The organism is Nostoc sp. ChiQUE01b (genome assembly GCF_034531255.1).
GTDB lineage: Bacteria > Cyanobacteriota > Cyanobacteriia > Cyanobacteriales > Nostocaceae > Nostoc.
Genome location: NZ_JAVRBM010000037.1, coordinates 1 through 57,671, shown reverse-complemented (window position 1 = coordinate 57,671; position 57,671 = coordinate 1). Strand labels below are relative to the sequence as shown.

The following is a 57,671-nucleotide window of genomic DNA, read 5'->3' as shown; positions in this document are numbered from 1 at the left end:
GCCATAGCGGACATCTCCGGCTGCGAAGATTCCGGGAATGTTGGTTTCTAATAAGAAAGGAGAGCGTTCCAAAGGCCAACCACGAGGAGATTTGCCATTATGCACTAAGTCCGGCCCTGTGATGATAAACCCCTGAGCATCGCGTTGAATAACGCCATCGAGCCAATCAGTTTTGGGGCTAGCACCAATGAAAATAAACAGCGATCGCGCCGACACGGTTTCGGTTTGTCCAGTGTTGGCATGGGCAATCACAATTGCTTCTAAATATTCTTCTCCTTTGACTTCCACGACGCTGCAACCTGTACAAACTTGGATATTTTGTGTAGCGGCAATTTGGTCAATCAAGTATTGGGACATACTTGATGCTAGTGACTCTCCCCGCACCAACATAATCACTTTGCTGGCATACTTACAAAAGTGCATTGCTGCTTGTCCAGCAGAGTTTGCCCCGCCTACCAAGTAAACCTCTTCGTTGGTGCAGGCGATCGCCTCAGTCATGGCAGCACCGTAATAAATTCCTGCTCCTGTGAGCTTCTCTGCTCCTGGAACCTTTAGCCAACGGTAGGAAACGCCGGTGGCAACTAAAAGTGCATGGCAACTAATCTCGCTACCATCTGCCAATTGCAGAATCCGATAAGGATCTTCTAGTCGAACCCCAGTTACGACTTGAGGAGTGAGAATTTCTACCCCAAATCGCCGCGCCTGGGTGACTCCCCGCCTTGCCAAATCACTGCCACTCAAGCCAACAGGAAACCCCAAATAGTTCTCAATCCGTGAACTCGTACCGGCTTGTCCTCCTGGCGCTTCACGCTCAATTAAGACAGTACTCAATCCCTCAGAAGCACCATAGACGGCGGCTGCCAGTCCGGCAGGGCCAGCACCCACGATCGCCAAGTCATAGAAGGGGCGCTCTGCCTGAGTTTGCAGTCCAATTTTGGCGGCAATCTCTAAATTAGATGGTTGAATTAACTGGGAACCATTGGGAAACAGCACCAATGGCAATTGCTGTCTGCCATCAGCTTGTGAGTATTCCACTAATTTTGCGGCATCCGGCTCCAGTTCAATATCTAGCCACTTGTATGGAATCTGGTTACGTGCTAAGAAGTCTTTCACCTGATGTGAAAAAGGCGACCAGCGATTACCAATGACTCGAATGCCTTCAAAGCGTGGGCGGAATCCCGCTAGCCAGTCATCTAGCAAATCATTTAAAACCGGATATAGTCTCTCTTCTGGTGGATTCCAAGGCTTGAGTAAGTAATAATCAAGTTTGGCACTATTAATCGATTTAATCGCAGCATCCGTATCTGCATAAGCCGTCAACAAGGCACGTTTCGCATCGGGAAAGATGTCTTTTGCCTGTTCAAGGAACTCTACGCCTCCCATTTGGGGCATACGTTGATCCACTAGAAATAAAGCAATTGCTTCATTCCGCAATTTAAGTTGCTGCACCACATCCAGAGCCGTGATACCTGAATCTGCTCGGACAATGCGGAAGCGATCGCCATACTGATGACGCAAGTCTCGTGACACCGCTTGCAACACTTCTGGATCGTCATCGACGGTTAAAATTGCTGGTTTCGCCATAACTACTGTTACTTAACAATTGCAGTGTCTAGCCGTTGTCTTCAAAAATCTGTCGTCAAAATATCTACTGTTTAACCAGTTGCTTTAAACGAAAGTATGCCTCTTCTGGTGTCAGCGGTTCCGATTGACTTTCATTGGGTATATAAAATATCCAAGTATCAGGAAAGTAATGTACCACTAAGCTGGGAATCAAACCCAAGCTTACTGCTTGCTTTCCGAGTTTTTCAGTTTGTTCCTCTAAACTTAGTTGGTCATGAAATGGGTGTTTAACCATACTTTTGCATTTCTCTGTACTTTATTTGACTCTGGAAGAAGGTTCAAAACCAGTATTGCACAAATCACCTTTCGGTAATTCACGATTCACCATGTTCCAGAGTGAGCTTGAGAATATTTTGATAGTAGATCTAATTGACACTAGTAAACTCAACGAGGTTGTCACCAACCCCGTTGGTCTTCAAAACCGTGCTTAATAGTTTCCCATTACACGGCTCCTCAATGAATCGGCACATTGTCATGTGTACTTCACAACTGAACCATCTTCAGGTGAGCATCCTGATTTTTTTTGCTGTGCAGCGCCGTGGGAGTTGGCTGGTTATTTGGTGTCAAACTTAATAATGTGGCAACTGCGGGCGGTGAGAATATATTTGTGGTGCTACTAATGAGTGTGGCATTTGTAGGAGTAGCGATCGCTTGTTGGACAAGTTTACCTCAAGTGGTGGCGATCGCAGAAGCAAGAGCTGCTGCCGAACACCTATTTACTGTCGCCCAGGATGGTATTTTAGTTGTAGACCTTTTAGCAAATGCGATCGATGCTTTAGAAGAGTCATTAGTCATTAGTCATTTGTCATTTGCAACCGACAAAAGACAAATTCGCATTCACACTCAACTCACTAACCAAAAGCAAGTAGTTATTCGCATTGACGACAATGGTTTGGGTATTCCAGAAGATTTACAAAAACGTTTATTTGAACCATTCTTTACTACTAAACTAATTGGTAAAGGTACTGGATTAGGTTTATCTATTAGTTACCAGATTATCACTCAAAAACATCGGGGAAAATTACAATGTATTTCTGCTCCTGGCCAGGGGACAGAATTTGTAATTGTAATTCCCTTAAACCAGCAAGCTATCTAATTGTTAATATCATCTTACGTGGTTAAATCTTTTAATCGAAGTAAAATGACTAACTTTGGTCAAAAGGGGAAAAAGTCGCTGCTCAAAATTAGTAATGGTGATATATAGGACTATGATTTGATTTTTGAAAAAACTCCGTACAACTCGAAAAGCCTTCAGCCCTATTCCCTACTCCCTACTCCCCAGCTACATAGATAATTTCAGAAATCAAATATGATTCCTATAGCATATACTAATCGACTGCGAAGATTGCCACTAGAAGATCAACTAATTTTTGCATTTACTACTCTTGCTATTTATTTTGGATGCAATGCTTCTATAAATAATTCAAAAATTTAATCATTTCATACAATGAATGATAAGTATATACAGTCTGGCTGTTTGTGATTTTCCACAAAACTTGTTTAGAGTTTGATATTACTTCTACTGAGATTGGTAAGTTATTTTGAATTTGATTAACTTTGAACCCTGCACGTTTTAAAGCACGAATAGTCCATACAGTTGCAATATCCTCACCTATCAAATTAATTTCTCCTTTGTGGGATGTATGGAGATGAAATTCCCCAGAAGCAACATCAAACTCTACACCTTCACTCTCAAAAGTATCAGCAAATGCACCACTCAACACTAAATCTTCTGGTGCGCCAACGTGTAAAATACCATTAGTTGATAATAGCCAAACTTTATCCGCGAGGCGCAAAGCTAAATCTAAATCGTGGGTGGAAAGGAGAATTGCTTGATTGGTTTCCCGCAGTAACTGGCGCAACAACTGCATAATTTCCACCCGTCGCGGTAAATCGAGAAATGCTGTTGGCTCATCAAGTAACATAACAATAGGCGACTGAGCCAAAGCACGCGCAATCATGATTTTTTGCCGTTCACCATCACTTAATTCGCTAACTTGGCGTTGTCCTAAGTGTACTGCTCCTACAGATTTTATTGCCCAATTGACTATTGCTTCATCTTGGAGTGTCAAATTTCCCCACCAGTCAGTGTAAGGATATCGTCCCAGAGTTACCAAGGTGTAGGCTGATAGCATTCCTACATCAACTTTCTCGGTAAGTACCAAACTCAGACGTTTGGCTAATTCTTGTGGTGCTAACTTGTAAATATTTTCTCCCAAGAGTCGCACTTCACCATCGATTGGGGGTTGCATTCCGGCGAGCGATCGCAGTAATGTAGATTTACCCGCACCATTGGGGCCGAGTAAGCAAACCAGTTCCCCAGCTAAGAGAGATACAGAAATATCCGATGCTACACGCCGTACAATTTTTCGGGATGTCTTGTAACCAATAGTCAGATTGTGAGTTGTTAAAATCGCATCATTCATGACGGAAAAGATTTTTGGGAATTACGCCGCAGAATTACCCAAGTCACAACAGGAGTTCCAATTAAAGCAGTAACAGCATTTAAAGGTAAAACCATTTGACTTACCGCAAGTTGGGAAAACAAATCTGCCAACAATGCTAGGATTGCACCCATTATTGTTACACTAGGGATTAATATTCGATGGTCGGAAGTATTGAACAGACTACGACACAGATGGGGAATTGCTACACCTAAAAATGCGATGGGGCCACAAAAAGCGGTAATTGCTCCAGCTAATATAGATGCACTGGTAATAATTGAAAATCTGGTTTTCTGCACAGTTAAACCTAAACTACGTGCATAAGATTCACCAAGTAAAAGTGCATTCAAAGATTTTGATTGTAGCACTGCTAAGAATAAACTCAAAAGTATTACAGGAATTAAAACAACTAACTGTTTCCAAGTCACCCCAGCAAAGCTACCAAAAGTCCACATAATATAACTTTGAATGCGTTCTTTTGAGCTAAACTGCAACAAAATACTAACAATTGCACTAGTAGCATAACCAAACAATAAACCTAAAATTAGTAACGTCATCGTATCTTGCACTCGGCGAGAAACAACTAACATCATCCCTAAAACTGATGCTGCGCCGAGACTTGCTGCTATGACTAAACCAAAATCACTAATTATTCCCAAATCTGCTAATAGTGTTGGTGTTGTAGTACTTGCTGTCAGCACAACTAACGCTACACCTAAACTTGCACCAGAGCTAATTCCCAATACAAAAGGCCCCGCTAAGGGATTTTTAAATAGGGTTTGCATTTGTAACCCACTCACACCTAAAGCCGCACCTGCTAAAGTTGCAGTTAAAGCTTTAGGTAAGCGAAATTTGAGAATAATATGAGTCCATGTCACTTTCTCTGGTTCTTGTCCGAGCAAAATTTTTATTACTTCATTAAGAGGAATATCAACTGAACCTAAAGCCAAGTCTAATAAAAAAGCCAAGATTAAACTTATAAGTATAATTAAGAAAAGAATGGTTTTGAAAACCTGAGCTTTTTGGGTTATTAGGGCAATTTTAAATTTATATTTTTTGCTTAACATTATTAATTAAGTTTGTGGTAATAAAATAGTTTATGGTTAGGTAATATTTCTGGATGTAGTATTTTAATCAAGTCAGATAAAACCATACCTGGGTTACTAATTCCGCTTTCCCAGTAATCATTACTTCCACTTTTATTGAGACGGGCATTATTATTGTAAAGATTGCCTGTTTTCACAGCCTTAAAATCAGCATAGTGATTATCTTCTGCAACTAAATACTTTAATTTATTCCAAGATTGACTAAAATTCAACCAGTAGTCAGCATTGGCTGCACGTTCCAAAACAACTTCAAAAGATAAAGGTAAACTACCAGAGGATTTATCATTACTCCAGAGATAGTTTGCTCCTGCGTCAGCAAGATATTTAGCTACATAACTTTTGCCTCCAGGCATATACCAAGTACCTTTAAAATTGAACCCAACAAATACAGTTGGACGATTTTTTACAGATTTAGCTTTTTGAGCTATTTGCTCATATTTATTGGCAATTTCACTAAATATTTTTTCTGCTTGCTCGTCTTTATTAAAAAACAGAGCAGTAAATTTTAACCATTCGCTTCTTCCCAATGGCGTGTCTTCCATATATTCAGAATTTATCCCCACTTTCAAACCCGCCTCTGTGAGTTTAGTATAACTATCAGTTTGGGAATTTCCAGTACCAAAAGTTGTTACCAAGTCAGGATTTAATTCTAGTACTTTCTCTATATCCACATTTGAATTATCACCTACTTGTGCTAACTTTCCGGCTTTGATTCTCTCGACTACATCAGGAGTATTGACTTGTTTGCTATTACTAATACCAATCAGTTTATCAACTACACCTAATTTCGCTAGGTGGGGTAAATGAGTAGTAGATAGAGAAACTATAGAATTAATGGGAACTGTGATTAATTGTGCTTGATTAAATCCTTTTGGTGTAGGAGTTCCACATTTAACTAAAACATATTGAAACTTTGTGTTGGCATTCTGCCAAGGATTTTTTATAGTGACGATTTTGTAGTGTTTATAATACTCTAGTGTTAAACCAGTTGCATGAGTAATCTTAATTTTATTAGGAAAATAATCAGTATTGGGGTCATATTTTTGAATACAGCCGTTATTATTGGTATTTGTAGAGGTATCAATTACTGTACTATGGCAAGCAATTACCAAAGTTGCAATAAGAAAAAACTGGCACAAAAAAATAATTTTAGAATGAGGCAATTTGACAAAATTCATATTATCTAATTTTTGTCTATCGGTGGGTAGTAGTGTTCGATAACTTTATTACTTTTCAACAAATGTTGATTTGTAGTTTTAATGAAGGCTTCTTGCCCCCTAAAATAATAGATATAGTTATGCTTAAAAGCTAATGAATATCAATATTGATATACCTGATGAGATGCACGTTTATGTCGAGGCACAATTGATGACAGGTACTTACAACAGCATCGGCGAGTATTTTCTAGACTTGGTGCAGCAAGACAAAAAACGTAAGGCGCAAGCGAAGTTAGAAATGCTTTTACTTGAAGGTATTAACTCGGATACTCAGGAAGTAACACCAGAATATTGGCAAAATTTGCGTTCTGCGGTTTTAGATTAAAATAGTACAGACAAAGATTTTTAACCGCAGTTATAATTTAAACAGACTCTGGTGGATAGCAATATTCAATAACTTTATTACCTTTTACCAAATGTTCATTGACAATAATTTCAGCTACATTTGGTTGAACACGAGTGTACCAAGTTCTATCATCAGAATAAAATACAACTGGCCCTTGTTGGCAAACTTCCAAACAGCCAGATGTTCTCACTTCTATGTCTAAACCTGCATTTTCAACTGCTGATTTTAAAGCATCAAATGTGGGTTGCCATTTGCGTGAAGGAAGACAGCGAGTAGAAGTGCAGACTGAGATATAAGAATGTTTGAGGGGGTTTTTAGTAAACGGTATAGGCTGGTTTCCCAATACATAAATATCTCGTAGTTCCTCATAAAAAGCTAACTTTGATAAATTCGGCTTACCTTCTGGTAATAAATTCTCACCTTCTACATACGGATTTGGCAAGAAAATAGTCATGAGGTTTTCATCTGCACCATTCCAAAAATCTATTCCCCAACTTCTAGGGATACCTTCTGCATTAAACCGTCGATAAAATGCAGCACGATTTACTTGACGTTGCTGCCTTAATTCTAAAGGAGTCTTACAATGGGGGCCACCTAAATTCGCCTCAATACATAGGTGCAAATGCCAGCCTTCTGTAACTACTGTGAGATATCCATCATAGAGGATACAAATTTTAGGTGGAGCATTAAATTCTAATTCTAATACACCTCCTTGAACAATATGCCCTACCCCTACCTGCTGCCAATTTTGCTGAAATAGAGTGTAAAGTAGCGACGACAAAACATCGGTACTAGAATCAAAATGTTCATATTCAATAGACCCCTCAGTAGATAAAGCCTCAATCACAACCTTATTTACTGGAGTTACCCAACAATTAAATTCAGTCATTCAAAACTCCTCTCTGCGTAAAAAAACTCTTGACTTCAAAACGTAGAACTCAACCCAACTTGAAAAACTCTCCCCCCATCAGGATAACCAGGAAATAATTGGTATCTCTGGTTAAAGATATTATCTAGACTGCCTGTTAATATTAAGTTATCACTGAGAGAAACCCGCATTTTGAAATCAAAAGTAGTATAACCAGACAAAGATTCTGTATTAGTATTGTTTATGGGATATGCACCCAAAGAATGCATCAGTATTCCAGCATATAAACCTTGAGAAGTTTCATAAGAAAGTCCTGCATTTAAACTATCTGCACCTGCGAATCGTAATTCTTTATCAACTTCAACAGAATTTGTACTTTTCAAAATCCGGGGATCATTTGCTGTATAATTAACAAAGGCGTAGATATTCTTCGCTAACTGCAAATTTAAAACTGCTTCGATTCCCGTAGTACGAATCTTACCAATATTTTCATAAGTAGCTACCGGAACAGCAAAGTTATAGGCGATTAAATCTGATATTGTGTTGTTAAAATAGGTCAAGCGCAATAAACCAAAATCGCCTAATTTTTGGTCAATTCCAATATCATAACTATCACCTTTCTCTGGACGGAGATTAGGATTCCCAACGTAACTACCACCATTGGCATATAAGCTGAAAAGATTCGGCGCACGGAAATTTTTGATATAATTAGCTCTGAGAGTGGTAGTATCTGTAAGTGCAAATTTTACTCCTATACTTGGTGATGTGAAAGAGCCATTTGTCAAGCTGCTAAAATCCTGGCGTAAACCTAAGTTGGCAGTCAAACTAGGGGTAAAGCTAATTTCATATCTAGCAAATACTGCCCCTTGACTAATACTATCGTCGTAAGTGACTGTTTTTGTATTAGCAGAAAAGTTGAATGTACTGTTAGTAGCTGATACATTGCGGTAATCAAAGCCATAAACTAGGGCTTGATTATTAGCAAATTTCCAACTGTGTTGTGTTTGCAATCCATAAGAAGTTTGCCCGTTATCATATCGTGCTTGGGATGAGTTGCGACTATCATAGCGAGTGTTAAAGAAATCTGCGTAAACTCTGGCTGTTAGCAGTGAATCATCCCCACCTCCTAATTTTGAGTTCCAGGTTAAATCAGTGAGTACTTGGTCTGTGTATTTGCGATCGCTATCCGTCAACGAGTTAAAATAGCCTTGACCATATAATGGTTCAGGAATGGGGACTCCTCCTGGTACTCCTTGGTCTTTACCTAAATATAGAGTTGAGAGGGTTAGAGTATCGCGCTTTCCTAAATTCGCCTCCAGCTTGACATTAAAGTTATTGTAGAGAACATCATTATTTTCCCTAGTTCCCTTGAAATTCGCTTCTGGGATAGAAAAAGGATAGTTATTTTCGGCTTCGGTACGGTTGTAACCTACAACCCAACCAATATTGCCGACTTTCCCACTATTACTGATAGTCTGTTGATTTAGTCCATACGCGCCAACGGTGACTCCTGCTTGTGTCGTCACTTTTTCTGTAGGACGACGAGTGATAATATTAATCACTCCCCCAATTGCATCGGAACCATAAAGGGTAGAACCACCACCTGGTAATACTTCGACTCTTTCAACGATATTGGTGGTAAATTCTGAAAGGTCAAAACCACCAGAACCCAAATCGTTAATTGGTCTACCATCAAGCAAAATCAAGACTTGTGCAGAGTTAGAACCTCGGATAAATTGACCACTTAAGGCGCTCACTTCTGTGCCAACTGTACCATCAGGTAAGATACCTGTCAGAAATTTTAGTGCTTCTCTGACAGTTCTAGCACCCTGCGCTTCCATCTCTTCACCCGTAATTACGTAAACCGGACGGGTGGAATCTTTCACTGTCCCCTCGCGGCGAAAGGGTGAGTAAACGGGTTCATTCAATAACTTGTCGATGACTGTTAATTCAATATCTGGTTCTTCCGTGGATGCTGGAGTCTTCTCAGGTGTTATTTGTGCAACTGGTTGTAAGTCTGTTGCAGAACCTTCATACTTTGGAAACTCAGATATTTGTGGAACTTGATTAGCGATTGCTACGCATTCTCCAGATACCATTGCATAAATTGTGGTAAAAACGAAGATTTTTGAGAAAAATTCACAATAAGTAACTATACGGGAAGTGGACATGAAACTCCTCGTTTTCAGTAAATGCAAGTATTTATTTGTGCTATGAGTTTTTAAGATTTAGGCTTCAACTAGCTTGCTGAAATGCATTGCTATACCTAAATCATGGTGGATACTATTTGGATAGCAAAAAAGATTTTATGGTATTCCTTATGGATACCCAAATTCTTATAGAACAACCCAAAATTGAATGTTGTTACTAACAGCGAAGCGAATTAGTAAAACTTGCAAAGGGTACTGTGTTAAAACAGTATCTATACCCATGAAATTTATTAATCAAATGTATCATCTGTGCCTCGCAGATAAATATTTTGTGTCTAGAGTGAGTCGGCGGGCATTCTGACTAAGAGACACGTTCTATTCGTCTCATTACAGCTGCGGGACAGCGCCGGATTTACACCGAACTTTCCCCCTTGCGCCTGATGGCTGCTCCCCATCAGAACCGACAGTTATGTGTCACATTACCATAGTTATTGTGTATATGTAAATTCAGTCGATAACAATTTTGATTCTCTATATCACTTACTGGATATGGAATTATACTTGTGCTACAGATAACACGCATAAAGTAAATCTCCTAACTGCTAGTAAAGGGGACTTTGGGGACATTGTAGATTTAATTTCGTCAGGTGTATTACATTCCTAACGTACTTTTGTGGAGGCTATAAAACAGAAGTTTTGCATTTGCTTTAATCTACATTCCTTGAGGTAACTGAGTTAATTTTGGTTGGTCTAAGTATGTATATACCAACTGAGAAACTTGACGAACAAAATCCCTACCTCTAGTGTTATATCCAGCAGGAATAATGAGATTTTATTAATGATTTTTTACACTAACTCCAAAACATTCATTAATTACAAACACATGAAAATTTGGTAAATAGATAAAATCTTTTTACCCACTATTGGGATAAGTAATTTTGAAGTTTTTAAGACTGGGATTTTTGAGTCTTGAATTGTGCTATTAAAGCTCTATACATCTCAATTTGCAGAAAGCTAATTTTTGATTTTGGATGAGTCTCATTTTGTTTTTGCTCCTATTGAGAGGGTGTGCTGAGGTTGGAATTCTGTCCATTCTTTGCATACAGTTTGGTAACATTGGGGTGGTGTGATTGGTAATTTAGTTAAATAGAAAAACCCAGCTTGATGACCGTACTCCAACAAAAATACAACATCTTCTAGGGGATTATACTTATCTACAGCTTCGAGAATATGAGCATTCATGAAGTGTTTTTGTAACAGTACGGTATCAGGTGCTGCTAACCAAGCATTTAAGAAAGCTGCAAGATTTTTACGCGGGATAAAATGCGCTTTAAATGTTTCGCCAGCCATACTTAAATGCGGAGAATTGGTACTGCAAATTACGACACCACGTTCTCCCCCTAAATAACCGATCCAAGCGTTGTAACCAATTGCTAATATATTGGTGGCGATAAAAGCTTGTTGCCAATCTTGGGTGTTTATTTCTGGGGTCATTTCGATTAAACTCCTTTTGATAACTGCCAGAGTTGAATTTCATAACATAAATAGCTCTCAAAAATTGCACGTGCTGCTAATCCCTCGACAACTAACTTTTCTAGCCAGCGCTTAAATGCCCAACGACCGAGTGAGTATAATGGAGGGACAGCGATCGCCACAACATCAGCAATATATTTAACTGTAGTCAGCCCAAAAGTACGGAAGTTATCAACACACAAGTCAATCGTTGGTGCAACTTGAGTGGAGATGTCCTCAGTCTTTATTAACTTGAATCCAGACTGTGACAACGCCGCTTGGAGTTCGCTGGCGACATGACAATTAGAAAAAATACCTTCTTGGTATTCGGCATCGAAACGCATCATGTCTGCAAGCAGCAGATAGCCACCACTATCCAGTAAACGAGCCGCACCTTGAGCTAAATCGAGAGCAGCAATATATTGGCTGCTTTCACTGAACAGAATTAAGTCATAGGAGTATGATTTGTGAAAATCTTCAAATCTCGTTAAGTAAAAAGGTACTTGACCGTTGGTATTTTGAATAAATCTCTCTTGCTGGAGTGCGTCGGGTGCTAATCCCTCAACACTGAAACCGCGTGAGCATAAATATGTCGCATTACCACCAATCCCGCAGCCTACGTCTAGCACAGTTTTTATACCTTCTGGGATAAAACTCAAAAGTTTCGCTGTATATGCAGCTTGCGCCACACGCAGGCGAGTTAGAGTTAATTCTTCACCCACAGTAGGTAGTGGTTCCCAATACCCGTAATGGAGATAGTCGGAATTTGTAAGTCCCATGTAATAATCTATCGCTGCGTTTTGGTAGCGAGTTGCTTTGGAAATCTTGCTTGATTTTGGCTTGAGCATTGAGGAATAAAGTAAGTATTAGGGCATTAGGCTTGGTTTAAATTCTGACCATCGCTTGCAAACTTGTTCGTAGCAATCGGGTGGAGTAATTTTTAGTTGGTGTAAAAAATTAACCTCAATCTGAGGTTCAGCCTTTAGCACCAGAAGAATATCTTGATGAGGATTGTATGTTGCGATCGCTGGGAAAATTGATGAAATCATGGATGAACAGATTGATTGTGATATAAATCCGCCATCCTGAAACGAACGCAAGTAAAACCTAATCAGATCACAGGGGAGAAATTGGAGAGTGAAGGGAACTGTATCAAGACTTGTATTTGTAGGGTGAGTAACTTTAGTATCTACATCACAAATAACAACTCCCCGCCCAAATAATTGAAATCCTTTCCATCCTGTGTAACCGATTACCAATATATTGTTATGGATAAAGCTGTTTTGCCAGTAACCGAAATTTCCTTGCCAAACACTATTAGATGGTCGCATTGACTTCCTCCCCCAACACAATTGATTCAATGCGAACCTGCTCAAGCTCTCGTCCAATCAATACTAATCGCGTTTGACGGGGTTCGTGGGGTTGCCAAGTCCGATCGTAAAAGTAGTCAAATCGATTACCAACACCCTGTAATACTAGACGCATGGCTTTGTTCGGAACTGCTACAAATCCCTTAATTCGATAAATTTCTTGCTGTTGCACCAATGTTTGCAAGCGTTTGACTAAGACAGACGGCTCAAATGCTTGGTCTAGCAGTAGTTGCACTGCATTAATCCCTTCATCATGTTCGTGTTCAGCTTCGTTGTCGTGGTGACTGGGACGACTATCTAAGTTATCTTCTACCGCAGCGTTGAAACCGAGTAACAAATTGCTACTGATTTTACCGTCCTGGCAAGGAATGACTTTTACACCAGGGGATAAGTTCTGCTTTAGCCATTCTTGCACCCTAACTTGCGTTTTTTCATCAACGCGATCGCTCTTGGTAAGTAATACTAGGTCAGCACAAGCCAGCTGATCTTCAAACAGTTCCTCAATGGGTGTTTCGTGTTCTAGACTAGAGTCGGCTTGTCTCTGTGCTAAGAGGGCTGCTAAATCGCCTACATATTGATTAGTTGCCAATGCTTCACAGTCCACCACAGTAATTACGCTGTCCACTGTCGCGCCTGTGCGAATTTCCGGCCAGCGAAATGCTTGTACCAATGGTTTTGGTAGTGCTAGTCCAGAGGTTTCAATCAACATACAATCAAGGCTGGCGCGTCGCTTCAGTAATTCTTGCATTGCTGGGAGGAATTCTTCTTGCACCGTACAGCACAGACAACCGTTGGTGAGTTCAACAATATTACTGTTGGCGTCTTCTTCATCGTCACAAACTCGGCAGTCACGCAAAAGTTCGCCATCAATTCCGATTTCTCCAAATTCATTCACCAAAACAGCAATGCGTCGTCCCTCATTGTTTTGCAGTAAATGGCGAATTAACGTCGTTTTGCCTGCCCCTAGAAATCCTGTAATTACTGTGACGGGAATTTTTTGCATATTATAAAGTGTGTCGTTTGTTGATTAATTTTGCGATGTGTAGGAAGTTGTTCAAACCGCAGATATCACTACACTCAGCAGGCGTTAAAATCCAAATATTCATAACTAGCTGCGATCGCTACCTAAACAAGCTTGAGGGATTTTGGTCGCTAAAATCCGACTGCTGCCGCCAATACCACAGCCAACATCTAAGACGGTAGTACCAGGGGGTAATTTATCTAAACCACCCCATTTAACCATTTCATGTACAAAGTCAGATTTAGCAGCCAGAAAATCCTTTCGTCGCGGTGGCGAACCGTAGTGACCAAGGTGAATGTGTTCCCCCCAATAAAACTCTACGATGCCGTCAATAGTCCATTGATCGTAGGAATTGGCGACTGTGGCTGAGGATTGATACTTGCGGGCAGTCAGAAGATAAGCCGCAATTCCAATCACCAAAAGCAGAAGAAAACCAATTACAAAATATAATAAATTTGACATTAATTTTGAACGTTCTTGTACGCCTATTTGAGTCGATCTAAAGGTTTACTCATTGCTGCTCGTCCTGAATCAGAGGAGTGATGTCGTAACCGCCCACGGTCGGCAATCGCAATATAAATCATCCTATACACCGACATTGCACTGTTTTGAACATCTTGAATAATTTTCCCTTTAAGTAGACTGGGCTTGTGTTTGTCTTGAGGGAAAGCCGTTTGTTTGACAAAGGGATGAACAGAAGTGGGAATCTTCCCAACTCGGTGAAGATAGAATTTCGGCATGATGATTAACTGAAGTATTAGTCTAGTAAATTAGCAATTTCTATGCGTAATTGAAAAAGCATTTGTTCAGTAGTGTCACAGTAATATGTACGTCATACACGCCATTTACTACCTGTTTTGAACAACTTCTATCTGTTAGTTAATACAACGTTTTTTTGTTGCTGTGACTATTTGCAAGCGATACTCTCATCTGGAGTAGCGATCGCGATCGCTGCATCTAAAAACGCAATCTGTACCAGAAATTAAACGCCTACCCTCTCATAGAAAGTCGTAATCTGTAGCGTCTTGATATGTGGAACTATGAGAACGTAAAGCTGAGTAGTTATAGAAATCTTCATAAAAATACTTATCTGTGCCTCGCAGATGTACAAAATTTACAAGTTCACTTCGGCGGGCATTCTGACTCACAAGGCAAGCCTAGCCTTGATTACAGCTGCGGGACAGCGCCGGATTTACACCGGACTTTCCCCGTTTCCTCTAGCGGCTGTTCCCCACTAGAACCGAGATTCATCTGAATACTAACACAACTGTGATTTGCTTGCATAAAAATCAATGGTCGATCTATACTGGCATTCGTCATTCATCGGGGCAAGTCTCATTCTTTACCAAAGCTTGCTCTAGATTTTTATTGGGCAATTCTTCTAGAAATTTTTCAACCCAACAAACTTTTTAGGGTTGCCAGCGTTTGCTGACATAGCGCTGGCATTATTCTGTAGACCATTTTCATAACTTACGCAAAAATTGTTAAAAATCTTAATTCATTTGTCAGTCCACCATCTATCAATCAACTGATGACCGAGGAACTTGAAAGAGCAGATAATGATAGTCCGTGGAAAGAAATTTTAGAAGCTTACTTTCCCCAAGCAATGCAATTTTTCTTCCCCCAAACAGCAGCATTAATTAATTGGGAACGTCCCCACGAATTTCTCGATAAAGAATTTCAGCAAATAGCTCGTGAAGGAGAACTTGGTAGACGATATGCAGATAAATTAGTCAAAGTATGGCAAATTCAAGGACAAGAAATTTGGCTATTAATCCATGTAGAAATTCAGGCAAAATCAGAAGACATTTTTGCAGAAAGAATGTTTTCCTACAACCTGCGAATTTTTGATAGATTTGCCAAACCTGCCATTAGTTTGGCGATTTTATGCGATACTGACCTGACATGGCGACCAAATCAATATAGTTATAATTACCCTGATACCAGGCTTAACTTTGAATTTGGCATCGTCAAGCTTTTAGATTATCAAAATAATTGGGCAGAATTAGAAGCCAGTGACAATCCATTTGCAACCGTAGTCATGGCGCATTTGAAAACACAGCAAACAAGTAAAAAGCCAGGAGAACGTAAAACTTGGAAATTTAGCTTAATTCGCAGATTGTATGAATTAGGATTACAGGAAAGGGATATTCGTAACCTGTACCGATTTATTGATTGGGTTATGATTTTACCAAAAGCCTTGGAAGCAGAATTTTGGCAAGAGTTTAAGCAATTTGAGCAGGAGCGGATTATGAGCTACATTACCACAGGCGAACGCATTGGCTACGAGCGTGGGAAGGAAGAAGGAAAGCAGGAACAAGGACAAACTCTTGTACTACGGCTACTACAAAGACGGGTAGGAGAGTTACCTCAAGAGGTTCGGGAGCGCATTCAAACTCTTTCTTTAGAGCAATTAGAATCACTTGGTGAAGCTTTATTGGATTTTACAGCTATTGAAGATTTACTTAACTGGTTGTCAGCAAATCAAACAATATAGAAAACGTCCTTACTATTGCCAAACCCAGTTAACAATTCTTTTCCATTCTTACAATTATTTTTCTACAATTCATCAACACATCTTGTATGCAAGCTTCATCCACACTTTTTGAGGACTCTACAACGGATATTTATGTTGTTCGTCGCGATGGTTCGACAACACCGTTAGAAATTAATAAAATTCGCACAGTAGTTAATTGGGCTTGTTGCAGACTTTCAGCAAATTCTATTGCTCTAGAAGCACATCTGACAACTCGATTGCGTCCTGGAATTACCACAAGATAAATTCAAGATAATTTGATTCGCTGTGCTTTGGATTTGTGTAGTCCTGAAGAACCTGATTGGCGCTATGTAGCAGGGCGATTACACATTTGGAGTTTGTGGAAAGAAATAACAGTTAGCCGTGGTTATCAGTACGGTTATTATGCTCGGACTGTACAAACAAAAGTTTTGTCAGGAGAATACGATCGCCGCATTTTAATCTACACAGATGCAGAATTAGAGATTGCTAATACTTGGATCAATTCCGACTGGGATGCAGACTATGATTATGCGGGAGCAGTATTACTGACAAAGCGATATCTTTTGGCGAATGAGCTACCACAAGAAGCATTTTTAACTTGTGCGCTCTTGATTGCTTCCGTGGAAACACCAGATAATCGATTAACCTGGGCAAAGCAATTTTATGAAGCGATCGCCCGTCGTCAAATATCTTTAGCAACGCCCATTTTAGCGAATTTGCGGATTCCCAATGGCTCGCTAGCCAGTTGTTTGGACTTGCCCGAATTTTTGGAAATGCAAACAGAGAATGGGGACGGGCGACGCAAAGCTTATGACGTGTTCCCGCAATTGGTTGTCAGTGACGAATTTATGCGGCGAGTAGCAGCAGATGAAGAATGGACGTTAGTTGATCCTTATGAGGTACGAACTCGTTTAGGCATTGAATTGGCAATAGTTTGGGGTGAAGAATTTGAAAGGGCTTATCTTCAACAGCGATCGCACCCAATACTTCTTCATCTTTAGTTCAGGGTTGTACACCAAGTGTTTTACCCGTTTACAGCAAATTCTTTTATGAAAAGTGGGCAAAGGGTTCAGTACCGATCGCACCACCTTACATTCGGGATAATTTATGGTTTTATGTCGAAAATAAGACACTGGATCAGAAAAAAGTGGTGCGGGCGATCGCCACAATCCAACAATGGATTGATACAGGAATTTCAATGGAATTGCTATTTAATCTCAACGCTGGAGTTTATTTCCCCGACGAACCTGAGCGTTCTCTCACCGCTCTTGATATTTTTGAAACCCTAATGCTGGCTTGGGAATTGGGTTGTAAAGCAATCTACTATATTCGCACTGTTCAAAAAGATAGTTTCAAAGAATCGAACGAGCAATGTGTTGCTTGTGCAAGCTGAACATTAGTCATCAGTAAACAGTTATCAGTTATCAAGCATAGGCAATGGGCAATGGGCATTACCCATTGCCCAATTAAGAGTGAAAACTAATCAAAACAGAATTAAAGTGTACCAACCAAGACAATCATTAATGCCGATTAATCCCGTTTTCAATCCGAACGGGAATGATGATACAGGCAACCGTTTAATATGGTTCGGAGAGACTACGAACTTAATGCAATTAAACGATGTTCGCTACTCGTGGGCTGTCTCTCTCTACCGTCAAATGCGAGAGAACTTTTGGATTCCTGAAAAAATAGACATTACTCAAGATGTGACAGATTACGTCAATCTCACGCCTGGAGAACGACGTGCATTTGATGGCATCCTTAGCTACCTGACGTTTCTTGATTCAGTACAAACCTGTAATGTGCCTCACATCAAAAACAGCGTGACTGCACCAGAAATCGCGCTATGTATGGCAGAACAAATTTCCCAAGAGGCAATGCACAATCAGTCTTATCAATACATTATTGAGACGGTGATTCCCAGCGATCGCCGTACACACGTCTATGATTTTTGGCGGAGCGATCGCATTCTCAAACAACGATGCGAATTCATTGCTGGATTATACCAAAAGTATGTCGATAACCCGACACCAGAGAATTATTTCATATCGCTGTTAGCAGATTACTTATTGGAAGGGTTGTATTTCTACAATGGGTTTATATTTTTCTACAACCTGTCATCACGAATGCTGATGTCTGGGAGTGCCGATATCTTTAGAATGATTAACCGGGATGAACTCTCCCATGTGCGCCTGTATCAAAAATTGATTCCAGAAGCGATGCAAGTTTTCCCCCACAGCCGCGAACAAATCTACGAAATGTTTGCTCTCGCTGTCGAGCATGAATGCAAGTGGACAGCACATATTGTCGGAGATGATATTCTGGGTATTACGGCAAACAGTACAGAACACTACACAAAATATCTGGCAAATGCTCGGTTGAAGGCGATCGGTTTAGAGCAATTATTTCCAGAAGCTACCTACAAGAAAAGCCCCTATGCTCATTTGGAGCGTTTCTCAGATACTAAGAAAGAAGCTCACACGAAGGCAAACTTCTTTGAGGCGAGTGTCACCAGTTACGTCATGTCCTCTAGCATTGAAGGTTGGGATGATTTCTAAGAAGGATTTATTATTGGTTTAGATGTAGAGACGCGATATATCGCGTCTTTAAAAATGGTTCCTGCTGCGAAGCACAATATTTTCGATCAGAATGCTGTGAGGCGAGAGCCAAGGTCAGTGCGCTATTCTCAAGAGAGAACTTGGTAGCCTCTTAAAGCTCTTCAAATCTGATTCAGCAGTAACAATGATTGTTAATCGTCCACTCAGCTTAGAAAAAATTCCGTATTATAAGCGCCTGCCACACTTACCTTTTGCTCCCAACTTTTCTGTTTTACCAGAAGTCCTTAACATCGACATTCTTACATTAGATGGTCTTGAACCAATAACATTAGATATTGCTAGACTGTATCCTTCTGGAATTACACTACAACCATCTCAAGAAGCCATTGATTACTATTTAAGGCAAGAAATCAAGTTTCAAATGGTATTTGTAGTAGCCAATTTCTATGATTTGAGATGTTCCGACAATGTAATTCAGGGAAGACCCTACAGTATCTCCCTTATCCCAGCATCAAAAAGAGGTAAGCCACAGGAAATGAGTGCTACATTTTTCAAGAACTTTTCTATAGAAAAAGTCTTGGAACAAGAACCTGTATATCTAAATTTCAACCCATTTAAAGGAGAATGGGATTTATTTGGAAGCTTTGGAACTTTTTTCAATTCACAAAGTAATCTGGATATCTATACTGACTCGATTGGATTCATTATTGGCGTGTATTTCTTGGCAAGCAAGTATAACAAACGGGATATACTCCTCACAGACATAGTTTCTGCTGACAACCGTACTCGAAGAAAATACCGTGATTATAGAATCAAGCGTTATTACACTTCCTTCTCAAAGTTAGAGATTCGTAAGCTGTGGGGAGCAGATTCTCCTATAGAATTATTTCTAATTCACGCTTTAGCAAACAAAGGGCTTTTTCCAAAAATTCAAACGTCCATTTTTAAAGATGGATCTGTTTATGCAAATTTCTACGACATGGTTTCAGCTTTCAATGTGAAGGAGGAACATCATCTTATCACAGCCGTTGACCTATATTTTGAGCAAGAGAAGTTAGCAGTTTTTTGTGATTCTAAGCAGTATCACAGTCGGGCATTCTGACTTTGAGGCATAAGCCTCATTACAGCTGCGGGACAGCGCCGGATTTACACCGAACTTTCCCCCTTGCGTCTGATGGCTGATCCCCACCAGAACCGATTTGATATTAGTTTTATAATAGCATGATTATGAATTTAAGAATACTTAAACTTACTGGTTGCAATAGCTACAATTTCTCAGACGCGATGCCTGGGTTGGATGTAGCGATGTCTACGACGGGCTATTCGGCGTCGCTAACCCGCCTCACTAGCTGAAAAATCAAAACTTAAAATTGAGGAAGTATAAATACTCTAAATTCTATTGTTATGCTACCTCTATACTATCGAGTAAACAGAGTAATGTTGAAGGTTTTTGCTGACCGTGGTGGTACATTCACAGATATTGTTGCTGTTACTAATAATCAAGCAATTATCGATGGAGTTTCAAAACATCCTGAACGTTTTTTAATTGTGACTCTGCCTAATCAGCAATGGATTATAGTCTACAAACTACTTTCAGAAAATCTCGAACAATATCAAGATGCAGCCATCCAAGGGATTCGAGATATCATGGGTATTGCTAGCAACGAACCCATTCCAACTGAAGCGATAGAAGTGGTAAAAATGGGGACAACAGTAGCAACAAATGCGTTGTTAGAAAGAAAAGGAGACAGGGTTGTTCTTCTGATAACCAAAGGGTTTAAAGATGCGCTGCGAATTGGCTACCAAAATCGTCCTAACATCTTTGCGCGCCAGATAATTTTACCAACGATGCTTTATGAACAGGTGATTGAGATAGATGAACGCTATGATGCTAAAGGAAATGAATTAATATCTATAAATATTGAAAAAGTCAAAAGTGATTTACAAGCAGTTTACCATATAGGAATTCGGAGTTGTGCTATTGTTTTTATGCACAGCGATCGCTATCCTGAACACGAACAACAAATAGCTAAACTTGCCCAAGAGATTGGCTTTACTCAAATATCTGTATCCCATCAAGTTAGTCCCTTAATGAAATTGGTTAGTCGGGGAGATACAACAGTAGTCGATGCTTATTTAACTCCTATTTTACGTCGTTACGTTAACCAAGTAGCGAGTCAGTTACCCAGCGTCAAATTAATGTTCATGAAATCTGATGGCGGTTTAGTCGCAGCGGAACAATTTCAAGGAAAAGATAGTATTTTAAGTGGGCCGGCTGGTGGTATTGTTGGCGCACTTCAAACTAGTAAAAGAGCAGGTTTCAAGTTAGTTATTACTTTTGATATGGGAGGAACAAGTACAGATGTTGCTCACTTTAAAGGAGAATATGAACGACAACTAGATTCAGAAATTGCTGGGGCACGGATGCGAGTTCCTGTATTAGCAATTAATACCATTGCTGCTGGAGGCGGTTCAGTTCTCTTTTTTGATGGTTCTAGTTATCGTGTTGGCCCTAAATCTGCCGGGTCAAATCCTGGGCCTGCTTGTTATCGACGTGGCGGGCCATTAGCAGTTACTGATGCCAATGTGATGTTAGGTAAGATTCACCCACAATATTTTCCCTCAGTTTTTGGCATTGATGGTAATTTACCTTTAAATAAAGATATTGTTATTCAACAATTTACCCAATTAACTCAAGACATTCAAGCCGCTACGTTAAATCATTGTACTCCTGAACAAGTAGCCGCTGGATTTATGGCGATCGCAGTGGAAAATATGGCGAACGCAATTAAAAAAATTAGTTTGCAACGCGGTTATGATGTTACCCAATATGTGCTTTGTTGTTTTGGCGGTGCAGGTGGGCAAGTTGCTTGTTTAATTGCCGATACCTTGGGAATGAAAAAAATATTTCTACATCCTTATGCGGGAGTTCTGTCTGCTTACGGAATGGGATTAGCTGATGTGGGGGCAATTAGAGAAGCAGGAGTTGAACAACCTTTAACTCAAGCATTAGTTCCTAACTTACAGGAGTTAATGGAACATTTAGAAACTCAAGCTAGTAGTGAAATGGATGGAACACTGAGTCAAGTAGAAGTAATCCGAAAAGCTAACTTAAAATATGAGGGTACTAACACTACTTTGACAGTTAATTTTACTGATAATGTGGTAAAGATGCGACAAGAATTTGAGATTGAACATAAATCTCGCTATGGTTTTATTCAATTAGAGAAAAGCTTAATTGTCGAATCTGCTTCAGTGGAAGTAATTCAGAAAATGGATACTCCCGAAGAACCTTTAATTATTCGTACTCGTTCTCTAGATGAAGCCCCCGTATCTGTTGAGACAGTAAAGATATTTACTGCTGATAGATGGCATGATGCTCCTGTTTATCGACGGGAAGATTTACAACCAGAAGATAATATTAATGGGCCTGCGATTATTATCGAAAAAATTAGCACAATTGTAGTTGAGCCTAACTGGGAAGCAAGATTAACTGAACATAATCATTTAATTTTATCTAGAAGGTAAAGAATCAGGGCGGCAAGTCAATCTTAAATAGCAATGATGGTATACTGCGATAAATTATCATTTCAAAATTTTTGTATACATCTTCATAGCAAAAGTTGGTCAAATATTGATATTGATGAGTAGTATATGAATTATAAACCGTACATTCCCATTCCTCCAGAACTAGAACCTTATCGGGACAGAATTGAAGCGACGATACGGCCTTTTATTGAAATCACAATTGAAAATAATGACCAGGTAGATTGGTGGCAAAGTAAATTTGGTGGTTTGCCTTATTTACCAAAAGGTTTTGATTATCCAAAAAGTTCCGAAGGTGACTATTTATTTTTTATTGCACAGATTAATTTTGCCGAAGTACCTCTATTGGAAGGTTTCCCAAATCAGGGTATTGTGCAGTTTTATATCAGTTATGAATTTCCGTATGGTTTGAACTATAAAAATCAAACAGACCAATCTGGATTTAGAGTTTTATATTTTGAAAAACCAGACTTAAATATAAAAAATATTATCAGAAATTTTGATTTTTTGCCTAAAACAGAAACAAATATTATTGATGGCTGTTGTAGTTTAAATTTTACTCAAAAATATGCACCAATAAGTTACAGTGGCATCAATGAAATTGTTGCGAATGATTATTTTGACCTCTTAGATACTAATGAAGGAATATTTGACGAGTATATAAAGCTATCATATTCTTGCCGTAGTAAAATAGGTGGTTATCCAGATTTTGTGAGAACAGAATTAATTTATACTGTTCATCTAGAAGAAAAAACGACGGAATTTCTTCGAAATGCAATTGAACAAGACCCAGAAATTCTTTTGTTTCAAATGGCTAGCGAATCTAATGATGTGTTAAGTATTAACTGGATATACAGTGTATGTAATTTTCGCATTTTAAAAGACGATCTTAAAAAATTAGACTTTAGCGATATTATCTATGACTGGGAATATTAAAAATATAAAGAGTCCATGCTAATATAGATCGCAGTGAAGTTGATGTCTGCGGTATAGTTTCCGCAATATCTCATGTTAATTCAAGTTTTTTATGTAGAGAGCCAAGTAGCTCTGCTCAAGGAGGATGGCTGGTGTTAATAGTTCCAGCCATGAACGGTTAGATGTTGAGGCTACGCTAACCGAAGTTAAAAGGCTCCAATTTGACCGCACATATCGTAACGCCTCTGGATTGTTCTACATCGAGGGTGTGCGTAATTTTGTAAAAGTAATTGACAACGGTTTTGATATATTGGCGATCGCGTTTAGTGAGAAACTGCTCACAGCACCTTTAGCACGGAAACTAGTTCGGCAATCTCGGCGTTCTGGTGTTCCTTGCATCAGCCTTACACCCGAACAGTTTCGACGTGTTTCCCAAAGTGAACGTGCTTCTGGAGTTGGTGCAATTGTTCGTCAGCGTTGGTTCAAGCTGCGTGATATCTCGCCACAACCTGATTTGTGCTGGGTGGTTCTTGAAACTGTTCGCTCACCAGGAAACCTCGGAACCTTGATTCGCACATCAGAAGCTGTTGGCGGTGCTGGGTTTATTTTTATCAAAGATAGCGTAGATCCTTTTGCTCCCGATGTTATTCGGGCATCTATGGGTTCGCTCTTTAACCAGAAGTTTGTACGCACAAGCTTTTCTGCGCTCCGTCATTGGGTAGAGAACCACCATTGTCCTGTTATTGGTGCTTCACCAGATGGGATATCTGAATTTCATCAGTTTAATTATCCCAATTCTACTCTTCTTTTGCTGGGCGAGGAGCGCCAAGGTCTAACTCCAGAACAGCGAGACTTATGCCAACATCTTGTTCGGATTCCAATGGTAGGTACGGTTGACTCCCTCAATCTTGCTGTAGCAGGTAGCCTCTTAATGTATGAGGTTTATAGGTCGAGAACATAATGTATGAAGTGACACCCAACATCAATCAAGTTTTGTGTTGGGTTGCACTTTGCTTAACTCAACTTATAGGAATTAAAAATGTACACAACATCTCAACCTGATCCCGTCCGCTTAGAAATATTCAAAAATCTCTATCAATTTATTGCAGAACAAATGGGGATTATTCTCCAAAACACGGCCACATCAGTGAATATCAAAGAAAGGCTAGATTTCTCCTGCGCTATCTTTGACTCTTCTGGATTATTAGTAGCAAATGCCCCCCATATTCCCGTACATTTAGGCTCAATGAGCGAAAGTGTCCGCAGTTTAATTAATGATAAAGGCGATACCCTACAACCGGGAAATGTCTATCTATCCAATAATCCCTATAACGGCGGTACACATCTTCCTGACGTAACTGCAATTACCCCTGTTTTTCTAGAAAGTAGAGAAAATTCTGCATCTACTCCCCTATTCTACGTCGCTTCTCGCGGACACCAAGCTGATATCGGTGGAATTACTCCCGGTTCCATGCCTCCCCAGAGTACCACAGTTGAAGAAGAAGGAATTATTTTTGATAATTTTCTCTTAGTTGAAGAGGGGAATTTTCGAGAATCAGCAATCAGACAGCACCTCTCAAATCATACTTATCCTGCTCGGAACGCCGACCAAAATCTAGCTGATTTAAAAGCACAAATTGCCGCCAATGAACGAGGAGTTCAAGAACTGCGGAAAATGGTTTCACAATACGGACTTGATACTGTTCAAGCTTATATGAAATTTGTGCAAGCTAATGCTGAGGAGTCTGTTAGATGTGCGATCGCAGTTCTCAAGGATGGCTCATTTACTTATAAAATGGACAATGACGCACAAATTCAAGTTAAAGTAACGATTCACCCAGAAAACCGCAGTGCTACCATCGATTTTACTGGTACTTCTCGGCAACTAAATAGTAATTTCAATGCTCCTAAAGCTGTAACTCAAGCAGTAGTCTTATATGTCTTCCGTACTTTAGTTGATGATAATATTCCTCTCAATGCTGGGTGTCTTAATCCTTTAGAAATTATTATTCCGGTTGGCTGTATGCTCAATCCAACCTATCCAGCCGCAGTAGTTGCGGGTAATGTAGAGACTTCTCAAACTATTGTTGATACTTTATATGGTGCTTTGGGTGTTATGGCTGCTTCTCAAGGAACGATGAATAATTTTACTTTTGGTAATGAGCAATATCAATATTATGAAACTATCTGCGGTGGCTCTGGCGCCGGAATTGATTTTGATGGCACTGATGGTGTTCATTCTCACATGACTAACTCCCGCTTGACCGATCCAGAAATTTTAGAAACCCGTTATCCTGTACTTTTAGAAAGCTTTAGTCTTCGTCCCGATAGCGGTGGCAAAGGAAAATATTCGGGTGGTAATGGAGTTGTCCGCCGGATTCGATTTCTTGAACCGATGACAGCTAATATTCTTTCTGGTCATCGGGTTATTCCTCCCTTTGGATTAAATGGTGGGGAGGCAGGAAAAGTTGGACGCAACTGGATACAACGTCAGAATGGAATTGAAGAAAATTTAGATAGCACAGCAACAGTAGAGATGAAAACTGGAGATGTTTTTGTGATAGAAACTCCTGGTGGTGGTGGATTTGGTAAATTCTTTTAATTAAAAAGTTTGCCTAGTTTTATAGCAGTTCTTGCTTGGGTGCAGTACAGTTTTGACCTCTCTCCAAACCTCTCTCCTAAAAGGAAAGAGGCTTTGAATCTTACTCCCCTTCCCTTGAAGGGAAGGGGCTGGGGGTTAGGTCTGTATTCCATGCAATTGAGAACCGCTATATTAGGGTGGGTTAGGCCAAAGGCTAAGACACTGCTTTGCTAAATGTTATCCTGAATCCTGTTTTGAATAGAAAGATATGTCTGTTTACAAACTTTTTTACCTCTAATTACCATCAGTATTGTCGAGTACAACGTACTTGCTATTTTCTTCCTGTAACTGGGCATCTTGCTCATTATAAAAGAACGACAGAAGAACAAAACGCCGTCCACTTGTAACAGGAGTAGTTTGATGCAGTAGAGAGCAAGAAAAAATCACTAGCCGCTTGAGATTTGGGTGTCCTTCGTAGATAATGCCGAACATATCGTAAGACTCGCGCTCTTGACAATCTGCGGCCTTCCAAATCCAGTATACAGAGGGCACTACAGGATTTTCCTGTGGTAAGAACACCTTCACTCGCACTTCTTCGGGGCGATCGCTACCAAAGTTTAAGCTGAGAGTATCAAGTTTGAGGTTCCAAGGTCAAGCGATCGCCCTCATAACCCCACCATTCCACTTCAAAACACGAAACTTCTAGCTTGAAACAGGGATGTTCTCACTTAAAACAAGAACATTCTTACTTGAAACAAAAACGTTCTTGCTTGAAACAAGAATATTCTTGCTTGGAACTCCAAAAGCCGAGATTAGGCGATCGCTGTTACTGTTCTGAGGAGAGGCGATCGCGCAAATCTGCTAAATTTTTACGCACAGTTACAGTTTTTGGGTGATTTAACCCTAACCGCCTCTCTACAATATCTAAAGCTTGGATATACAGAGGTTCGGCTTCACTATATCTGTCTTGAGAACGGTAAAGTCCCGCGAGGTTGTTGAGGCTAGTGGCAACATCTGGGTGTTCTTCGCCCACCAGCTTGCGCCTAAGTGCTAAAGCTTGTTGATAAAGGGGTTCGGCTTCACTGTATCTGCCTTGGAAAGAGTAGAGTCCTGCTAGGTTGTTGAGGCTAGTGGCGACATCTGGGTGTTCTTCGCTCAGCAGCTTGCGCTTAAGTGCTAAAGCTTGTTGATAAAGAGGTTCGGCTTCACTGTATCTGCCTTGGGAATCGTAGAGATACGCTAAATTGTTGAGGCTAGTGGCGACATCTGGGTGTTCTTCACCCAGCAGCTTGCGCCTAAGTGCTAAAGCTTGTTGATAAAGAGGTTCGGCTTCACTGTATCTGCCTTGGGAATCGTAGAGATACGCTAAATTGTTGAGGCTAGTGGCGACATCTGGGTGTTCTTCACCCAGCAGCTTGCGCCTAAGTGCTAAAGCTTGTTGATAAAGGGGTTCGGCTTCGCTGTATCTGCCTTGGGAATCGTAGAGTCCCGCGAGGTTGTTGAGGCTAGTGGCAACATCTGGGTGTGATTCGCCCAGCAGCTTACGGTCGAGTGCTAAAGCTTGTTGATAAAGGGGTTCGGCTTCACTGTATCTGCCTTGGGAATCGTAGAGATACGCTAAATTGTTGAGGCTAGTGGCTAAGTCTTTCTCTAAACCTAACTCTTTTTGCAGTTTAATAGCCTTGCTAAAATACTCAATTCCTAATTCTTGTTCTTTTTTGTAATCTTGAAACTCGCCCCGCTCAAGTCTTTTACTATAAATATCTCCTAAGCTAAAGTACAAAGTTGCTAAAGTTGCATCTTTTACACCTCGCTGTTCTGCATTTTGAATAAATTTTTGCAAATCTTCTATGGGCAATAAATAAGGGTTATCATCATCAAAGCCTGAAATTTCGTTGCCACTGAAAGCAAAACGAATCGGTTCTATATCTTTACCAGAAATAGTGTTTTTCTTTCTAGATACAAACCGAAATACACCATTGCGCCAACTCCAAAAATCAGGTGCTTTCTTAATCAAGTTAACTAAAATCTGATTAGTCACCCACAACACAATCGCAAACGGAAATTCCCTCAACGCTTCCCTAGTCCACTGCAAGTAACCGAAAAATATCTCTTGTTCCGAACGCTCCTCTCCCAGTTTGAGAAAATAAAGCTGTTCAGCACCAGTCACAGTAATTACTGCTGGGTTATGTTGCTGCAAATATTCCTCGCTTTTTACCAATTGAGAAATAGCAGCCGTCAAACTCGGCTCATTCCTTGCCAATGTCACCCGATAGCAACGAATTTGTGGCTGTAATTCTGATTCATACTGAGCAATAATCTCATCACGAAAACTAGCATCATCACAAACAGCAATTAGCAAATTTAATCGATGTGCTTTCGCTTCAATAGAAATAGTTAAATAATCATAAGCATCTCTGTTTTCATCATCTGTCAGCAAGTCTTCATTCATCATTAATTAATCAATCCCCTGCGTTTCAAAGTTTCTACAAGAATGGGGTGAACATCATACCAAGTTTCATCATTACGATATTCCAAGATACGCAAACCATGTAGTAATTCTAAAAACTCTGACTGCTGTACGTCGTCAGGCTCGAAATTCTCATAAGTAGTTTTCAAAATTTGGAAATCTTCTTTTCCTAAACGCAGGGAAAGATCGTTACGAATTTCCTTAATTGCTTGTTCTATAATTTGGTCATCAATCACGATTCTTTCTCCTGGTTTCCGCCTGATAAGTCGCAAACAGATGAGACAGCATATATTAGCCAGACGAATCAACTCCCGCAGCACTCCACCACTGTAAACAACAATCATCTCTGCGGCTGACTTGTCTATTAATTCACTAGAAATTCGTTTTTGTAATATTTCACATAAAATATTTGTTGCTTCACTCCGAGGCTTGGCATCAGGCAAACGATTATCACCCTTATGAAAAATTTTGATAACAGACATTAGCTCAGTTTGGTTTTTGCTTTCTGACTTAATATTTTCCCAAATAAAACTGTTACACATTACCGCAATAGGGACAGTATAAATAATCCTAATATTAGGTTGAAACAGCGATTTAATATTATTTCCATAAATTTCATTGACTGTTGCCAAGTCTAGTTTATCTAAGTCATCAATAATGACTAGAGTATCTTTTTTAGTAGTGACTTGAATCAATGCAGCAATTTCATTAATGCGGGCAACTAACTCCGATATTTTGCGTTCAAATTCCTGTTTAATTTCCTCTCTCACTTTCGCATCAGCTTTTAATTGAGCTTTCAAGAAACTGAGCAAATTAAAACCCAACTCCAGCCCACCTTTTAACTCTGCCTCTGTAGTCCGAGTGCGAGTTGCAAACCACCCATAGATTTGATCTTTAGTAGTTTTAGGAATTTCTACTCTGCGTGCTTCCGCCTCATACATTAAATTCAGAGCGATCGCAAACAAAATATTGATATGATTAACAGCCGACATTTCAATACTGTCAGCAATGGAAAAGAAAACTACAAAATAGTTATCTTGAATTTGTCTACTTAACTCAGCTAATAAAGATGATTTACCGCAGCCCCGATGTCCAGTAAATACAATCTTTGCGTCACCATTAGGACTGTATTCAATATATTGAATTAACTTTTCTATAGAATCATTACCATAATCTACTCTAAAATTCTCTATTTCTTTCTTTTCCAACAGTGGCAATAATTCGAGGTTAGAATACGCTTGTTTAAAAGACTCTTGTAATTCATTAGACATTGGCTCTGACAAAATAATATTTTTACTGCGTATTTATATTACTGCCTGTCTAGCCCCAACTCAAAAATCTTTACTCCATCTCTATGCGTCTGTGTTTGAAAATAAAATATTATCTTCTTTCATCATAACCCTAAAAAACATTACCCCTCTCCGCCGACGGAAAGGGGTTGGTGGTGAGTTTATCAAAATCCTCACTCTTGTAGAGACGCGATTAATGAGCCAGCGCGTTGCGGGGGTTCCCACGCCACTTCCTTCAAGTCGGCAAAGCCGCCCAACGGAGTGGCTCCCCGTTGTAGCGACTGGCGTCGCGTCTCTACTAATAAGCGTCTTGCAACTCGTAGAAATCAGGCGAGATGTAATCCTTCCGCAAAGGCCAACCTACCCAATCTTCCGGCATCAAAAGCCGCTTCAGATTTGGGTGTCCTTCGTAGATAATGCCGAACATATCGTAAGACTCGCGCTCTTGCCAATCTGCTGCCTTCCAAATCCAGTATACAGAAGGCACTACGGGATTTTCCCGTGGTAAGAACACCTTCACTCGCACTTCTTCGGGGCGATCGCTATTATCACCCACTTTAAGCAAGTGATACATACTCACTAATTCTTGTCCTGGGCCAAGGTCAATACCACCTTGACACTGGAGATAATTAAACCCATAAGCATAAAGGGCTGTAGCGGTAGGAAGCAAGAAATCTGCCGCCACCTTAATTATCTCTACACCATTCTTATCTGGTGCTAAAAACTCATGGTCAAAGCCATTTTCCGTCAACCACAGGGAAACTTTACCCGCTTGTACCAATGACTCTTCTTTCGCTGCTGGTACCGGTTTAGATTCTTCTTCAGCCACGGGTTTGTTCCTCCTTTTGTGCCTTTGCTGTCAGTAGTGCAGGTGGTATTGGCATACCAATCGCTTCCGTCAATTCCTTCGGTGGTACAGAGCGAGTTTCTGACTGCAAATACTTACCAGTTAAGATTTCCTCTACTGGCTTCAGGTTATGAGTCGTGCTGTAGTAGCGGTGAGTTTGTTTAATTTTACCCCGCTCTTGCATCGATTCATTGGAGATTTTCTTCCGCAGCTTAATGATTGCATCGATAATTGCTTCTGGACGGGGAGGACAACCAGGTAAGTACACATCCACAGGAATCAGTTTATCGACTCCGCGCACTGCCGTAGGAGAATCAACGCTGAACATTCCGCCAGTAATTGTGCAAGCTCCCATCGCAATTACATACTTCGGCTCTGGCATTTGTTCATAAAGACGTACCAGTTGCGGAGCCATCTTCATCGTAATAGTCCCTGCCGTAATAATTAAATCGGCTTGGCGGGGACTAGAACGGGGAATTAGCCCAAAACGGTCAAAGTCAAATCGGGAACCAATTAAAGCTGCAAACTCAATAAAGCAGCAAGCAGTACCAAATAACAACGGCCACAAACTAGAAAGCCGCGCCCAGTCGTAAAGATCGTCAACCGTCGTCAAAATGACGTTTTCTGAAAGGTCTTGAGTGATTGTAGTCCGTTCAATGGGGTTGATGATTCGCTCTTTGCCCTGGGTTGTTAAGTTAGAATTCAAGACCATTCCAAAGCTCCTTTACGCCATGCGTAAACTAAAGCGACTACAAGAATTGCAATAAAGACTAGCGCTTCAATAAAAGCCAATAGCCCCAAACGGTGGAAAGCTACCGCCCAAGGATACAAGAATACAGTCTCCACATCAAAGACGACGAAGACTAGAGCAAACATGTAGTAGCGGATGTTGAACTGAATCCAGGCTCCCCCGATGGGTTCCATGCCAGATTCATAAGTAGTGCGACGTTCTGGGGCGTAACCACTGGGTCGTAGGAGCTTGGAAGCTGAGAGCGCTAAGGCAGGTACTAGGCTACAGATGATGAAGAAGCCTAGAAGGTACTCGTAACCGCTGAGGACAAACACAATGAGTATCTACCGTTTATGGTGTAATCGAAGTGGGGAGTGGGGAGTAGGGAGATGAGGAAGATGAGGGGGACAAGGAAAATAACCATGCCCAATACCCCAATGCCCAATGCCCGATGCCCAATCCCTTAACTGCGTAACTTTCTTTTACATTATATCTGTTTGGTTTTTCTGAAATCTGGGAAACAGACGCACTTCAAGTATTTGATTCGCTTTTGCTAGTGATAGAAAAGTCTAACAATTATGTCATAATTTTTAACGTATATTTAAGATTTCTTCTCTGCGAGGCCTTAGCCATGAGCGAACCAGCTGTTGAGACTCCGGTGTTAGACCGCTACGAGTGTCGCGCCTGCGGTTATGTTTACGAACCTGAGAAGGGAGATGACAAGCATGATATTCCTTCCGGGACACTCTTTGCAGAACTGCCCATGAATTGGCGCTGTCCAGTTTGTTCTGCTAAAAAGACCGCTTTTGCCAACATTGGCCCTGCCGGTACTGCATCCGGCTTCAAAGAAAATCTCGGTTATGGTTTGGGTGTCAACAACCTAACGCCAACCCAAAAGAATATCTTAATTTTTGGTGCTTTGGCTCTTGGTTTCTTGTTTTTTATTAGTCTCTACGGCTTACAATGACAGCCCTTAAGCAATTCTAAATAACGCTCTCTACGAGAGGCTTTACGCTACGCTAACAAAATTCAAAATGAAAAACGCAGGATTTTCCAGCATCCTAGCTGCCAACTCCGACAAAAATTTAGAAATAACTAAGAAATACTGATGCATTCAATTGTGAAAGGTTGGCAACGAATATTTGCCTTGTTAATAGTAGTCGTGATGTGCATAGGTTGTAGCCAAGTCCCCTCTGTTAGCTACAACCCTTGGAAAGTCATTTCTGTGCCAACAGACTCGAATTTATTGGATATTGCTTTTACTAATAACCTTGAGCATGGCTACTTAGTAGGTAGCAATGCCACCCTATTGGAAACCAATGACGGTGGTAATACCTGGAAACCAATAATACTGCAACTGGAAGAGCAAAAGTATCGCTTTGACTCAGTAAGTTTTGCAGGTAAAGAAGGCTGGATTGCCGGAGAGCCTGGACTTTTACTACACACTAGCGATGAAGGTGCTTCTTGGTCGCGTATTCCCCTGAGCGAAAAGCTACCAGGTAGTCCGATCGCAGTTAAAGCGCTAGCAGACAATACAGCTGAAATGGCTACTAATGTTGGAGCCATATATAAGACCACAGACGGTGGTAAAAACTGGAAAGCCCAAGTGGAATCAGCAGTGGGTGTGGTGCGTAACTTGGAACGTTCTGCTGATGGTAAATATGTTGCAGTTTCGGCTAAGGGTAGTTTCTACTCAACTTGGGAACCAGGGCAAGATGCTTGGGTACCCCATAACCGCAATAGTTCTCGGCGGGTAGAAAACATGGGCTTTGCTGACAATGGGCAATTGTGGTTGCTAGCTAGAGGAGGTCAACTTCAGTTTAGTGACGAAAGTAAACCTGACGAGTGGCAAAAGGCACAATATCCAGAGTTATCCACCAGTTGGGGTTTACTAGATTTAGCATATCGCACACCTAATGAAATTTGGGTAGGTGGCGGTAGCGGTAATTTGCTACGCAGTGCCGACGGTGGCAAAACCTGGGAAAAAGACCGTGAGGTAGAAGAAGTTGCGGCTAATTTGTACAAGATTGTGTTCTTAGAGCCAGAGCGGGGATTTATAATTGGCGATCGCGGCGTTTTGCTCAAATATTTACCAAACCCTGAAACAACTTAGGGAGTAGGGAGTGGGGAGTAGGGAGTGGGGAGTAGGGAGTAGGGGAGATGAGGGAGATGAGGGAGATGAGGAGATAAACAAAACTCCTAACTCTTAACTCCTAACTCAGCACTCAGCACTCCTAACGCCCAATGCCCCATACCTAATTTCTGAGAAGAACTTTGCAACTTGTAACTCTTTCTTAACTTTGTAGGATAATAAACTCAATAACACTCTATGTATAAGGTAGGGATCTAAATGTCAGGTACCACTGGAGAACGTCCGTTTTCGGACATCATTACCAGCGTTCGTTACTGGGTAATTCATAGCATCACCATTCCCGCATTGTTTATTGCTGGTTGGTTATTTGTCAGCACCGGACTGGCTTATGATGCTTTTGGTACACCCCGCCCCAATGAATATTTCACACCAGTGCGGCAGGAAGTACCAATTGTGAAGAACCGTTTTGAAGCGAAAAAACAAGTTGAACAATTTATTGGAAAGTAGTTTGAGATCATGACTAGCGGCAATAACATCAATCAACCAGTTACCTATCCAATTTTTACCGTTAGATGGCTGGCAGTTCACACTTTAGGTGTACCAACTGTATTCTTTTTGGGCGCGATCGCCGCAATGCAATTTATTCAACGTTAGGAGAAATTATGGTAGAAAGATCGCCCAATCCCAATAATCAGCCGGTTGAACTAAACCGGACTTCTCTATACCTGGGATTACTACTAATTTTCGTTCTGGGTATTCTGTTTTCCAGTTACTTCTTTAACTAATTAGAAGTACTGTTGTTAATCTTGGTTTATAAACGTGTGTTGATTTGTTGTTAAGGGAGGAGAGAAGCTGTGTCTGGAAGTGGGAGAATTCCCCTGTGGGTCGTCGCTACGGTCGCAGGTTTAGGTATAATTACAGTCTTGGGCATTTTCTTTTATGGTGCCTACGCCGGACTCGGTTCTTCGATTTAACATGAGTTAGTTTGAACCGAACACTATAAGTTAGAATTTTCTAGCATTTGTTGAGAAATCAACGTTAAAAAAACCGCCTGTCTCTATGAGATGGGCGGTATTAATTTTGGTCATTTGTCATTTGTCTTTTGTCCTACCCTGCGGGAAGCCCTTCGGGTGACGCTCCTGCGTCGCTAACGCTGCGCTAACAGCAGTCGCTCATGGAGGAAACCCCCAGACGCTCGATGACTCGCTAATGCTGCGCTATCGCCTTTGGCGTCTCCCCTTCTCCCAAAGGGAGAGGCTAACGCCAAGGGAGAAGACCGCGCTGCTTCACTGCTGGCGCGTCTATGTCATTTGTTTTTTGCAAATGACTAATGACTAATGACAATGACTACATCAGTATCAGTTAATATCGCTGATATCGTCGCTTTCAATGTATAAAAACAGAAACGCGAAGACCACACCGGGCAAAATCCAACCAATTATGGGCACGAAGATAGCAGACAAGTACGAAGTACTAGCCAAGACAGAAGGCAAAAAAGATGCTGCCATAGTAAAGGTTCCTATGAAATCACACTACAATTCAAAATGAGCTTACTGCAAATCCTGCCAGATTTTTGAAATTCTTTCATATTTTTAACACAGGGGAGATGGGGAGCAGGGGAAGATGAGCGGGATAAGGGAGATAGGGAGATAGGGGGACAAGGGGACAAGAGGACAAGGGGGTAAACAAAACTCTTAACTCAGCACGGGCTAAACGCCCCGCTTCCGCTAACAGCACTCAGCACTCAGCACTCCTAATGCCCAATGCCCCTCATACCTGAGTTACATACCCAGGAGTTCATCTAGTTGCAAGCTTGGCAAGTCTGGAGGAATTACGGTTCGTACTATTGTGACTTTGTGACTCTCCTGTTGGGTTGTAAGATCGAGTGCGATCGCTTCTAAGCGAATTTCCAAACAGCCAAAAGGAATGTTTAATTGTGTCATCACTTCCAACCCTCCCAATGCATTAGGAAGTAAATTTGTCAATAAATGAGGCCCATCTAGTAAGTAGCGAGTTTGATAATCTTCAAGCCATAACTTGACAACAACTTGTAGAGGTACTTCTGGCAGTACTACGCGCACTATGATAGACTTACCAGCAATTAATTCGCCTTCTAGCACATACAAATGTGGAGTTGGCAAAGGCTCAGTGGCTGCTGCAATTATAGGTAAGGAAGAAGATGAATATACAGCAGGTTGCTCCTTTTCTTCAAAGGTGTAACTTCCAGTTGTATCGCCTTCCAGCTCGTTATCTATATCATCTACAACGATTTCTTGCGCCAACCAAGCTGACGCTATATTTATTTTTATCGGAGGAGGAGGGGGCGGTACTTGTGTTAACAGAGCCGATGAGATTGTTGGTTCTTCTAGTACTTTTTCTATTTCCATATCTTCTTCGATCCCCAGTTCCATTTCCTGCATTGTGTCTATATCTTCTCCAAAGTTCTCCAGTTCAGGAGCCAATCCTTCGACTTCTTCCCATGTCTCTTGTCCTTTGCGCGTTTCACTCAGGAGAAGTTGTGAACTGCTCCAACCTTCGCTCAGATTATTCTCCGTGTTAGCATCTAGGTCTAACAGCAAGTTAACATCAATATTCGCATTTTCTGCACTAGGAGAAAGGGGTATCTGCTGTGCTGGAACATAGTTATTGTAATCTTGAGGTTGCAGCTCGTTGATAGATTCAGGCAAGGAGTATCCTTGGCTCTGCATCCACTTCCTGAGCAGGGGAGATGAATAAAGGTTTCTTGTTGTAATTAATTGTGCATTTTGCGAGGCTTCGACTTCAGCAACAGATTCTTCCTGGAATTGTGTATTTTGCAAAGCTTCGACTTCAGCAACAGATTCTTCCTGGAATTGTGTATCACCTACTACTAATTCAGGTATATTTTCATTGAAAGCGACGGTAAACTCCATCCCCTTGTCGGTGGAGAGGGATAGTCCCTCCGTCGCTTGGGGCGACAGGCTTCGGGCATTGGTAGCGCCTTTCCCATGCCCCATGACGCCACTTGACGGCAGTTGCTCCACTTGGGGAGACCCCATCGCCCTTGGCGTCTCCCCTTGGGAGAAGACCGCACTGCCTCCTCCACTTGGGGAGACCCTATCGCCCTTGGCGTCTCCCCTTGGGAGAAGACCGCAGTGGCTCCCCGATTCCCCATGCTCAAAAACTCCATCTCCTTGTGGGTGGAGTTTTTCATCTTCAGCCACAGTCGCGTCCAACTTTGGCAAGTCTTCAGCCGCTTTAACTGCCAATGCATCTGGAGGAACATTATTTTCTACTTTTTCTTCGGCATCATCTGGCAAAGCTTGTAGCCGTTTCAAGTATGGCAAAGTAGTCTCAAGTATTGGCATTCGACGTTGCCTAATGAGCAACTGCTCCAAGTTGATGGTGGCTATAGTAGCATCCTTTTCTACAAGCTCCTCCGGTGTCTGTGGTTCTGCAACAACATCTGTGGAAATGTTGGCATCACTTTGAATCGGGGGCAGTTTCGGTAATTGAGGCAACGAAATGCTTGAATTCTTGAGCTTAGATGTCCGCAGGTTAGCTTCTCGCAGAACTTGCAGGTTAATTTTAGGTGGTAGAGGTGTGTTTGAGGATGGATTAACTATCTGAGACAGGTCTGTTTTTACAGTCTTGACCAGATTTAATAGTTTCAAATCGAGCTTAACAGGTGTCTCTGTTTCTGTGAAAGCAGCAGATGAGTCCGATGATGTTATGGGGTCATTTTTTAAAGATGTATTGGATTTTGCTGTGGCTGTGATTGCCAGTAATTCTGTTACATCTGCTGTAATGGTGAAGGACTGGCTGGCTAACGGCATGACTTCGCCAGCATCGGCGAATTTACCATACAAATTGATATCTGCCAAAATTAGCTTGGATTCACAATCAGCAGGAATATCAATTGAGGTATTGATTGTAAAGGGCAACTTCTTATCAGATAAGGGTTGCCGTACTTTGATCAATATTTTCGAGTTCTTGGGCGATCGCAGTTCAATTTCTAGTTCAAGCGCCCGTAAGCTTTTTGGAGATAATGTTTCACCCCAATCTATATTTGTCTTTTCTGGGAATTCTATGTACCCGTTGATTATAAGAGCTTGTCCCCAACGAGCAATGTAATTATCCTGACTTAAAGTTAGCAGTAATGGTGGCGGTAGATGTGTTGCCGAAGAATCTGTAACCTTTTCATCTTTGGGCAGCAGTTCAGAGGTGGGTAAAGCTAAATCTATTAAATTTTGTAAAATCTGCTCTGCCGTCTCTCCTTTGAGCCACACAGGACTTACAGGCTGATCGATAACTATATCTTCATCTTCTTCCGTTTCATCTGACGCAACAGTGGTAGCAAGGTTGCTGTCTGTAGTAATTGCCAGTTCTTCGGAAACAGCGATCGCATTATCTAGCTCAATTACAGTTTCTGCTGGGGCATTAGATTCCAAGTTCCCTTCATCTGACGTAACAGTGGTAACAAGGTTGCTATCTGTAGTAATTGCCAGTTCTTCAGAAACTGCGATCGCATTATCTAGCTCAATTACAGTTTCTGCTGGGGCATTAGATTCCAAGTTCCCTTCATCTGACGTAACAGTGGTAACAAGGTTGCTATCTGTAGTAATTGCCAGTTCTTCAGAAACTGCGATCGCATTATCTAGCTCAATTACAGTTTCTGCTGGGGCATTAGATTCCAAGTTGTCAGAAACATTATCTGGGCGATCGGGTGAATTTGATTCTAAATTTTTCCTCGGCTCTCTCTCTGCTAACAGTGAGAAGACTTGCACTTGCACACTGTATTGCCAAGATTTACCGAGCAGATCCGACATCAAATCGCCGGAACACCGCAACTCCCAAACTCCCGCTTGGAAGTAGGTAAAAGGAATTATCGGCATTAACCCTTCTGAGTTAGTGCGACGCGATCGCTTGAAAATTCGCCGCGTTGGTTGAACTTCCTCAGTTGAAGAGTGAGTTACCCGCACTTCCACGTCTGTATTAAGAAGATTAGAACGAGCCAAAACTCTATACTGTCCTTCCAAAATTTCCAAATTTGGCGATTCTAGGATATGCCACGAGCGAGCGCCTTGTTTCTGTATCAGAAATTGCCAGTGTTCCATTGTAAGTGATGCCCAGACCGACGAGCCGCTGAGTAATATTGTGGATTAACTTGCTTGCAAGTTTACCTCAGTATTTTAGAAATGCCTCACTTAAATGGCTATCAAGTTAACTCAGTTTTACTGACTTGACTTCTTACACTTTAACTACTTACCTCAAGGGAATTTCAATAAGTCGCCGTGTTGCTTGTGCATAAAGCTTTTGTTCTTTTCTGAATATTAAGTTTGACACATCCTAGTGCTAAATTAACAGGAATGCAATGGATACCGTTAGTTGTCTTTGCTCAACTTAGTGCAAAAATTTTTGTATTATTTTTTACTAAAATTCCCACTTTCCAATAGACACAACGTACAATAAATAAAAATTCACTTGAGAATTGTTATTGAATCGTAATTGCCCACATTTTTGCTACAAAGAGGTAGGATGTGGTTCTTAAGTGTCCTCTGCGATCGCCCAACTTAGGCGCAAAGCCCATCGCCAATCACAACACTTAACCACCCAAAACGCATCCAATCTATCTGAAGTGGCTCTTTCAACCGCTACAAAACACGTCTTCCCTTGAGTGAAATGGGGGTTGACAATGAGGATTTACAGGAGGGATTCGATGCTAGTCATTTTAATGGACGAGCAAATCCTTGCCCCTGAGCAAGTTTGCCAGTCTTGTTTACTCGCTGACGGGAGCGGTCAACCCCGTTGGCGTGGGGGTCAACTGCGCTGTGGTCAAGCCATTCGCAAACTTACTCAACAGCAGCCAGACCAATATGAATGTATGATGGGCTTTCGCATCGCCCATATAGAATAGTTGAATTTCTCAGCAAGACCTAGCAACTGCGTTATCCTAAGCTCAAGTAACTATAAAAATTTAACGACAGGAGAACGCATAATGTCTTGGCGCGGGTCTACAACAGTTTCAGATCGAATTTTTGCTTCCTTGCCTTATTTGCTTCCTCTAGTTGATGGTTTAGTGTTTGGCAGCTTTTTGTTGAATCAGTTTCCAGCACTACGAGTTCTGCTTTTACCGTTGCAACCAGTGCTAATAATTTACGGTAGTTTAGGACAATTTGGACAAATAATTGTGTTCTTTGCCTTGTTCCTATTAGTGGTAAGAAACGAAAAAATCAGTCACTTCATTCGTTTCAACACAATGCAGGCGATTCTTTTGGACATAGTTATATTTTTGTGTTCCATACTGGTGCGAGTTTTAGGACAGGTTCCTGGTACTGGCTTTGCAATAGAAACAGTAGCTAACACCATCTTTCTAGGCGTTGTAGCAGCAGTTGGATATTCTGCCGTCCAGTCTCTACTGGGACGTTACGCAGAAATTCCAGCGATTTCCGATGCAGTGTATATGCAGGTGCGTTAAAAATTAACGGGTCGCTACGGTGTTTTCCAGGCGACCGATACCTTCAATTTCTACGCGGACGCGATCGCCGGGATGCAAAGCACTTACACCTTCCGGCGTACCTGTAAGCACCAAATCACCAGGTAGTAGCGTCATCACCTGACTGATATAGGAAACTAAAACATCGGGGGAAAACACCATCCGATCGATACAGGTAGATTGAACTGGATTAGTGTCGTCATTGACAAAAGTCTGCAATCTCGCTCCTGGATTTAATTCCCGTACAATCCAAGGGCCCAAGGGACAAAAAGTATCAAAACCTTTGGCTCGCGTCCATTGACCATCCTGTTTTTGTAAATCCCGCGCTGTTACGTCATTGGCGATGGTATAGCCCCAAATTTTGGTTTGGGCTACCTTTGGTGTACATTCAAAGGCGTAATCGCCAATTACTAGAGCTAACTCTCCTTCGTAGTCAACTCTTTGTGACTGGGGAGGATACTTAATTTCCCTCTCAGATGGAATGATCGACGTAGGTGGCTTAAGAAAGATTAATGGCTCAGAAGGTACTAGAGTTCCCATTTCGGCTGCATGATCGGCATAATTCTTACCCACCGCCACAATTTTTGAGGGAGCGCAAGGAGCCAGAATTTGGTAATTTTCTGGTGTGAAAGTTAAATCAGTGGGTTGTCCTTGTAACCAGGGTGGAGCATCTAGCACCTGCACATTCAGGGATAGCTGTAGTAACCCATAGTAAATCTGTCCTTCTGGATTTTGAATCCGCACGTAGCGCTGCGCCATAACCTTGATCAATTCCTTTTTTCTGCGATTAGAAGCTGTGAGCAGGTAGCAATCGTCAGTTAGCTGTTTAGCGAACCGATTTAGCCTTGAGCAAAAAAGCGATCGCTATAAGATGCCCTTAAAGAAAGATACCCCTTAGCGAAGCTGATAGCTCGCTCGATCTTGTTAAAGAAATATCGGGGTTGCCTCCCAACCAAGTTTTCATTATGGACATCCAAAAAATCCAAACTTCGGCGATTTGGCTAATGAAACAAAATTGAAAACTGGTAAGATTATAGTTCCTTGTTGCTTTAGATGTTGATTAATACTGGCATTCTCAATAAAATCCAAGTATAAATTAATATCAGCAGCCACTTTTGTCCATGAGGAAACTGAAAAATATGACTACAAATTACGAAACAATGTACATCCTCCGTCCTGACCTGGGAGAGGAACAGGTAGAGCAAGCAGTTACTAAATATCAGAATTTGCTTCGCGATCAAGGCGCCGAGGATATCCAGATTCAAAATCGTGGTAAGCGCCGTCTGGCTTACGAAATCAAAAAACACCGCGATGGCATCTACATTCAGTTAAACTACACTGCGCCGCCAACTGCGATCGCCCCCTTTGAACGTGCCATGCGCTTGAGTGAAGAAGTGATTCGCTATTTGACAATTAAGCAGGAAATTGAACAAGAAAAACCCCCTAAAGAGGAAAAGGAAAAGCCCACTAAAGTAGCAGCAACGGTTTAAGGGGTAGGGAGTAGGGAGATGAGGGAGCAGGGGAAGAATTCCTAACTCCTAACTCCTAACTCCCCACTCCCCACTCCCATTCAATAAAATTTTGTCTTTTTCTTTTTTCGTGACTTATTTGGGAATGCTAAATTAACAAATACTTGCCAAAGGTAGTACTTCCGCAGTTATACCTAAGAGTGGACAAGATTCTGAATGGGAGCTTTAAGCTACTGTGAGCCAATCTGATACACCTAATATTCAAGTTCTCTCAACGGAAGTATCGCAGCTACGCCAAGAGTTGCAACTTCGCGATCAATTAGTGCAACAACTATCTCAAGAACTTTTCCGGCTGGTAAAGGGTAACACTAGTTTTATGCCCCACCAGCCGGAATTTGAGCGCGATCTGACCCAGTTACACGCTTTACAAGAACAACTCCAAGCTGTAGAACAACAGGTGGCGTTCTACCAAGAGCAAATTACAACTCGTGACTCCGAAATTTATCAATTGCGACAGTCAGTTCAAGAACTTACCGATCGCACTCGGATGTTGGAGCAAGTAGTACAAGAGTTGCCTCAAATTTACCGTCGGAAGTTTGAAGAGCGGATGACGCCAGTCAGAGAAAAGGTAGCAATGCTACAACGGGAAAACCGCCAACTGCAAGCAGAACTGCAAAGTGTGAGTTACCGTTTAGCACTCAAAACTCGCAATGCTAGTCACAGCGGTATTGATTTACCAAATTTTCCCCGCCCAGCATCCGAACAAACTAATATTTCCACTCCCCAGAATGCCTAAAATCACCAGTATGGTGGAATCTAAGAGGTAAGAAATTAGTGGGGCAAAGCATCTTGGAGGCATCCAAGTAATAGATCGAGGCAAAAATAACTATAGAGTTAGAAATAACGTAAAGCCTGATGTTCTAACCTTTCTTACCTCCTGCTTCCTTTCACTAGTTACGCTGAATATAAAACAATTAGCTTAGAATAATTTGAAAAACCCTGTCTTTAAAAAGCTGGGGAGTGTCACAAACAGTTGCATTTGCTTTGACCAATTTTAGTCATTTCTGAACTTTACTGCTTTAGGTAGATGACTTCTAATAAACAGATTCGTTCATCCGCAATTTATACTACCTAGCTCAAAGCCATGAGTTTCCCTCAACATTCTTCTCTAGATAAAAAAGAAGATCAGCCTGCTAGCACCAGACTGTTATCTTAAGAGAATGTGAAAAAATGCAAATATTGCTTGACTCCGCCATCCTTCTTTAGATAGATTTATTAGTTAGTTGCTAGCATCATACTGTTATCTTTGACGTTGGTAAAAATATCTTGGTAAGTGTGAAAAATTTCAAACACTGTATCGAGTTGGGTAAGTTCCAAAATCAACCGTACAGGAGCTTGTACGTTGCATAGAACCAAGCGGCAACCACTCTGACGTGCAGCTTTTAACCCTTTTACTAAAGGAACTAACCCAGAACTGTCCATAAAGTTAACTTCTGCTAGGTCAATAACCCAGAGTTGATAAGCTTGAGGGACTACTCTAGCCATCTGTTTGCTCAAAGCCTTACCGCCTTCCAAATCTATGCTTCCTTGAGGTTTAAACAAAATCACTTGAAGTTCTTGTGTGAAAGTCATGAATTTAACAGGGTAATTGGAACACTTGACAAAAAATTGAAAAAGACATAAACACTTTTTCTCTTTCAACGTTGAAATGACTCTTTTACCCAGATATTTGGGCAATTGCAGTCCTACCGTTAAGAGAGATTATTTCAGTATTCATGTCGTATAATTTGTGATAACTTTCATCAATATAGGCATAAGCGCCTAACAATTTCGGTATCAACCGTATCTTTTACAAAATTTTCACAGTTTAAAGGGATATTTATAAATTTTCTATAAAATTTTTAATCTTTTTTCAATAAATTATGAACATGTGGTACTAATTCCAAAAATATTCAAAAGTTAACAGTTACCATAGGCTAGAAGCTATGGATTATTCAGTATTAAACTAATGACTTAATGACTCTATGTATTAGTTTGATTGACACTCCACCCAAAAACAAGCAAGAATATAGTAAAAGTAAAAATTTGTAAAGACGGCGGTGCGGAATGTCTTTAGAGCTGATTTCACTAGAAAATATCCAGGAAGTTGCTCATAATTACGGGTATTGGGCAATTTTTTTCGGAATTTTGCTAGAAAATTTAGGCATTCCCCTTCCTGGTGAAACCGTGACCTTAGTGGGCGGGTTTTTAGCTGGCAGCGATGAACTAAATTTCTGGCTGGTTCTCGGTGACGCAATCATGGGTGCTGTCATTGGTGGCATTTGTGGCTATTGGATTGGTAGAGTTAGCGGTTGGGCTTTTCTGGTAAGAGTTGGCAGCATATTTCGGATTTCTGAAGTGCGGCTGCTGAGTATTAAAGATCAATTTAGTCAAAATGCTGCTAAAGGGGTGTTTTTTGGGCGTTTTTTGGCATTGTTACGAGTTTTTGCTGCACCACTAGCTGGTATAGCTGAAATGCCCTTTGGAAAATTCTTTTTATATAACTTGTTAGGAGCAGTTGCTTGGGCTAGTTTGATGGTGACATTAGCTTTTTTTGCTGGCAAAGTAGTGTCTTTAGAACAATTGGTTGCTTGGGTGGGTCAATTTGCGATCGCAGCGTTACTAATCCTCGCTGCCTTAATTATTGTGCCCCTGTGGCTGGAATCTCGCCAAGTCAAAGGTATAGCAGAAGAGTAAGTCAAGCATAAATAAGTGACGAGTGAGGAGTGAGGAGTAAAGTAAAAAGTGAATTTTTTAACTTTTACTTTTGTATTTTGCTTTTTTAACTCCTAACTCCTGTACAGACGCGATTAATCGCGTCTCTACTTCTAACCCCTAATCTGCTTTGACCAAATGCGAGTCGGTAGTCCCCAAACGTAGATAAAGCCTTCAGCGGCTTTATGGTCAAATTTGTCTTCGGCTCCGTAAGTTGCCAAATCGGGAGTGTAGAGAGAATTATCGCTCGAACGCGCAACTATCGTAGAGTTGCCCTTGAACAACTTCACTCGCACAGTTCCAGAGACTTGCTCTTGTGTCTTTTGAATAAAGGCATCGAGTGCAACTTTGAGTGGACTGTACCACAAACCGTTGTAAACAATTTGGCTGTAAGTTTCTTCAATCCCACGCTTGTAATGGGTGACATCTGCCGTTAAGGTCAAGCTTTCTAAATCCCTATGTGCCTGAATTAGTACCAACATCGCGGGTGATTCGTAGATTTCCCGTGATTTGATCCCCACCAGACGGTTTTCAATCATATCAATCCGTCCGATGCCGTGATTTCCTACCGCCTGATTGAGTTCTTCAATTAGCTCAACTGGCTTTTTGGCTATACCATTGAGGGTTGTGGGAATCCCACCGTAGAAACCAATTTCGATGTACTCTGGCTCGTTGGGAGTGTGAGCGATCGCTTTGGTCATCTCATAAATTTCTTCTGGTGGCTCAAATGACGGATCTTCGAGTAAACCAGCTTCAATGCTACGACCGAGCAAATTCTTGTCAATACTATAGGGAGAAGATTTTTTGACTGGTGAGGGAATACCAAACTTTTCTCCATAAGCGATCGTTTCCTCACGACTCATTCCCCATTCTCTGGCTGGTGCGAGGATCTTCAGGTTGGGGTTTAAGGCGGTGACAGAGACATCAAAGCGAACCTGATCGTTGCCTTTGCCAGTGCAACCGTGAGCGATCGCATCAGCACCATATTTTTCGGCTGTTTCTACTAATATTTTGGCAATCAGTGGACGAGCCAGGGCGGTTCCTAGAGGATAACGATTTTCATAAAGGGCGTTGGCTTGAATCGCTTCAAAGGCGTAATCTTTAACGAAGCTGTCTTTGACATCCGCCACAAGGGATTCACTTGCACCCGATTTCAGAGCTTTTTCTCTGATTGGCTCTAATTCATCTCCCTGACCTAAATCTGCTGCTAAGGTAATTACCTCTTCCACACCCCACTCTTGTTTGAGGTAGGGGATACAAACTGAGGTATCCACTCCGCCAGAATATGCCAGGACAACCTTTTTGGCGCGACCCATTAATTTCTCCAGTTAGGACAACAAAGAATGAGTCATTATTATATCTAAACTAATCCATGTATATTTTATTCATCCAACAACCTATAGACGGTTCACTCTCAATACAGTTCGGTTAAGCTCTAAGGATTATTGAGTACACCTCTTGCACAAATGTAAAATTTGCCCACCCTGCGGAAAGCGAGCTACATCTCCCAACCCATTCTCCCAATTTGGCGAGAATGGGAGCCAATTTAAAAGCCCCTCTCCCAAGCTTGGGATAGGGATTTAGGGTGAAAGCTCATTGATTCGTGCAAAAAGTCTAGTTAAAGAAAATTTTTCTACAGTTTGCTAAACGTAGCATTAACCGTAGAACAAGGCCCGATTATAAATGGCAAAAGGATTAGGGCGAGTTTACCTAAGTAAACTCACCCTGATTTGTATTTAATATTAACTAAGTTTTGAAATACTTGTACAGGCTAAGGGTAGAGTGTAGACAAAATCTTACTGAGCTAAGATTGATATATTTAATGAGATTGCCTTACACTTTGCAACTTTTGATTCTTGCGCTTGCGTAGAAACATACCACCTACAGCCAGCATACCTAAGGTAACACTAGGCTCAGGAACAGACTTAGGGTCAAAACCTGTAAATTTGTCAGTTCCTAGATGGAAAGAATGGTTGTCGCTTTCAAACCCACCACCACCTGTTTGGGTAATGACAATCTTGTTGAAAATATCGTTGCTACTATCTGAGTAGAAGTGAAGGTAGCCATTTCCTTCACCGCCATGCTGTGACGCATGAATTGGAGCAACTGGGTTCACATCCTCAGTTGTAAATGATTTGATCAGATTATCGCCATTGTAAAAGGAAAAAACGTTACCAGAACTGATAGCTCCCCAGTCAATACCGAAATAATTGAGGGAACTTGCAAGTTTAATTGTGACTTGATCGCCGTTGAAAACTGCCAAATAGTTACCATTATTATTGACTTCACCGTTTGCCCCAGCAGGTGCCCATTGATCTAACTTAACACTGCTGTGTTGACCGTTCTCAAATGAGTACTTAGCGAAACCAGTGGTTGGTGCTTGACCATTATTGAAGTCAATAGTTTTCGTACCGGGAAGTTGAGTAAACTCAGAAAAAGCACCTTGGTCAGTTTCTCCATTAGGACCTGCAATGCCAGTGGTTACTTTGAAGGAAATAGCCTGGGCAGAACCTGCATAAATAAATGAGGAGATTGCAGATAAAGATAGAGCAGCAATACAAGCAATTTTTGTAAGAGACATACTTTTGAGATTCTGTATTTTTAATTGTTGAAAAATTCGCTGTGCGATTTGAGTTCATTATGTAATGTCTTTTATCAAAAAGAATAGGATAAAAATACTGGATTTATATTTACTGAAAAACTGCTATATCTAGTAAAGCACTTGCTTGATTTTTGAACATAAATAAGTATTTTCACTCGCTGAAAAAATGAATAGAGTATCTGTTCTTTATCTGAAGATAAAAAACTTGTAAAGTTAGCTCGTATATATCAAGAATTTGTATCTTCGGATGTTGTTCTGATTAAGGCTCAATCAAGATAACAAACAAAACTGTTTGAAATTCTTTGTTTGCTGATAAATAGAAATAGATTCGCGGTTATTGCTATTGGTTTTGACATTCTTCCTTTGTTCTATTTACTTTTACTTCTGTAGTCAACTATGGAACCTGAGTGTTTTGACATAGCTAGTAACATGAATTAAACTAAAGTATTGCAATCAACAAACGAATCTTGATCGATGCATGCAACTGAAAAAGCTGTTGTCCCTACTCGCGTTATTGGTTTAATTAGTGGCACATCCGTAGATGGCATAGACGCTGCGTTGGTAGAGATTTCCGGCACAGAATTGGATCTCAAAGTTGAGTTGCTAGCCGGGGCAACATATCCTTATCCAGCCGAACTCAGAGAAAGAATATTAGCAGTTGGTGCAGGCATTGCCATCTCAATGGCAGAATTAGCAGAGATAGATGATGCGATCGCTCAAGTCTTTGCCCAAGCCGCCCAAAATATTCAAATTGGTCATCAGCCAGCCACTCTCATTGGCTCCCACGGTCAAACGGTTTATCATCGACCACCTGCGGATAGGGGAATGGAGAATCGGGAATCGGGAATCGGCAAGAAAACCAATCCTTACTCCCTACTCCCTACTCCCTACTCCCCACTAGGTTACAGTCTCCAACTAGGGCGCGGTGCATTAATTGCCCATCTTACGAAGATTGCAACTGTGAGCAATTTTCGTGTTGCTGATATTGCTATTGGTGGTCATGGTGCCCCTCTCGTGCCCAGAGTTGATGCTTATTTACTTAGTCATCCCCAGGAGGGGCGTTGTATTCAAAATATTGGTGGTATTGGCAATGTTGCTTATATTCCGCCTCGGCATGGAGACTGGCTCTCAAAAATTCGTGCTTGGGATACTGGCCCAGGAAATAGTCTGTTGGATCTAGCGGTGGAGGATTTAAGCGCTGGTGCTAAAACTTATGATCAAGATGGCAATTGGGCAGCGAGTGGTACTCCTTGCCATCCTTTAGTAGAACAATGGCTCAACCAAGACTACTTTCATCTACCGCCACCCAAATCCACTGGACGCGAATTATTTGGTGTGGCTTACCTGCATCAGTGTTTAAAAGATGCTCAAACATACCAACTCAATCCTGCTGACGTACTGGCAACTCTTACAGAACTTACAGCTGCTTCAATTGTTCACAGTTACCGCACTTTTTTGCCAGAAATGCCACAACGGGTACTATTATGCGGTGGTGGTAGTGGCAATCTCTATTTGAAACAAAGATTACAGTTATTGTTGGGATCAATACCAGTCTGGACTACAGATGAAGTTGGCTTAAGTACAGATTTTAAAGAAGCGATCGCTTTCGCAGTTTTAGCCTACTGGCGACATTTGGGTATTCCTGGCAACCTACCTACTGCCACAGGTGCACCTCAAGAAGTACTTTTGGGAGAAATTCACCAAGGTCAATCCTGAATGCTGAGTCAGGAACAATAAACAAGATAAAAAATTTCTTCATTCTTCACTCGCAACTCAGCACTTGTAACTTAGCACTGCTATAACTATAGTTTTGGCGGCACTTGAGCAAGACAAGGAATAAAAGGTGGCTCATACTTTTTTATTGGAACCAGGACGCTGGGCAATGGAAGGAAATTGGCTGGAACGTAATGGTATGCCAATCAGCGTCAAGGGTATGACCTTGGTCGCTTGGAATCGAGATAACTGGTTTACTATGGCCACAAAACTGATTTTCCCAGGTAGCGATCGCTCTGAAATCTCTCTGCAATATAAGGGGCGGTTGCATGATGGAGAGCGTCAGTATACTTTTTTACTACAACATAATATTTTGGGGCAGGTTGAAGGCGAAGGTTGGATTGGTCTGGACACTATCGTACAGCGTTACTGGGTACTAGGCGATCGTCAGCGTCGTAGTGGCTTTGAAACCCTACACCGGATTTCGCAAGATACATATTACCTCAGTAGTGGTATTTTGGCTGGTCATTTTTTAACTAACACAATGGAAGCTAGCCTAGAGCGTCAGTCAACCTAAAAGCAGCATTGCCACCGCTTTGCTGTTCTTCTAAGCCAAAAACCCCTGTTCAAAAAACTCTGGCAGCGCACTGGTTTCCCAACGCCTAATATCTCCTGCCCAACGTTAACCACTCATCATTTATTCTCACCGACCTACTGAGTTGTATAGTAAAAAGGAAACGATCAAATTATTGTCAGGATTTTAGTATTTTACCTAACCGTGTAATCAGGAGTTCAGTTTCGTGAATCCTAAAGTCTCCGTTATTATCCCTGCTTACAATACTGAAACTTATATTGGAAAGGCAATAGAGTCAGCTTTAGAGCAAACACTCACTGACATCGAAGTTATCATAGTCGATGATGGCTCAAGTGATAAAACTGTAGAAGTCGCTAAAAGTTTCACCGATCAACGTCTTAAAGTGATAGTTAATCAGCAAAATATTGGAGCAGCGGCTGCACGGAATCGCGCCTTTAGAGCAGCTCAAGGAGAATGGATTGCTGTACTTGATTCAGATGATTGGTATGCTCCCAAAAGATTGGAAAAGCTTGTGTCTCTGGCAAATAAAACAAATGCAGACATGATTGCTGATGATGTTTATTTTATCAAAGACGGTGCAACATCTCCTTGGAGTACATTGATTCAAGAAAGTGGAGAACGTATAGATAAAATTCTCCAAATTGATATCGTTTATTTTGTAGAAACTGATGTCTTTGGGGAACCAGGATTGCATCTTGGCTTAAGCAAACCTCTATTCAAACGAGAATTTTTGGTTAAGCATGGTATTGAGTACAATGATGAAATTAGGATGGGTCAAGATTTTTGGCTTGATCTGAAATGCTTAATTAAAGGAGCTAGGTTTTTTATTGAACCAAAACCCTATTATTTCTACCGTTCACGCCCTGGTTCTCTTGTATATCAAAGCCAATTACCACGTCTAAATCAATCTTGTAAAGCTGCTAAATATTTCATGCAACAAGACGTTGTAAAAAAAAATCCGGCTTTAATGCGTGCTCTATCTTATAATCTTTCAGTCTTTAAGAAAAATCTAGCTTACTTTGAAGTTATAGAACCTATAAAACAAGGAAAATGGTTAACAGCCTTCACAGAAGTCAGGAAAAATCCGGGCTTTTTTTATGATTTTATGTCCCGATTTAATGGGATCGTCGAACGTCGAATTCAATACTATGTGATGAATAATAAATCAAGTTTTGATATATATCCTAACCAACAAAGGAAATGAAAAACTACCTCTTAGGCTATTACAGTTTTATCAATAAATAATGCATCTTGACATAGTAAGAATGAGTTTGAAGGTTAAAAATATTGTTAGGTAATCAGAAAATGTTTTAAAAGTATTGGGCGAATATAATTCGCTATTACACAAACAAAGTCTACATCTGTGAACTAATGCAAATTTAAGGGTTTGTTAACCTGCAAAGGCAGGTAAGGTTTCATGTAGCCAAACTAGTGCCGTCTTCTCCCAACACAAAGCCATGTCTCCAAGAGTTGGGAAGACACCAAGAGTGATAGCGCATTAGTCAAAATTGGGCAAACTAAAACTACACCGCAATTAAAGTGCAAAATGGTACAAAGCGTCATTATAAATCTACTCTTTATGCTTGTTTGATTTGGTATGTTGCACCAGTTGCAATGACCGTCTCAGTTGCAAACGGTCAGATCGTGGTTTCAATCTTCTGAAAGAGGACTGAAAAAGCTAGTACAGCACCGCGTAAATAGACCAACTATTGGAAATCGCACAAAAGCCTAGCTTATAAGCTTTTTGCCTTTTGACTTCCATTTCTGTCTTGCAGTACGAGCATAAAAAGTCATTTATAGGCGCAATAATCAGATATCAGTTTGAATGCACTTGTCCTCCTAAACACTTACAACCTGCTTTTGAAGTCGAATTTTCTATGTCAGACCCCAACATTGGTCACTTACTCAGCAAACGCTACCAACTCCAAGAGTTAATCGGTACTGGAGCAATGGGTCGGGTTTATCGTGCTAAAGATACATTGTTGGGAGGTGTACCTGTTGCGGTTAAGTTTCTAGCTCTATCAATCCAAAATGAAAAGATGCGATTGCAAGACCGCTTTGAGCGAGAAGCAAAAACCTGTGCTTTACTAGGGCAAAAAAGTATCCATATTGTCCGAGTTATGGACTATGGCGTAGATGACAATAACATCCCCTTCTACGTCATGGAATACTTACAAGGACAAAGCCTCAACAATATTATTCGCAAGCAACGATTACCTTTACCAAGATTCCTCAGTATGGTGCGTCAACTCAGCCTGGGGTTACAGTGTGCCCATGATGGGATCCCGGTTGATGGCACTATTTGCCCAATTATCCATCGCGATGTCAAGCCAAGCAATATGCTGGTGATTCAAGATCCCAGTTTTGGAGAATTGGTCAAGGTTCTAGATTTTGGTATTGCTAAGTTATTACAGTCAGATGGCGACCATACAAAATTTTATTTGGGGACATTGGCTTATTCTTCTCCCGAACAAATGGAGGGTAAGGAATTAGACAACCGTGCTGATATTTATAGTTTGGGCGTCATGATGTTTGAGATGCTCACGGGTAAAATGCCACTGGTGGCATCAACTCACTCTTTTGGTGCGTGGTATAAAACACATCACTATCAAAAACCACGTTCTTTTGCTGAGGCTGCGCCGGGATTAGAACTACCAAAAGAAATCGAAAATTTAGTGATGAGTTGTCTAGCTAAAATAGCACGCGATCGCCCTCAAAGTATTACTGAAATCCTTAGAGTTTTAGCATCTTTAGAAAAGCCTGAGCATACACGCAAAATTCAGCAAGCTGACCTTGCTCTAGTTCCTACTACTACAGCTAGCACTGAGTTTGAACAAAAGCCCAAAGCCGATTTGCGGGTATCTTGGTCAAACGATGAAATTACTCGTGCCATTTCCTGGCCCCAAAATAAACCAATTGCCGATATTGTGTTTCCCCAGCCCATTCATATCAATGGGGAGGTTTTACCAGCGTTGTGGGTGATGCTACCGCAAGAGGAAATTCAAAAACGCTTACTCTGTAACCGCTATAACCAATTTCTGTTCATCTCTATCCCCCATCCCATGCTGCTATGGATTACTGTCATCCACAACCGCAAGCATGGTGCTAAATGGTTGCCTTATTACCTCGATCTCAAAACCAGCCCTGGTCAGGAAATTGCCCGGTTACTACAACACACAGGTTACTACCGCCTGTTATTCTTTGCACGAGAAGCACCAAATCCTTGTACCCACATATTACTTTCCAGCATCGCTTCTGCCCAGCGCCAACGACTGCAAGAGTGGGTCGCAATGAGCAATACGTTGATGTCCTCTGCCGATCCGCAAATCAGTAAAGGTTTACTCAAAAAGGAGTACGAAAAAATTAAGCCTCAAATTCTAACAAAACTGGAAAGTATTGATACAGATTCTCCATACGATCTTTCCAGCTAAAGATAATTGTCTAATGTTGCGTGTTTTATATAGAACTAAAAGGCGATCGCTCAAATAATGTAACGTTTTATAAACAAAGTATATATAAAGATGTAAGTTCTAGTTATATGTATAAAGAGTGAAATTACTAGCTACTAAAGTAGTGGTATGCAAATTATCTCTGAATCTTCCTGTGCAAATATTCCAGTGGATTGTAAATGTATGCAGGTGTGATTCTCAGATTAGACAAAACAACAAGAAGTTTAGCTAAAGCAAACAACGGATTTAGCCTGCAATCCTAAAGTTAGTCTGGACTTTAGCAAATATGCAGTAGACAATGTTTACTCATTCGTCGTTAATTTCGTGAATTTAACTTTTGCGCCATCTTGTTTCGATTAAAATTGTTTATCGAAGTTGACGCCCCGACATCCCCAGCTCTTTTCCTCCTTGGAACCAAGCAAGAGAAGGAGGTCGCCCACTGCGACATTAGAACGACTCTATGCCATAGTGGAACCGGAATCTAAGCCCCACTGGTGCTTAAGAAGCTCTTGATAAGTTGCCTCGCGCACGACCATTTGCTCATAGAGCTTGACTAAAAAATCTTTAGCTTGATCGTGGCTCATATTCTGCACTTGAGTAGCAAATGAGCAGATGCTGAATTGCTGTTCTAGGGATAGTTTCATTGGTTGATTCATAATTACTCCGAAAAAACAACGCGTAAAGGTGACATCGCTTACAGAAGTCCAAATGGGATAATATTTGGACTCATATCTGTCCAACATTTGTTCCTCCGTATTACGAAAGATAACAATTGTTTGACAGATTGCCCACATCCAAAGTGTGGATTTTTTCTGCTTTGATATCTTGCACCTAATCCTACTGATATACCACCCAAGTCAGCTGAACCATATTCCGGAAAATAAGCTCTATTTGGTTTCAGATAGGTATAACTACCTTCCTAATTTTTTCCTGCTTTGCACAAATCTCCTTTAAAGAGAATATCTGGTGCTATGCAGAACCTGTCTTAGTCTTTGTGTTTAAAAAGCCTAAGATGCTGTCTCTCCAAGTGTGGAGGAAGCTTCGGAGGGTGGAGATTTTAAGGAAGTTAGGGAATTAATGGTAATAAGCGTGAATTATAGTCGCTTTACCTTATTACGTGCAAGATGTCAATTTACCAATTTATACAAATTTAACTTCTTTAGGTGATTTTAGAGGCTAAAAATATTTGTATCAAATTGTAAAAAGGAAAAATGCTCATGCTGAACAAATTACTGAGTATATTTACCGGATTTGTCCTTTGTCTTTTGTCCTACCCTGCGGGAAGCCGCTGGCGCGTCTATGTCATTTGTTTAAAGTTACTAAGCATCGACCAATGACTAATGACCAATGACCAATGACTAATGACTATTTTCTTCGAGTGAGACGATGACAACTGTGATGTTATCGTGCCCTCCATGCTCTTTGGCAGCTTCAACAAGAGAGATGGCGGCTTTATCAAGCCAAGGACTATCTTGGAGGCAGTTAGCAATCTTCTGCTCGACAAGTTCTTCTGTAAGACCATCACTACATAAGAGCAAGCGATCGCCAACTTTTACATCTAGTGGTTGCACATCAATTTGATGCAAGTCTTCGCGCCCCAAACAACGCGATAATACATGACGAAAAGGATGTAATCGTGCTTCATCTAAGGTGATGTCGCCAATTTTGATGGCTCGTGCTACCCAAGTGTGGTCTTCCGTTACTTGTTCTAGGTGCGATTCTCGGAAGCGATACAGCCGCGAATCGCCAACATGAGCGCACCAAGGCGACTCTGGGGAGCGAAAAATAACTGCTACAACCGTTGTCCCCATGTCGGCGCGTTCGGGATGATTTTGCTGATCCTGCAAAATCGCTTCATTAGCACCCCACAAAGCTTGCTCTAGCAATTCTTGAGAAGATTTGGAAGTTTCCCAATTTGCTACCAAATACGCCTGAATTTCTCCAGTAGCAATGCGACTTGCCTCCTCACCTCCGGCATGACCACCCATACCATCGGCAACGACGAAAAATCGTCCTTCTGGGTCGATATAGTAAGCATCCTGATTATTAGAACGAATAAGTCCCGGATCGCTAAAACCCGTGAAATTAAGTTTCATAATTTTTTTGCAACATATTAATACATACGATCGTAACGGTCGAGACGTAAAAGTAATCGGATCATGATCGCTGAAAGCGCCACTGCAATTAAACCGGGCAGCAGTGCCAACCATACATAATCCTTAACCACTAAAATAGTAGCTGAAAGCGTGAAACCGCTGATTAACAGAGCATAGCTTATTGAGAGCTGAATACTGCTCTGTCGCCGCAGCAGGCGTTCGGTTTCTATAGACCGAACGCGCAAGCGCATATCTCCCTGCTCTAGCTTCTCTAGTGTATCCTCTAATCTACGTGGTAGACCAAAGGCGGTACTACTTACTTGAGCTGCTTGGCGACTTAATTCGTTAAGAAAGCTATTCCCCTCAGAACCATTCATATCGCTCATAAGTTGCATTGCATACGGTTTGGCAACTTCCATAAAGTTAAACTCTGGATCTAAGCCTTTGCCTACCCCTTCTAGGGTAGAAAAGGCTCGCATCACGAAAGTGAAAGTTGCTGGAAATCTAAATGGCTGATTATAAGCTATTTCGTAAAGGTCGTCACTGATTGCTGCAACTGATTGGTTCTCAAAGGGCTTATCCATAAAATTGTCCAGCATATACTGGACGGAACGCCGCACTGGCCCCATATCATCAGTTGGGGCGATCGCACCTAAATCGATCAGAGATTGCACAACGCGATCGCCATTTTTTTGGGCAATACCAAAGAGTGTTTCCATCAATCCTTCGCGGATGTTGGACTTAATCCGCCCCATCATGCCGAAATCGTAGAATATCAAAGCACCATTTGCACTAACAGCAATATTTCCTGGGTGAGGATCGGCGTGGAAAAAGCCACTATTGAGTAATTGTAGTAAGTAGGCTTGAGCGCCTTGACGAGCGATCGCTTTTCGATCTAAACCTGCTGCTTCTAAAGCTTCGTATTGGCTAATTTTAATTCCAGGGAGATATTCTAGAGTCAGCACTTTGGAAGTAGCGTAACGCCAGTATATTCTGGGGACGTTCACCCAATCGTAGCCGCGAAAGTTCCGGCGAAAAGTATCGGCGTTACGACCTTCGTTAAGATAATCAATTTCTTCCCAAAGAATGCGGCAACATTCTTCGTAAATACCCAACCAATCTCGTCCCCGTCCCCATTTGGGATGGTTTTGAAAGTAGCGGGTAATTCCTTTGAGAATCTGTAAATCTATTTCAAATAATTTCTTTAGCCCAGGACGTTGCACTTTGACAACAACCGATTCTCCAGTATGTAGCACAGCTTTGTGTACTTGCCCCAAGCTAGCAGCAGCTAAGGGAATAGGTTCAAAATTATGGAAGAGTTCAGGAATTTTCTTGCCTAGTTCTTTCTCAATGATCGCTTCTACTTGCTCATAACTAAATGCGGGTACTTTGTCTTGTAACTTGGCTAGTTCTTCTACATATTCACCAGGGAATATATCAGCACGGGTAGAAAACAGTTGCCCAACTTTGATGAAGGTTGGCCCTAAATCCAGTAGAGTATTGCGAATCCAAACCGCTTGGGTTTTGCGTCTTGCAGCTTGCTTTACATCAGTCACACCACCTGGATAACTCCAAGATTTGTTGTATAGCCAAAGTTTGAACAATAAGGTCAAGACAAAAGACCAAATGTCCACAAAACGCCGTTTGCTAGAGTATTTTTCCCGATTCCAACGGTATGCTTTCTCTGAATAACCTTGTTCCATATACTTTGTGTACCGTTGGTTTGCGACCGAATCACTTGGAAGAAAAGACACTCTGGTTCCTAAACTATTCTTTCTTAAATGTCCTTTGTCATTTGTCTTTTGTCATTTGTACATAATTTTTGACTAATGACCAATGACTAATGACTAATGACTAAAATTTATGCAGAAGTTCTGCGATAATGTTGCAATTCTGTTCGTAACAGGGCAATTTCGGCTCGTAATTCATCAATCTCTGCTTGCAAGTCACCGGAATCAGAACTGGCTTGCCCAGTACCTGCGGTAGCTTGACTAGCATTAGATGATTCTGCTGCCCGATTTGCCCGCTCTAGAACTTCGTCTGTAAACTGGCGCAGCTGCTCTCTAGCTTCTGCATCAAATTTGCCCAGATCGCTCAAAGCATCGGTCAAGGCGACCTCTAAACGCTCATTAACTACTTCAGCTACTGCTCTGCCTACGAAAAAGGCTTGCACAAGGGGGTTACTCATAAATTTTTGTTACGTTGATCCGCAAGAGAATTATAACTTGCCTGTATGCTTTGCGGCTTCTGTTGTTGAGCTAGAAATTTACATAAAGCGATCGCTTTATTTATCACATTCCAGTAACTCTCGATAATATTGCTCTGGTGTACTCGGTAAATAAGTTGTCATTTGCAAAGTTTGTTCCTTAAACTTGAAACCTTGGGTAATGTTAATTCGGCTGAGGAAATCAATATCGTGGGAAATTACCCAAAGCGCTCCTTGGTAATCATTGATACCTACTACCATTTGCTCAACAGTTTCAATATCCAGGTTATTAGTTGGCTCATCAAGAATCAGGAGATCGATTTCTGAGATACTGATCATAGCGATCGCTAATCTTGCTAACTCACCTCCACTCAACACAGAAGCGCTTTTGTGAACGTCATCATATTTAAAGAGAAAGTGTCCTAGTTGTTGACGCAAAAGCTGATAGCTGAGATGAGGATTGGCAGCTTGCATATTTTCCAGAATTGTGTATTGGCGATTTACCAATTCGTAGGTTTGATCGAGATATACAGCTTTCATTGCGGGTGTGAGCAAAACCTCACCTGATTCTAAAACCGCTGTTTGGTTTTTCATCCCCAAAATTGCTTTGACCAAACTCGATTTACCTGAACCGTTTGCGCCAATAATGGCTATGCGATCGCCAGATGATATATGCAGTTGAATATTTGGAATTAATAGACGCTCTGATATCCTAAGATTCGCACCCTGGATATTAATTAGATTTCGGCGTTTTTGATTTTTTTCTTCTAGCTGAATACTTGTTACTTTGGTAGTTTTGACCTTCGTCTCTGCAACTTTTTGATTAGCCTTTGCTACTGCTGCTTCATGTTTCTTTTTCGCAGTTCCGGTAGACACCTCAGCTTTGGTTTTAATCAGTCCTGCTGCCATTCTATCAATACTACCATTCAGAAACTTGGCGCGACCGTTGCGACTAGATTGGGCTGCGCGTTGCTGTTCTTGCATGGCTGTGGCTTGGGTACGTTTGAGTTCCTTTCTGGCGGCTTCGTGCGATCGCAATGCTACCTCTAACTCTATCAGGACTTACGCAACTGGCACAGGGCGATCGCAAATTGGTAGTACCAATGTAT

At 41.1% G+C, this 57,671-nt stretch carries 54 protein-coding genes, 4 pseudogenes and 3 riboswitches (1 of these 61 running past the window's edge); of the genes and pseudogenes, 27 read left to right on the top strand and 31 right to left on the bottom strand.

Translation table 11 applies throughout. The annotated features are described in order from the left end of the window. Both RMY63_RS22935 and RMY63_RS22930 read right to left on the bottom strand, forming a co-directional pair. On the bottom strand, window positions 1–1,584 hold the 5' portion of the coding sequence (locus RMY63_RS22935; RefSeq protein WP_322730918.1) for an FAD-dependent oxidoreductase. Its footprint begins 81 nt before the window's first position; 1,584 of the gene's 1,665 nt are visible here — the first part of the coding sequence; its start codon is at window positions 1,582–1,584; its stop codon lies off the left edge, out of view. A 64-nt stretch (window positions 1,585–1,648) separates the two neighbouring features. Continuing rightward, window positions 1,649–1,858: a hypothetical protein gene (locus RMY63_RS22930; protein WP_322730917.1), complete on the bottom strand. Its 210-nt coding sequence runs from the start codon at window positions 1,856–1,858 to the stop codon at window positions 1,649–1,651. A 510-nt stretch (window positions 1,859–2,368) separates the two neighbouring features. Between RMY63_RS22930 and RMY63_RS22925 the strand changes: the two are divergent. Further along, window positions 2,369–2,719 (top strand): annotated as a pseudogene (locus RMY63_RS22925) (sensor histidine kinase); the annotation flags it as partial. 316 nt (window positions 2,720–3,035) lie between these two features. Here the strand turns inward: RMY63_RS22925 and RMY63_RS22920 are convergent. From RMY63_RS22920 to RMY63_RS22910, 3 genes are read right to left on the bottom strand one after another with little or no spacing between them, the layout of a single operon-like run. Further along, on the bottom strand, window positions 3,036–4,049 hold the full coding sequence (locus RMY63_RS22920) for an ABC transporter ATP-binding protein (RefSeq protein ID WP_322730916.1): 1,014 nt from the start codon (window positions 4,047–4,049) through the stop codon (window positions 3,036–3,038). Then, a complete protein-coding gene (locus RMY63_RS22915; protein ID WP_322730915.1) occupies window positions 4,046–5,134 on the bottom strand; it encodes an iron ABC transporter permease in 1,089 nt (362 codons plus the stop codon). Before RMY63_RS22915 ends, RMY63_RS22920 begins: the two co-directional genes overlap by 4 nt. Window positions 5,135–5,136: 2 nt before the next feature. Then, entirely contained in the window at window positions 5,137–6,351 is a 1,215-nt protein-coding gene (locus RMY63_RS22910) for an ABC transporter substrate-binding protein (protein WP_322730914.1), read from the bottom strand. Between the two features lie 133 nt (window positions 6,352–6,484). Here RMY63_RS22910 and RMY63_RS22905 point away from each other — a divergent pair, with 133 nt between their 5' ends. Next, window positions 6,485–6,715, top strand: a complete 231-nt coding sequence (locus RMY63_RS22905; RefSeq protein WP_322730913.1) for a type II toxin-antitoxin system ParD family antitoxin — start codon at window positions 6,485–6,487, stop codon at window positions 6,713–6,715. 37 nt (window positions 6,716–6,752) lie between these two features. Here the strand turns inward: RMY63_RS22905 and RMY63_RS22900 are convergent, their stop codons facing one another. The 8 genes and pseudogenes from RMY63_RS22900 to RMY63_RS22865 form a co-directional block, all read right to left on the bottom strand. Beyond that, window positions 6,753–7,625 carry a (2Fe-2S) ferredoxin domain-containing protein gene (locus RMY63_RS22900; RefSeq protein ID WP_322730912.1) on the bottom strand — a complete coding sequence of 291 codons (873 nt, stop codon included), beginning with the start codon at window positions 7,623–7,625 and terminating at the stop codon, window positions 6,753–6,755. Between the two features lie 35 nt (window positions 7,626–7,660). Further along, complete coding sequence (locus RMY63_RS22895; protein ID WP_322730941.1) at window positions 7,661–9,703, bottom strand: TonB-dependent receptor; 2,043 nt, start codon at window positions 9,701–9,703, stop codon at window positions 7,661–7,663. Between the two features lie 380 nt (window positions 9,704–10,083). Then, a riboswitch (cobalamin riboswitch) is annotated at window positions 10,084–10,234 on the bottom strand. Between the two features lie 558 nt (window positions 10,235–10,792). Then, window positions 10,793–11,248, bottom strand: coding sequence for a hypothetical protein (locus RMY63_RS22890; RefSeq protein ID WP_322730911.1), 456 nt, complete (start codon window positions 11,246–11,248; stop codon window positions 10,793–10,795). 5 nt (window positions 11,249–11,253) lie between these two features. After that, window positions 11,254–12,114, bottom strand: coding sequence for a methyltransferase domain-containing protein (locus RMY63_RS22885; protein ID WP_322730910.1), 861 nt, complete (start codon window positions 12,112–12,114; stop codon window positions 11,254–11,256). A gap of 18 nt (window positions 12,115–12,132) precedes the next feature. Then, complete coding sequence (locus RMY63_RS22880) at window positions 12,133–12,597, bottom strand: hypothetical protein (protein WP_322730909.1); 465 nt, start codon at window positions 12,595–12,597, stop codon at window positions 12,133–12,135. Beyond that, a complete protein-coding gene (gene cobW, locus RMY63_RS22875) occupies window positions 12,584–13,639 on the bottom strand; it encodes a cobalamin biosynthesis protein CobW (protein ID WP_322730908.1) in 1,056 nt (351 codons plus the stop codon). The genes RMY63_RS22880 and cobW overlap by 14 nt, the downstream gene beginning before the upstream one ends. Window positions 13,640–13,786: 147 nt before the next feature. After that, a pseudogene (locus tag RMY63_RS22870) lies at window positions 13,787–14,119 on the bottom strand (SAM-dependent methyltransferase); the annotation flags it as partial. Window positions 14,120–14,142: 23 nt separating this feature from the next. After that, window positions 14,143–14,397, bottom strand: coding sequence for a hypothetical protein (locus RMY63_RS22865; protein WP_322730907.1), 255 nt, complete (start codon window positions 14,395–14,397; stop codon window positions 14,143–14,145). A 371-nt stretch (window positions 14,398–14,768) separates the two neighbouring features. Then, a riboswitch (cobalamin riboswitch) is annotated at window positions 14,769–14,917 on the bottom strand. A gap of 271 nt (window positions 14,918–15,188) precedes the next feature. On the opposite strand from RMY63_RS22865, the gene RMY63_RS22860 reads away from it, so the two are divergent. From RMY63_RS22860 to RMY63_RS22815, 10 genes are all read left to right on the top strand, one after another. Next, window positions 15,189–16,154, top strand: coding sequence for a DUF4351 domain-containing protein (locus RMY63_RS22860; protein ID WP_322730906.1), 966 nt, complete (start codon window positions 15,189–15,191; stop codon window positions 16,152–16,154). A gap of 86 nt (window positions 16,155–16,240) precedes the next feature. Beyond that, window positions 16,241–16,438: an ATP cone domain-containing protein gene (locus tag RMY63_RS22855; RefSeq protein ID WP_322730905.1), complete on the top strand. Its 198-nt coding sequence runs from the start codon at window positions 16,241–16,243 to the stop codon at window positions 16,436–16,438. Between the two features lie 12 nt (window positions 16,439–16,450). Further along, window positions 16,451–17,176, top strand: coding sequence for a ribonucleotide reductase N-terminal alpha domain-containing protein (locus RMY63_RS22850; RefSeq protein ID WP_322730904.1), 726 nt, complete (start codon window positions 16,451–16,453; stop codon window positions 17,174–17,176). A gap of 146 nt (window positions 17,177–17,322) precedes the next feature. Next, window positions 17,323–17,568 (top strand): hypothetical protein, encoded by a 246-nt coding sequence (locus tag RMY63_RS22845; RefSeq protein ID WP_322730903.1) that lies wholly within the window; start codon window positions 17,323–17,325, stop codon window positions 17,566–17,568. Window positions 17,569–17,674: 106 nt separating this feature from the next. Next, on the top strand, window positions 17,675–18,733 hold the full coding sequence (locus RMY63_RS22840; protein ID WP_322730902.1) for a ribonucleotide-diphosphate reductase subunit beta: 1,059 nt from the start codon (window positions 17,675–17,677) through the stop codon (window positions 18,731–18,733). Window positions 18,734–18,917: 184 nt separating this feature from the next. Further along, window positions 18,918–19,835, top strand: coding sequence for a hypothetical protein (locus RMY63_RS22835; protein ID WP_322730901.1), 918 nt, complete (start codon window positions 18,918–18,920; stop codon window positions 19,833–19,835). Continuing rightward, window positions 19,804–19,946: riboswitch (cobalamin riboswitch) on the bottom strand. Its footprint overlaps the gene before it by 32 nt. A gap of 224 nt (window positions 19,947–20,170) precedes the next feature. Next, on the top strand, window positions 20,171–22,261 hold the full coding sequence (locus RMY63_RS22830) for a hydantoinase/oxoprolinase family protein (RefSeq protein ID WP_322730900.1): 2,091 nt from the start codon (window positions 20,171–20,173) through the stop codon (window positions 22,259–22,261). Between the two features lie 126 nt (window positions 22,262–22,387). Continuing rightward, on the top strand, window positions 22,388–23,215 hold the full coding sequence (locus RMY63_RS22825; protein WP_322730899.1) for a YwqG family protein: 828 nt from the start codon (window positions 22,388–22,390) through the stop codon (window positions 23,213–23,215). 124 nt (window positions 23,216–23,339) lie between these two features. Then, entirely contained in the window at window positions 23,340–24,155 is an 816-nt protein-coding gene (locus tag RMY63_RS22820) for an RNA methyltransferase (protein ID WP_322730898.1), read from the top strand. Window positions 24,156–24,233: 78 nt separating this feature from the next. Further along, window positions 24,234–25,796, top strand: coding sequence for a hydantoinase B/oxoprolinase family protein (locus RMY63_RS22815; RefSeq protein ID WP_322730897.1), 1,563 nt, complete (start codon window positions 24,234–24,236; stop codon window positions 25,794–25,796). A 420-nt stretch (window positions 25,797–26,216) separates the two neighbouring features. Here the strand turns inward: RMY63_RS22815 and RMY63_RS22810 are convergent. The 6 genes and pseudogenes from RMY63_RS22810 to ndhC all read right to left on the bottom strand — a co-directional run. Then, window positions 26,217–26,387, bottom strand: a pseudogene (locus tag RMY63_RS22810) (NADH-quinone oxidoreductase subunit C); the annotation flags it as partial. 214 nt (window positions 26,388–26,601) lie between these two features. Continuing rightward, a complete protein-coding gene (locus tag RMY63_RS22805; protein WP_322730896.1) occupies window positions 26,602–28,230 on the bottom strand; it encodes a tetratricopeptide repeat protein in 1,629 nt (542 codons plus the stop codon). Further along, window positions 28,230–29,516, bottom strand: a complete 1,287-nt coding sequence (locus RMY63_RS22800) for an ATP-binding protein (protein WP_322730895.1) — start codon at window positions 29,514–29,516, stop codon at window positions 28,230–28,232. The genes RMY63_RS22805 and RMY63_RS22800 overlap by 1 nt, the downstream gene beginning before the upstream one ends. Before the next feature lie 316 nt (window positions 29,517–29,832). Further along, window positions 29,833–30,363, bottom strand: coding sequence for an NAD(P)H-quinone oxidoreductase subunit J (locus RMY63_RS22795; protein ID WP_322730894.1), 531 nt, complete (start codon window positions 30,361–30,363; stop codon window positions 29,833–29,835). Further along, on the bottom strand, window positions 30,356–31,093 hold the full coding sequence (gene ndhK, locus RMY63_RS22790; protein WP_322730893.1) for a photosynthetic/respiratory NAD(P)H-quinone oxidoreductase subunit K: 738 nt from the start codon (window positions 31,091–31,093) through the stop codon (window positions 30,356–30,358). The genes RMY63_RS22795 and ndhK overlap by 8 nt, the downstream gene beginning before the upstream one ends. After that, window positions 31,084–31,446 (bottom strand): photosynthetic/respiratory NAD(P)H-quinone oxidoreductase subunit C, encoded by a 363-nt coding sequence (ndhC, locus tag RMY63_RS22785; protein ID WP_012411797.1) that lies wholly within the window; start codon window positions 31,444–31,446, stop codon window positions 31,084–31,086. The genes ndhK and ndhC overlap by 10 nt, the downstream gene beginning before the upstream one ends. A 296-nt stretch (window positions 31,447–31,742) precedes the next feature. Here ndhC and RMY63_RS22780 point away from each other — a divergent pair, with 296 nt between their 5' ends. From RMY63_RS22780 to RMY63_RS22755, 6 genes are all read left to right on the top strand, one after another. Continuing rightward, complete coding sequence (locus tag RMY63_RS22780) at window positions 31,743–32,078, top strand: rubredoxin (RefSeq protein WP_322730892.1); 336 nt, start codon at window positions 31,743–31,745, stop codon at window positions 32,076–32,078. A 141-nt stretch (window positions 32,079–32,219) separates the two neighbouring features. After that, complete coding sequence (locus RMY63_RS22775; protein WP_322730891.1) at window positions 32,220–33,224, top strand: photosynthesis system II assembly factor Ycf48; 1,005 nt, start codon at window positions 32,220–32,222, stop codon at window positions 33,222–33,224. Between the two features lie 237 nt (window positions 33,225–33,461). After that, window positions 33,462–33,710, top strand: coding sequence for a cytochrome b559 subunit alpha (gene psbE, locus RMY63_RS22770; RefSeq protein WP_322730890.1), 249 nt, complete (start codon window positions 33,462–33,464; stop codon window positions 33,708–33,710). A gap of 9 nt (window positions 33,711–33,719) precedes the next feature. Next, the gene (gene psbF, locus RMY63_RS22765; protein WP_015115279.1) at window positions 33,720–33,857 is read left to right on the top strand and encodes a cytochrome b559 subunit beta; all 138 of its coding nucleotides are present in this window, start codon (window positions 33,720–33,722) and stop codon (window positions 33,855–33,857) included. Window positions 33,858–33,865: 8 nt separating this feature from the next. Beyond that, on the top strand, window positions 33,866–33,988 hold the full coding sequence (locus tag RMY63_RS22760) for a photosystem II reaction center protein L (RefSeq protein WP_015127970.1): 123 nt from the start codon (window positions 33,866–33,868) through the stop codon (window positions 33,986–33,988). A 69-nt stretch (window positions 33,989–34,057) separates the two neighbouring features. Continuing rightward, complete coding sequence (locus RMY63_RS22755; protein WP_109010099.1) at window positions 34,058–34,177, top strand: photosystem II reaction center protein J; 120 nt, start codon at window positions 34,058–34,060, stop codon at window positions 34,175–34,177. A 384-nt stretch (window positions 34,178–34,561) separates the two neighbouring features. On the opposite strand, the gene psaI is transcribed toward RMY63_RS22755, so the two are convergent. The 3 genes and pseudogenes from psaI to RMY63_RS41885 all read right to left on the bottom strand — a co-directional run. Next, window positions 34,562–34,711, bottom strand: a complete 150-nt coding sequence (gene psaI, locus RMY63_RS22750) for a photosystem I reaction center subunit VIII (RefSeq protein ID WP_322730889.1) — start codon at window positions 34,709–34,711, stop codon at window positions 34,562–34,564. Window positions 34,712–34,984: 273 nt separating this feature from the next. After that, a complete protein-coding gene (locus tag RMY63_RS22745) occupies window positions 34,985–37,471 on the bottom strand; it encodes a hypothetical protein (RefSeq protein WP_416212542.1) in 2,487 nt (828 codons plus the stop codon). A 489-nt stretch (window positions 37,472–37,960) separates the two neighbouring features. Next, window positions 37,961–38,299 (bottom strand): annotated as a pseudogene (locus RMY63_RS41885) (hypothetical protein); the annotation flags it as partial. 602 nt (window positions 38,300–38,901) lie between these two features. Here RMY63_RS41885 and RMY63_RS22740 point away from each other — a divergent pair. After that, entirely contained in the window at window positions 38,902–39,099 is a 198-nt protein-coding gene (locus RMY63_RS22740; protein ID WP_094348028.1) for a hypothetical protein, read from the top strand. An 81-nt stretch (window positions 39,100–39,180) separates the two neighbouring features. Continuing rightward, the gene (locus RMY63_RS22735) at window positions 39,181–39,660 is read left to right on the top strand and encodes a Tic20 family protein (protein ID WP_322730887.1); all 480 of its coding nucleotides are present in this window, start codon (window positions 39,181–39,183) and stop codon (window positions 39,658–39,660) included. 3 nt (window positions 39,661–39,663) lie between these two features. Here the strand turns inward: RMY63_RS22735 and RMY63_RS22730 are convergent, their stop codons facing one another. After that, window positions 39,664–40,437: a fumarylacetoacetate hydrolase family protein gene (locus tag RMY63_RS22730; protein ID WP_322730886.1), complete on the bottom strand. Its 774-nt coding sequence runs from the start codon at window positions 40,435–40,437 to the stop codon at window positions 39,664–39,666. Window positions 40,438–40,817: 380 nt separating this feature from the next. Here RMY63_RS22730 and rpsF point away from each other — a divergent pair, with 380 nt between their 5' ends. Together rpsF and RMY63_RS22720 are read left to right on the top strand one after the other, a co-directional pair. After that, on the top strand, window positions 40,818–41,168 hold the full coding sequence (rpsF, locus tag RMY63_RS22725; protein WP_322730885.1) for a 30S ribosomal protein S6: 351 nt from the start codon (window positions 40,818–40,820) through the stop codon (window positions 41,166–41,168). 214 nt (window positions 41,169–41,382) lie between these two features. Then, window positions 41,383–41,943 carry an Npun_F5560 family protein gene (locus tag RMY63_RS22720; RefSeq protein ID WP_322730884.1) on the top strand — a complete coding sequence of 187 codons (561 nt, stop codon included), beginning with the start codon at window positions 41,383–41,385 and terminating at the stop codon, window positions 41,941–41,943. A 479-nt stretch (window positions 41,944–42,422) separates the two neighbouring features. Here the strand turns inward: RMY63_RS22720 and RMY63_RS22715 are convergent, their stop codons facing one another. Further along, on the bottom strand, window positions 42,423–42,779 hold the full coding sequence (locus RMY63_RS22715) for an STAS domain-containing protein (protein ID WP_322730883.1): 357 nt from the start codon (window positions 42,777–42,779) through the stop codon (window positions 42,423–42,425). Between the two features lie 474 nt (window positions 42,780–43,253). On the opposite strand from RMY63_RS22715, the gene RMY63_RS22710 reads away from it, so the two are divergent. Next, the gene (locus RMY63_RS22710) at window positions 43,254–43,883 is read left to right on the top strand and encodes a DedA family protein (protein WP_322730882.1); all 630 of its coding nucleotides are present in this window, start codon (window positions 43,254–43,256) and stop codon (window positions 43,881–43,883) included. A gap of 131 nt (window positions 43,884–44,014) precedes the next feature. Here RMY63_RS22710 and RMY63_RS22705 read toward each other — a convergent pair whose 3' ends face one another. Further along, the gene (locus RMY63_RS22705) at window positions 44,015–45,217 is read right to left on the bottom strand and encodes an argininosuccinate synthase (protein ID WP_322730881.1); all 1,203 of its coding nucleotides are present in this window, start codon (window positions 45,215–45,217) and stop codon (window positions 44,015–44,017) included. A gap of 503 nt (window positions 45,218–45,720) precedes the next feature. Next, window positions 45,721–46,482 (bottom strand): PEP-CTERM sorting domain-containing protein, encoded by a 762-nt coding sequence (locus RMY63_RS22700; RefSeq protein WP_322730880.1) that lies wholly within the window; start codon window positions 46,480–46,482, stop codon window positions 45,721–45,723. Between the two features lie 495 nt (window positions 46,483–46,977). Here RMY63_RS22700 and RMY63_RS22695 point away from each other — a divergent pair, with 495 nt between their 5' ends. From RMY63_RS22695 to RMY63_RS22680, 4 genes are all read left to right on the top strand, one after another. Then, entirely contained in the window at window positions 46,978–48,219 is a 1,242-nt protein-coding gene (locus RMY63_RS22695) for an anhydro-N-acetylmuramic acid kinase (RefSeq protein ID WP_322730879.1), read from the top strand. Window positions 48,220–48,346: 127 nt separating this feature from the next. Continuing rightward, window positions 48,347–48,793 (top strand): hypothetical protein, encoded by a 447-nt coding sequence (locus tag RMY63_RS22690; RefSeq protein ID WP_194046678.1) that lies wholly within the window; start codon window positions 48,347–48,349, stop codon window positions 48,791–48,793. A gap of 223 nt (window positions 48,794–49,016) precedes the next feature. After that, window positions 49,017–50,015: a glycosyltransferase family 2 protein gene (locus RMY63_RS22685; RefSeq protein WP_322730878.1), complete on the top strand. Its 999-nt coding sequence runs from the start codon at window positions 49,017–49,019 to the stop codon at window positions 50,013–50,015. 673 nt (window positions 50,016–50,688) lie between these two features. Beyond that, a complete protein-coding gene (locus tag RMY63_RS22680) occupies window positions 50,689–52,242 on the top strand; it encodes a serine/threonine-protein kinase (protein WP_322730877.1) in 1,554 nt (517 codons plus the stop codon). A gap of 476 nt (window positions 52,243–52,718) precedes the next feature. On the opposite strand, the gene RMY63_RS22675 is transcribed toward RMY63_RS22680, so the two are convergent. The 5 genes from RMY63_RS22675 to RMY63_RS22655 form a co-directional block, all read right to left on the bottom strand. Continuing rightward, the gene (locus RMY63_RS22675) at window positions 52,719–52,916 is read right to left on the bottom strand and encodes an NblA/ycf18 family protein (RefSeq protein ID WP_041565841.1); all 198 of its coding nucleotides are present in this window, start codon (window positions 52,914–52,916) and stop codon (window positions 52,719–52,721) included. Between the two features lie 702 nt (window positions 52,917–53,618). Then, on the bottom strand, window positions 53,619–54,356 hold the full coding sequence (locus tag RMY63_RS22670) for a Stp1/IreP family PP2C-type Ser/Thr phosphatase (RefSeq protein ID WP_099101680.1): 738 nt from the start codon (window positions 54,354–54,356) through the stop codon (window positions 53,619–53,621). Between the two features lie 17 nt (window positions 54,357–54,373). Next, window positions 54,374–56,059 (bottom strand): AarF/ABC1/UbiB kinase family protein, encoded by a 1,686-nt coding sequence (locus RMY63_RS22665; RefSeq protein WP_322730876.1) that lies wholly within the window; start codon window positions 56,057–56,059, stop codon window positions 54,374–54,376. Window positions 56,060–56,217: 158 nt separating this feature from the next. Beyond that, on the bottom strand, window positions 56,218–56,544 hold the full coding sequence (locus tag RMY63_RS22660) for a DUF6825 family protein (protein ID WP_322730875.1): 327 nt from the start codon (window positions 56,542–56,544) through the stop codon (window positions 56,218–56,220). 96 nt (window positions 56,545–56,640) lie between these two features. After that, window positions 56,641–57,546: an ATP-binding cassette domain-containing protein gene (locus RMY63_RS22655; protein WP_322730874.1), complete on the bottom strand. Its 906-nt coding sequence runs from the start codon at window positions 57,544–57,546 to the stop codon at window positions 56,641–56,643. Between the last annotated feature and the right edge of the window lie 125 nt (window positions 57,547–57,671).

Coding starts and splice junctions, on each gene's coding strand:
- RMY63_RS22930 (WP_322730917.1), bottom strand. CDS start 1,858: ATGGTTAAACACCCATTTCATGACCAACTAAGTTTAGAGGAACAAACT.
- RMY63_RS22920 (WP_322730916.1), bottom strand. CDS start 4,049: ATGAATGATGCGATTTTAACAACTCACAATCTGACTATTGGTTACAAG.
- RMY63_RS22915 (WP_322730915.1), bottom strand. CDS start 5,134: ATGTTAAGCAAAAAATATAAATTTAAAATTGCCCTAATAACCCAAAAA.
- RMY63_RS22910 (WP_322730914.1), bottom strand. CDS start 6,351: ATGAATTTTGTCAAATTGCCTCATTCTAAAATTATTTTTTTGTGCCAG.
- RMY63_RS22905 (WP_322730913.1), top strand. CDS start 6,485: ATGAATATCAATATTGATATACCTGATGAGATGCACGTTTATGTCGAG.
- RMY63_RS22900 (WP_322730912.1), bottom strand. CDS start 7,625: ATGACTGAATTTAATTGTTGGGTAACTCCAGTAAATAAGGTTGTGATT.
- RMY63_RS22895 (WP_322730941.1), bottom strand. CDS start 9,703: ATGGTATCTGGAGAATGCGTAGCAATCGCTAATCAAGTTCCACAAATA.
- RMY63_RS22890 (WP_322730911.1), bottom strand. CDS start 11,248: ATGACCCCAGAAATAAACACCCAAGATTGGCAACAAGCTTTTATCGCC.
- RMY63_RS22885 (WP_322730910.1), bottom strand. CDS start 12,114: ATGCTCAAGCCAAAATCAAGCAAGATTTCCAAAGCAACTCGCTACCAA.
- RMY63_RS22880 (WP_322730909.1), bottom strand. CDS start 12,597: ATGCGACCATCTAATAGTGTTTGGCAAGGAAATTTCGGTTACTGGCAA.
- cobW (WP_322730908.1), bottom strand. CDS start 13,639: ATGCAAAAAATTCCCGTCACAGTAATTACAGGATTTCTAGGGGCAGGC.
- RMY63_RS22865 (WP_322730907.1), bottom strand. CDS start 14,397: ATGCCGAAATTCTATCTTCACCGAGTTGGGAAGATTCCCACTTCTGTT.
- RMY63_RS22860 (WP_322730906.1), top strand. CDS start 15,189: ATGACCGAGGAACTTGAAAGAGCAGATAATGATAGTCCGTGGAAAGAA.
- RMY63_RS22855 (WP_322730905.1), top strand. CDS start 16,241: ATGCAAGCTTCATCCACACTTTTTGAGGACTCTACAACGGATATTTAT.
- RMY63_RS22835 (WP_322730901.1), top strand. CDS start 18,918: ATGATTGTTAATCGTCCACTCAGCTTAGAAAAAATTCCGTATTATAAG.
- RMY63_RS22830 (WP_322730900.1), top strand. CDS start 20,171: ATGTTGAAGGTTTTTGCTGACCGTGGTGGTACATTCACAGATATTGTT.
- RMY63_RS22825 (WP_322730899.1), top strand. CDS start 22,388: ATGAATTATAAACCGTACATTCCCATTCCTCCAGAACTAGAACCTTAT.
- RMY63_RS22820 (WP_322730898.1), top strand. CDS start 23,340: ATGGCTGGTGTTAATAGTTCCAGCCATGAACGGTTAGATGTTGAGGCT.
- RMY63_RS22815 (WP_322730897.1), top strand. CDS start 24,234: ATGTACACAACATCTCAACCTGATCCCGTCCGCTTAGAAATATTCAAA.
- RMY63_RS22805 (WP_322730896.1), bottom strand. CDS start 28,230: ATGATGAATGAAGACTTGCTGACAGATGATGAAAACAGAGATGCTTAT.
- RMY63_RS22800 (WP_322730895.1), bottom strand. CDS start 29,516: ATGTCTAATGAATTACAAGAGTCTTTTAAACAAGCGTATTCTAACCTC.
- ndhK (WP_322730893.1), bottom strand. CDS start 31,093: ATGGTCTTGAATTCTAACTTAACAACCCAGGGCAAAGAGCGAATCATC.
- RMY63_RS22780 (WP_322730892.1), top strand. CDS start 31,743: ATGAGCGAACCAGCTGTTGAGACTCCGGTGTTAGACCGCTACGAGTGT.
- RMY63_RS22775 (WP_322730891.1), top strand. CDS start 32,220: ATGCATTCAATTGTGAAAGGTTGGCAACGAATATTTGCCTTGTTAATA.
- psbE (WP_322730890.1), top strand. CDS start 33,462: ATGTCAGGTACCACTGGAGAACGTCCGTTTTCGGACATCATTACCAGC.
- psbF (WP_015115279.1), top strand. CDS start 33,720: ATGACTAGCGGCAATAACATCAATCAACCAGTTACCTATCCAATTTTT.
- RMY63_RS22760 (WP_015127970.1), top strand. CDS start 33,866: ATGGTAGAAAGATCGCCCAATCCCAATAATCAGCCGGTTGAACTAAAC.
- psaI (WP_322730889.1), bottom strand. CDS start 34,711: ATGGCAGCATCTTTTTTGCCTTCTGTCTTGGCTAGTACTTCGTACTTG.
- RMY63_RS22740 (WP_094348028.1), top strand. CDS start 38,902: ATGCTAGTCATTTTAATGGACGAGCAAATCCTTGCCCCTGAGCAAGTT.
- RMY63_RS22735 (WP_322730887.1), top strand. CDS start 39,181: ATGTCTTGGCGCGGGTCTACAACAGTTTCAGATCGAATTTTTGCTTCC.
- RMY63_RS22730 (WP_322730886.1), bottom strand. CDS start 40,437: ATGGCGCAGCGCTACGTGCGGATTCAAAATCCAGAAGGACAGATTTAC.
- rpsF (WP_322730885.1), top strand. CDS start 40,818: ATGACTACAAATTACGAAACAATGTACATCCTCCGTCCTGACCTGGGA.
- RMY63_RS22715 (WP_322730883.1), bottom strand. CDS start 42,779: ATGACTTTCACACAAGAACTTCAAGTGATTTTGTTTAAACCTCAAGGA.
- RMY63_RS22710 (WP_322730882.1), top strand. CDS start 43,254: ATGTCTTTAGAGCTGATTTCACTAGAAAATATCCAGGAAGTTGCTCAT.
- RMY63_RS22705 (WP_322730881.1), bottom strand. CDS start 45,217: ATGGGTCGCGCCAAAAAGGTTGTCCTGGCATATTCTGGCGGAGTGGAT.
- RMY63_RS22700 (WP_322730880.1), bottom strand. CDS start 46,482: ATGTCTCTTACAAAAATTGCTTGTATTGCTGCTCTATCTTTATCTGCA.
- RMY63_RS22695 (WP_322730879.1), top strand. CDS start 46,978: ATGCATGCAACTGAAAAAGCTGTTGTCCCTACTCGCGTTATTGGTTTA.
- RMY63_RS22680 (WP_322730877.1), top strand. CDS start 50,689: ATGTCAGACCCCAACATTGGTCACTTACTCAGCAAACGCTACCAACTC.
- RMY63_RS22675 (WP_041565841.1), bottom strand. CDS start 52,916: ATGAATCAACCAATGAAACTATCCCTAGAACAGCAATTCAGCATCTGC.
- RMY63_RS22670 (WP_099101680.1), bottom strand. CDS start 54,356: ATGAAACTTAATTTCACGGGTTTTAGCGATCCGGGACTTATTCGTTCT.
- RMY63_RS22665 (WP_322730876.1), bottom strand. CDS start 56,059: ATGGAACAAGGTTATTCAGAGAAAGCATACCGTTGGAATCGGGAAAAA.
- RMY63_RS22660 (WP_322730875.1), bottom strand. CDS start 56,544: ATGAGTAACCCCCTTGTGCAAGCCTTTTTCGTAGGCAGAGCAGTAGCT.
- RMY63_RS22655 (WP_322730874.1), bottom strand. CDS start 57,546: ATGCAAGAACAGCAACGCGCAGCCCAATCTAGTCGCAACGGTCGCGCC.